This window comes from Pseudomonas panipatensis (assembly GCF_900099785.1).
GTDB lineage: Bacteria > Pseudomonadota > Gammaproteobacteria > Pseudomonadales > Pseudomonadaceae > Pseudomonas > Pseudomonas panipatensis.
On record NZ_FNDS01000005.1, the window covers coordinates 280,289 to 332,932 of the forward strand.

The following is a 52,644-nucleotide window of genomic DNA, read 5'->3' on the forward strand; positions in this document are numbered from 1 at the left end:
CTTCCTGACTGTCATGTAGCGCATCTGTTACCCCTGGTCGTGGCGCGCCACGTTTTTCCGTTGTGCGTTTTCGTGGCGCACCTCGGAGCACTCCACCACCTTGATGCGCAGGTCCATGCCGCAGGCGCCGGCCAGGCGCACCAGGTCGTTGATGGTGCTGCGCTCGTTCTGCAGGGCGGTGCCCAGGTCCATCAAACGCGCGCCGAGGGTGTAGAACGGGCTGGGGTTAGCCGGCTGCGGCGCGCTCGGGTTCGCGCTGGCCGGCACGTGTGCGGTCAAGGTCATAGGATGAACCTCAGAGTGCGGGCTGAGCTGCCGGCTTCTGGTGCTGCTCGGCCTGGATGCGTTGGTAGATCTCCTCGCGGTGCACTTCGACGTCGGCCGGGGCCTTCACGCCGATGCGCACCTGGTTGCCCTTGACGCCCAGCACGACGACCTCGATGTCGTCGCCGATCTTCAGCTTCTCGCCGGGCTTTCTCGTCAAAATCAGCATGTGAATCTCCTTTTTCAGGCAAGCCGAGGACTTGCCGCGATTGATGGCTTTCGCAAAACTCGGTTGGTTTCCACTGCGCAACCGACTCAAACGAAGCGGCTGTACACTGGATTTCCAGCCCTTGCCCTTCCATGCCCAGCCGCGCCGAACCAGGCCTTACCACGCCAAGCCCCGCCATGCCGAAGGGATGGACAGTGATGCTTTCGCACCGGACAGCACCCGCGCACAGGTGCTCGCCGCTGCGTCAGGCGACGAGCACGCCGTGGTGTTCGGTCTCGTCCTGGTGGTTGGGACCGGCGGGGAAGGGGCTGCCGGTAGCGACGATCAGGCCGCGGCGGAAGGCTTCAGCGACCAACTGCGCGCGGCGGATAACGCCGAGCTTGGTAGTCAGGGATAGGAGGCGCTTGTCGACGCTGGCCGGTGCCACACCAAGCTTGCGAGCTATTTCCTTGCTACTCATGCCAGCAGCTACCGCCAACAGGCACTCCAGTTCGCGCGGAGCTGCGCCGCGCCCAAGATGGCCTACAAGTCCGTGTGCATTGATGGTTTCCATGGTTCCTCTCCGATCCGGGTTAGATGCCCGTGAGAGAAATATAAGCCTATGACTAACTTCGTGTAAATAGGCAATGCCTAATTATTTCGCAACCATCTGCAGGTTGAAAATTAATATCATGGGGAATACTGTATTTTTATACAGTAAAAGCAAGGAGTGCCTACATGGCTAAGCAGAAGAGAGGGGCCGCTGACCAGGATCGCGCGGGGATGACCGGAGTAGACCGGCTGCGCCTGAGAATGTCGGCGATGATCAACAGCCCGAAGGCACAGAGCCTGTGCCAGGCGACGATCTGGCGAGTCGATGGCGACTCAAATCAGGCTTGGAACCAGGTGATGGGGGAGCTTGGTGAGACGGATGGCCTGGCGATGACTAGGAATGAGGACGGGACGGTGACGCTGAAGTGGGAGGCGGCGATCGAGGAGGGAAGCAATGCCAGTTCCGGCGACGAGGCTTACGTCGACGAGATGGTGGTGCAGCGAATCGAGGAACAGGCGCCTTTCTGAGGCGCCAGATTTCGCATGCTTGCGGAATTAACTAATTGTGTTAATCTGGATTTGAGTAAGCGAAATCGCGTTTGCTCTGGAGGTCAAAAATGCTTACGGCACTCGGTAAACTCTTACGAAAGGCACGGATCGACAGGAATCTCCTGCTCAAGGACATGGCCTTGGGGTTGGAGGTTAGCCCGGCATACCTCTCTACCGTTGAAACCGGTAAGAAGACGTTCAGCGACGACTTCGTTAAGAAAGTCGCGAAGTTCTTAGGCTACGCCCCAGGCTCGGAGGAATTTTTCGAGCTTGAGGATGCAGCTGCTCTTAGTCGTGGTCAGGTGCAGATAGGGGTCGCAGGCGTGTCGAGCAAACACAAAGAGGTGGCATTGGCTTTCTCCAGGCAGTTCGAGGAGATGCAGCCATCGGAGTTGGACAAGCTTCTCGCAGTACTGAATGAGTCGCAGAAGATGAAGAGGTAAGCAGCATATGAGCGGACCACGCTGTGAAGTGCCACCTCAGTCGCTGGATACCATTATCCAACTGACTGAGGCTATCCGGAGAGATATGCGGATCAGTAGTGACCGCTTTCCCATAATGGATTTTCTTGAGCTGGCAATGCCCAGGATTTTTCCTGGGTTCGCACTTGAGGTGGGGACCCGGGAGGAGATGGGGCAAAATCACGGATTGACGATTCCCAGCGAAAACGTCATTCGATTGCGTGAGGATGTCTATGATGGCGCCTGCCGTGGCGTGGGACGCGACCGATTTACTGCTGCACACGAGTTAGGTCACTACATCATGCACCGCGATGTGCCGATTGTGTTTCATCGCGCAGAGCACGGCAGGCTGGCCCCGTTTCGCGATAGCGAATGGCAGGCAAATAGCTTTTCCGGCGCACTTCTGATGCCTGAGAAAGCGATGAGAACCTGCCAATCTCTTGATGAGATTGTGGGGCGATTCGGTGTGAGCAGGTCTGCAGCAGAGGTTCAGAACAAGCAATTGTTCCGAAGGGGAATGAGAATTTTGAACTGATTGGAGTTGGCGCTCCAATCAGTTCGGTGAGCTTTGGGGAAGGGGCTCGCCCTTGCAACGGGTAGCTGCGAACGAAAGGTTAGTCATTTCCTAGCAGATTTCGCAAGAAAAAATTTCCTTCCGCTAAGGAGGTGACTATGCGTGACGCCAAACAAGCCGGCCCCTAAAGGGTATCGCTGGGTGTGCTGCCGCTATCGTCGGGTGAAGAATTCCGATCGCGTGCTGGACGCTCATGACTACGGCCACGAAGCCTGGTGCTTCCTGGTACGAGCCTAAGCGCTGATGTGCAGGTGGCCCATCGACTAACGATGGGCTACCTCTCTACCGAGTGCGGCGACGGATAACTCCTGCCGTAATCCTTCTGCTTATCGCGAGACACCTTATGGATATCAATCTCACAGAAATTGAGCGAAGCATCCGTTTCTATGGGCCGCCAGGCTTGCTGATGCTTGCCGGCGGCGTTGGCTCTCTTTTGATCGACCCGTCGGGCGCTTCATTAAACCCTATTGATCAGATTTTCATGCCGCTCAAGCAAGGCCTATCCATGCTGGCAGCTACGGCGATGGTTGCCGGCGCGGTGTGGGGCTTATGGCGAGTTGGGGTCGAATACCGTTGGTCCCGCGGTCTTCTTGATGGTGGGTGTGAAAGGTGCGATGGCCCTGTAAGACACAAAGAAGGGCGCTGGGGGCCATACAGCAAATGCCTGATGTGCGGATCAACTAGTAAGGGTTGGCACTGACGACAGAAACGAAAAGCCCCTCATATTCACGGGGCTTTGATCATGAGCGCAGCACGAGCCATGCCACAGCCGTGACGGCAATCAAGATTACGATTGGCCATCCGCCGAAGCCGAGGCCCGTGCCTTCGGCCTGTTTGTTGCTGGCATTCGGGTATAGCTTCGAGGCAGATAGTCCAGTACCGGGTATTCCCGCTGTCACGCGAGTACCTTTCTTGCTCAGATTAGTTGTCAGTCCCTTTCTGCCAATCGATGTGCTCATGCCGCTCTTGCTGACGTTCACGCGGACTCCCGGTGCGACCTTGAAGCTCTTCCTGAATCTGATCGCCATGATGGCGCCCTCCATTCACTGCCCCATGATCTGCCGGTAGCGGCGCTGGTACTCGTCGTAGGACAGGCCGGTCTCGGCGTTCAGCTTGTCGAGCTGCTGCTGTTTCCATTGGTCACGAGAGAGGGCGCCCGCCGTAGCTGCCACGGCTTGAGCAGGGAGAGGAGTAAATGATGCGACTGATGCTCTATCGCTGCCGTTTCCGATGCACTGATACTGAAGAACAACCTGTCCAGCGATGCATGTGCCGTAACCATTGAATTGGTTGCAATGCTGCGTCTTGCCGCCGAACGCTTCAGCATCCTGGTAGCCCCAGACTTGGCATTTGGATTTGGCAATGCTTTTGGCTTGGTCCATGTTAACGACTGGCTGCTCAAATTGAGCGAAGTCGTAGGCCATATTGACCGTGCCGTCAGCACGGCTTCCGCCCATGGCGTAGAAGTCTTTCTTGGTTGCGCAGCCGGTAATGGCTATCGATGCAGCCAGAGCCAGCATTGCGAAACGAATGGTACGCATGAGACCTCCTTGTCAGGTTATACGTTTAGCGTTTCTTGCATTTCAGAGCAGCAGCACTTTGGCTCCTGTCTACAAATCCCCACCCCGCCAGATGACCTGGCCGATGATCCGGCTACAGCCTCTTGAAATTCCAGACGCCCAGCACCTTCGCCTGGAAGTGCATGTCCTCCATCCGGGCCTTCTGCGGCTCGAATGCCTTGTTGTCGGACACTAGCTGGAAGTGCTCGGCGTCCAGCAACTGGACCCGCTTCACGAATAGGTGCCCCAACCATGTGAAAACGTAAACGCCCTCATCGACAAATTCTGTGACGCCTATGTCGACGATAAGCGGTGACTTGTCATCGATTGTGCCGAGCATGCTCTGGCCCCAGCCGGTGATGATCTTCAGGTTGGTCGCCGCGGTGTACTTGATGCCCAGGTCGTCGAGTTGGACTTTGTCGACCACCAGATTCTTGACGAACTCCCGGTAGTCGGCCGGCACCTGACCGCCACCCATGGCGGCGCGCACGTCGTACTGCGCGATCGAGATGGTTTCGCCCTTCACCACGGTGGAGCGGGAGAAGTCGGCGGTCACGACGTTCCCCGAGCGCACCTGTGCCTCACCTTTAGGCTCTTCAATGGCCTCGGCAATTCTCCGACGCGCATCTGCGGACAGATTCTTCCCGTGTTTCTCAAGCATCCTGAGCACCAGGTCGCCGGATGTTTCTGGCTGAGCATCCATGTCGGGATAGGATAGGAAGAAGAGATCGTTATCACCCTGACCGAGACCCCAGTGCTCAGGTCCAACAACGTCAGAGAAGAAGCGGATCACATCGATTAGCTTCGACTTGTCGATCCTTCCGGTTGTTACCCAGCCTTGAACCGAGGGTGCGGCAACCCGGAAAGCCTCTGCTAGGGCTTTCTTGGTGATGCCTTTCTTTATGCGGGCGGCCTCAATGGCGTTGCCCAGATCCGTTCCAGTAAGCATTGCCTAATATGCCCTCGGCTCCAGGTGATTAGGCAATGGCTTGCCATGCATTAGCCAATGCCTTATTTTGTCGTGAGTTTTCACCGGAGAAACCTCATGACCCCTTCAGCGGCCGCATGCAAGGCGGCGGAACTGCTCGGCAGTAAGGCCGAGCTAGCGCGGCGCCTTTCCGTGAAAAAGCCTACGGTCAGCCAGTGGTGCTCCGGTATTCGACCGGTTCCTGCTGCAAGAGCTCTTGAAATTGAGCGCCTCACCGGCAGCGCTGTGAGTCGGCTAGATCTCTGCCCCTCCTTTCCCTGGCCGGGCCTCGGCAAAAGCTCTGCCGACCGTGAAGAAATCGTAGCTGCCGGCTACGCATCCGAGCAGTCCAGCAACCCTGCTGGTCAGGCATCCAGTGCCGAGGTGGCGCCGTGAACAACATCATCCCGCTCCGGTACCAGGACAAGCCGGTGAGCTTCAACAGCGAAGGCTGGCTCAATGCCACTGAGGTGGCGAAGCGCTTCGGCAAAAAGCCCATCAAGTGGCTGGAGCTTCCGAGCACGAAGAGCTACATGGCCGCCCTCGAAAGGCACCTCTGCTATGAGGTCCGAAAATCGGACTTCAAACTTGTTGAGACAGTGCGCGGGCGCAGTGCGGTTACCTGGATCCATCCGAAGCTCGCTGTCGCCTTTGCTCGTTGGCTCGACGACGACTTCGCCGTCTGGTGTGACCTGCGCATTGATGACCTGCTGCGTAGCGGCGAAACCGCTATGGGCCGATTCAACAGGGCATGCAAGGCCTTCGACGACGGTGCAGCTGTTGCGAGCATTCATGGCCGCGGGCTTGTTGCCTGGAAACAGGAAAAGCCCCTGCTGCAGCTCGTCGTGAATCGCGAGAGAAACCTTCTTCAGATGACCTTCGAGCCGGAGTGGTCAGCATGAGCGCTGAACTCCGAGCGTCACTTTTGTCTCCTGATGCCGCCACCTGGCTCGGTAGTTTTTCCGCGCATGCGCGGATTTTGCCGGCTGCAGTCGTGGGTTGCTTTCGAGCTTCGCATGCCGATCGGCGATCCAGAGCGTGGCGCCCTAATCATCGCAGTCAGGCAATTGGCGCAACTCTGCTTCCAGCAGCTCGACGCGCCCCAGATTCTTTAACCCCGATTAAAAGCCCGCGTACTGCGCGGAAAGCGAATATGGGGCGCTGCGCATTGTTGGCTTTCGAAAAATACTTCCAGGGCCAGCAAGAAAACAACGGATTCAAGGCCCCCCAGCTGAGCAATAGAGAGAAGGGGGAGCCGAATCTGATTCGGCGACTTGGGATTGTTCACCAGTGGTGCAGGGTTTCTGTGCCAACGACCTATTTGCCGGCTCTGGGGGCCTAACACTTTGAACACTCGCAACATCCGGGCAATAGCCCATCAACCACAGCCGCCCTAATCCAGGGCTGCATTCTCCAAATGCCGGGCACAAAAAAGCCCGGCGGCAACCGGGCTTTCTTTCCTGACCTACTCGTTGGCGCGAGTGGCAGGAACCTCTTTGTCTCAAGGAGACATCAACATGCAAGTTGAAAATACCTCAGCACCAGCTGATACGCAAGAGCAAAGACCTGCGCTGGATATTGCGCAAGACCTTCTGGAGTGCCTGGAGGCAGAGATTCTCCAGATCAGTGAGATACGTTCAATTCTGATCGCTGTCTGGAAAGACCCGGAGGCGACGGAGAACATCAAGAACCTTACTGGCGCCGGGATCAGTGCTTCGCACTTCGTGAGTAAAGGGCTAGGCGCGCTCGCATTTGCGTTCAAGGAAGAACTCGCCGCCCTGAATCCGGCGGATGAGGATTCGGATGCGATAGGGGGTGCCGCATGACCTTCAAGCGCTTTGTTCGCGTCACTGTTGACCAGTATCAGCGCTTTGCCGGCCTGGCGCGTGAAAAGCGCGCGTGCCTGGAACTGGTGGCCTCTAGCGAGATCGGCGGAAACTTCGGCGTCTTCGATTGCATGGTCGACGACGTGTTTCTCGATGCCGCTAGCTCCAACCCGCAAATGGCTGAGCGCATCGTCATCAAGCTGGCCATGGATATCGATGTCGATCTCTTCCGCTCTTGCGCGCGACCTGAGATCGATTGGTCCGCCTTGACCGATCACGAGATCCACCTGTTCGTTCTGCAGCACGAGCTAGGCCACCGCGTCGATAACTTCTGCACCTGGGATATGCCTGCCGAGGTTGACGGCGAGGTCCGCGCGAAGTGCAACCGCTACCTTGGCTGGGCCAACGAGATCCTGGCCGATCGCTATGCCTGGAGCATGGTTCGACCTGGCGAGCCGATGCCAGTCGGTGAGCATGGTGTGAAGAACGCCGAGCTGATCGCCGAGACACTGGAATACCTCAACCTCCATATCCCTCGGCGCCCCTTCAAACCGACTCCCATCGATGCCGGCCGTTATAGCTGCGTCCCAGTCCGAATGCTCTCCAGCGATGTCTTGGCAGCCTACGTCGGGCCTGATGTGCATCCATCGAAGATCGCCAGGGCGAAGGAGTATGTGCAGACCAGCCGCGAACGCCGTGGCCTTCAACTCCCCGCTCCCCTCTTCGAGGCTGGTCCCGGCGACATCATCCTCACCAATCTTCCGGAGAGGGCTGCAGCGTGAACGACCTGACCACCACCGGCGGCCAGGCCGCCACCATGTCCTCGCGCGAGATCGCGGATCTTGTCGAGGCCCGCCACAACGATGTGGTCGCGACCATTGAGCGGCTATTCGACAAGGGGCTTTTACGATCAAGTCGTAAAACTCGCCGGGAGTCTACCGGCGGCCGCCCGATCGATGTGTATGACTTGATCGAGAGGGACACGCACCTGATCGTCGCAGGCTACAGCGACGAGCACCGTGCCCGCGTCATTGATCGCTGGCAACAGCTTGAGGCTGAGCGCTCTGCAGGAACGTTCCTGGTGCCGCGCACCCGCGCCGAAGCCCTGCGCCTGGCCGCCGATCTGGAAGAGCAGAACGCCGCCTTGCAGCTGGAGAACCAGCACCAGGCTGTGACCATCGCCAGCCTTGAATCGCTGTTCATGGCCGGCGAGACGCCCACTCAGTTCTGCAAGCGCCTGAACGGCGTGAACTGCGCTCGGGTGAACAGCACCCTTCTCGAACTTGGCTGGCTCTACGACGAGCAGCGGGAAGAGCAGGGCTCGCCCCGCTACCGGGTGGCAAGCCGCGTCCGCGACAAGTACCTGACCGAGCGCCCACGGAAGATCGCACCAGAGGGTAGCGAGTCCTTCATCAAGTACGACCTGCAGCTGCTACTGGCCGGCGCCCAGCGCCTGCACCAGCTCTACATGCAGCAGAAGCTGGCCATGAAAACCACTTGGGATGGCCGCTTCACGCAGGCCAAGTACACCGTGGAGACCATCCAATGACCAAGAAGCTCTCGCTCCTTCCCCTCATCGACAGCGTGGCAACGGCCGCCGTGGCTTGGCAGAAGGCGGAGACCCGCCGCAACAGCCTGCGCAATGAGCTGAACACCATGTACCGGATCTATTTCGACGCCAATGGACGGCCGGCGGGTGACCCTCTGCGCCGAATTGATCCTGATGATCCGGCGTTCGCCGGGGTGATTGAATTCACCGCCATGGCCTACGGCCGCTTCAAGGATGCCCAGGCCGAGGCCACCAAGCTTAAGCGCAAGATGCGCTCGGCGATCGTGGCACTGGAGCGTGCCCGATGAGCGCCCGTCAATCGCAGCCCGGCCGGATCACCACCGGTCCCAACGGCCGCCCGGTGATCGCCGGACCCTGGCCTTCCTACCGTCAGTTCCGCGACCTGCCGGAGCGTGAGCGCTGGGTTTTGTACTCCCACGCGAAGTCCTGCCGCGCCGCGCTCGAGGACCAGGGCTTCGAGATGGCCGAGTCCTACGACGCCTTCGTGCGGCGCGTCACCGAGGAGCTGAACATCTGATGGCCCGTGCCCGAAACATCAAGCCCTCGTTCTTCAAGAACGAGGACCTAGCTGACCTGCACCCATTCGACCGCCTGCTGTTCATCGGTCTGTGGTGCTTGGCCGACCGGGAGGGGCGACTGGAGGACCGGCCGCGCCGGATCAAGATCGAGCTGTTTCCTGGGGACAGCTACGACGTAGAGATCGGCCTGGCTAACCTGCTGGGGAAGGGATTCATTGAGCGATACGAGGTCGCCAGCTTATCGGTGATCTCGCTGCCGAACTTCGTTCGTCACCAGTCTCCGCACAGCACCGAGAAGGACAGCGAGCTACCCGACTGCAACGGTTACCTCACGGTGAATGAGCGCATCCGGGGAAAGGTCGTTCCAGGTAAACAACGGTTCGTGCATGCGGAAACAGGATTCAGCCTTGAGTCAAATAACGGTGACGTAACTGTTAAAGCATCAGAGCAGCATGCGTCGGCAACGGTTGATGCATCCACCCATAACGCCCTGATTCCTGATTCTCTGAATCCTGATTACCTGAATCCTGAAGAAGAGCAAGAGCCCCCCTTACCCCCAGAGGGGGATGCCGCTGACGCGGCAGGTGATCAGGGCGGGCCAGCACCGAAGCCTAAGCGCCAGAAGCGTGACTCGACGTTCGATCCCCTGACTGCCAAGCCGGGCAACGTGAGCGCCGACACCTGGGCGAAGTGGGTGCAGCACCGGAGGGAGATCCGCAAGCCGCTGACGCCGACCTCGTGCAGCCAGCAGGCGGCGCAGTTGGCCACGCATCCCAATCCCGATTCGGTGATCGCGGCAAGCATTGCCAGCGGTTGGCAGGGGCTGTTCCCCGACAGGGTGGCCCGTTCGACGAACACCAGGCCCTCGAACTTCACCAATCTCCCCAAGCACACCCCAGACCAGTACCAGGAGGAGTCCGATCATGACGGCCCGAACTTCTAACTTCGTCCGCGCTCCCGAGCGCACCCTGGGGCCGGACAACGGCGCCGAGTGCTCGCAGCACGGCCGCTACACCGAGGCCAGTGTGGAGCAGTTCGATGGCAGTAAGCTCGCCACAGGCTGCCCTGCCTGCCACTTCGCCGGCCTGCGCACGGCCCCGGAAGGCAGCGAGCAACACCAGCAGGCCCTGCAGGTCCAGCAGCAGCGCAAGCTGAATGCCTTGCTGATCGGCTCCGGCATCACCCCGCGGTTTCGCAATGCCACGCTGCAGAGCTACGAGACCGGAGTCGACATGCAGATGGCCAGGGTGCTGGTCCGTTGCCGTGACTTCGCCGAGAAGTTCCCGGAGCACTACCAAGCAGGCCGCTCGCTGCTGCTGGTGGGCAATGTCGGTACCGGGAAGACGCACCTGGGCAGCGCCATCGTCCAACATGTGATCCGCGAGCACGGCGCCCAGGCGGTTATCGTCAGTGCCGCGCAGGTCATCCGTGTGGCCAAGGGCGCCATGGCCAGGAATGCCCAATACACCGAGCGCGATATCCTCGCCGAGCTGGTGAGCTTCGATCTGTTGGTGATCGACGAGGTCGGCGCCCAGGGTGGAACCGAGTACGAGCGTGGCCTGTTGCATGAGGTGATCGACCAGCGCTACCAGCAGGTGCTGCCCACCGTGCTCATCTCCAACCTACCCGCCGATACCGATCCGGCCCGTGCAGGGGAGCTGACCCTGCAGGACTTCATCGGCGAACGTGCGCTGGATCGCCTGCGCCAGGGCGGACGGGCTATCCGCTTCACCTGGGGATCGGCCCGTAGCGGGGTGACCGCATGAGCCGGCAACTTCACAGCATCGAGGCAGAGCATGGCGTGCTCGGCGCCATCCTGCGCGCTGCCGCGCAGCAGGATGCGGCCCTAGTCGATCAGATCGTCGAAGGCATTACCCCGGCGGACTTCTACTTCGACGACAACGCCGTGCTGTTCCAGGTGATTGCGGATCTCCACGCCGAGGGCGTTCCCGTTGATCCGGTGACGGTGGCCCAGGTTCGGCCGACACTGCCGAGCGAGGGACGCACGCTGGCCTATGCCGGCGAGATCGCCATGAACGTCCCATCGACGGCGAACTGGCGCACCTATTCGCGGCACCTGCGCGAGCGGGCCGTGCTGCGCCGGCTGATCGACGCCGCACGAACCGTAGAGGACCTGGCTACCGAGGACCGGCCGCTGGCCGAGATCATCGCCAGGGCGCAGGAGGCGATGGCTGAACTGCGCGACCTCGACGATGACGCGCCTGCCTATCGGCGCTTGGACGAGGTGGTGCTGAAGGTCGCCGACCAGATTGACGACGGCCTGAACGACCGCCTGCCGAAGTTCCAAGACACCGGCCTGGCCGATCTCGACAAGCTGATGCGTGGCATCCGCCCGAAGAAGGTCATCGTGATCGCCGGCCTGCCTGGCAGCGGTAAGACTACCCTGGCCCTGCAGATTGCCCAGCACAACGCGGTGATGCGCGGAAAGCCCTGGCTCGTGTTCTCCCTGGAGATGCCCGAGGAGGAGCTGGGCATTCGCGCGATCGCTTCGCTTGGCGGAATCGACCTCAAGCGCCTGGAATCGCCCAAGGACATGGACGAGGAGGACTGGCAACGCCTAAACGCCGCCGCCACCCAGTCCAAGGGCGCGCCCCTGTTCATCTGCGACGACCCCGCTGTCACGCCCTCGCGCATGCGCTCGATTGCCCGGCGCGCCAAGCGTGAGCACGGCCTGTCCGGCATCGTCGTGGATTACCTGAGCCTGGTTCCGCCCGAGGCCAAGGGCCGCACGCGCTCGGAGGAGGTGGGGAACGTGAGCAAGGCCCTGCTGCGCCTGGCCAAGGAGTTGGATGTTCCTGTGATCGAACTCTCCCAGCTCAACCGGGAATCGACCAAGCGCACCGGCAAGGCCAAGCGGCCCCAGGCCAGCGACTTGCGCGACTCGGGCGAGATCGAGGCCGACGCCAGTTGCATCCTCATCGTCCACCGCGACATGGACACCGAGGAAGGGCAGAACGGCATCACCGAGATCCTAATGCCCAAGAACCGCAATGCGCAGCCGGGTATGTGTCACGTCCAGCAGCAGGGGCAGTACGGCCGATTCGTCAACCTGTTCGGCTACCGCGAGCCATCCCAGGAGGAAGTGGAGATGGGGCGTAGCTTCGCCAGCCAGTACCGGGGGAATGCAGCATGATTCGTGAGAAAAACCAGCCGCTGGTCATGCCGGCGACCATTACCGAGTGCGAACTGCTCATGGAGCAGCTGAGCGCCGACTGTAACCGTGTGCGCGACCAGATCGAGGCCTCTAAGGCCAGGCAGAAGCAAACCGGTAAGTACGCCGATGCACAATGGTTCCAGCGTGCAAGCTCTGCACTGCGATGGCTAAGTCGGGATCGCCAGCGCCTACAGAATCACATGGCGCAGCTACGGCGCGGGGAATCTCAAGCAGTGGCTCAGCGGCGCGACAGCCTGCTGATCGCCGCTCTGCGCGAGCAGGTCAGTCCCGAAGTATTTCAGGCCTGCGTAGATCTGGCCCGCCAGCAGGATGGGGGCGGGGTATGACTTCCAAGACCCTGCACGTCCGCCTGAGCGACGCAGAGATTCGCCGCCAGGCCGTGGGCCAGGTGGTGACGCTGCGTGATCCTCGGCACCCGGCGCTGCGCTTCCGATTTCACCAGAACCGCTCCAGGGGCTCCTGGCACGTCGTTGTGCGTGGGGTATGGGGCAAGGCCGGGAATTATCCCGATCTCTCCGCCAGCGCGATGCTGGAGGCCTTGCCGGTCATCCTCAAGCGGCGGGCCGAGGATCATGTGGCGCGGTCCACCGTCTCAAGCTGGGCCACTGTCGGTGATCTGCTGGCCTGGTTCCTTGACCGGATGCAGCGCGATCGCAACCTGTCGACCAAGCGTAAAGCCTCGGCGCGCTCGGCGATTCAGCGCCACCTGCTGCCGCGCTTGCGCGACCTGGCCTTGGCTGACGTCGCCCGCACCGAGCTTGATCGCCGGCTGATCTGGCCCCTGCAGGAGCGCTACGCCGTGGCCTTCGTGCGGCAGGTCTATGGCGTGCTGGCAGTGGCCTTCCGTCGTGCGCTGGAGCTGGAGATGATCGCCAGCAACCCCATGGCCGGCATGACCTTCACCACGTTCGTGAAGGCGAAGATTCGGCCCAAGCCGGCGCGCCTGCGCGGGGCTCAGGTGGATGACCTGCTGGTGGCGTTGATCGAGCGGTACCAGGTGGCGCCGCCGGAAGGCCTGCTGGCCCTGCTCATGCTCTGCCACGGCACCCGCCTGGGCGAAACCCGGGTGGCAAAGTGGGGGAATCTCACATTGGCCGGCGAGGCGCCGGAATGGTACCTGCCGCCGGCCGACACCAAGACGCGCCGCGAGCACCGCTTGCCGCTGACCCCGCAAGCCATCGCCCTGCTGCTTCGCTACCGGGACTGGCAGCGCCGCCAGGGCTATTCGGGCGCGTTCCTGTTCCCGGGCCAGGGTAATCGGCCGATCAGCGCGACCCAGGCCACGACGATCTTCAACAGCCTGGGCCAGGGCGAATGGAGCAGCCACGACCTGCGCAAGCTGGCCCGTACCTGCTGGACCGACCTGGGGGTCGACTACCTGATCGGCGAGCTGCTGGTGAACCACGCCCTGCGCGATCTCGACGCGACCTACATCCACACCACCGCCAGCGAGGGCAAACGCCTGGCCCTGGCGAAGTGGCACGACTGGCTCGATGACCACGGGTTCGACCTTGTCCATGGCTGGATCAAGCCGAGACCGGATAACGAGCCGAACCCGTGCCCACCGTCTGAATCTGCGGCCTGCGCCGCTAACCAAGTTCCAACGCAGTGGAGGAACCAATGACCAAAGTTACTTCGCTTTTTCCTCGGAAGAATCTGCAACCGGTGGAGCGCACCATGCTTAAGGTGGCCGCCAAGGAGTTCGCTAAGGATCGGCTGGCCGGCGTCGGCGCGCTGACCTGCCTGATGCACCTGGTGGTGGACTGGCACAGCAGTCGCGCGGAGCAGGGCTTCACCGAATACGCCCAGGCCTGGATCGCCCAGGGAAACATCAAGGGTGGCAAGGGGGTGGAGGCGTTGATGCGCGACCTGTTCGGCTCCAATGAGCCGCCAAAGGGGGCCGCATGACCGGTATCTATCGGGACGTGCTACCTGCGATCGTCCGCGTACTGGCGGCCGACGCTATCGACAACACGGCGAAGCAGAGCTGGCAGAAACTGATCGATCGGAAGGTCGACGGCGGCTACCGCGCGCTGTTGTCTGCCCGAGACCAGTTCGAGTTCGACTGCATGCTGCACGCGCTCCTGCACCAGGAGCTGCTACCGGTTGAGTGGGACGTGCTCTACGCCAGGTATTCGACACATAACGGCCGCCGCCTTAATGCAGTGAGCCGTATGCCGGCGAGGGTGAACAGTCCAGCACCGCGCGTCTTCCTGACCTATGCCGTGACCAGTTGGTGCATCCCGAGACTGAAGGGCAAGACGGGAAAACGCTCGACCGATGTTCTGGTGCTCTCTGATAAGTGGTACGACATCAACGAGTGGGACACCGAGGCCCGGCCAGACTCAACCCGCAGCCGTTGGCGTCGGGATATCTGGAAAGCGCTCGATGCCCTTGAGGAGCAGGCAGTGGTGCACGTGACGGAGATCCTGGAGCGCGAAAGACTGCTTGAGGCTAGTTGACTTGTGTGAGCGAATGAGCGAAATTCACCACATCTGCTGATCCGTGCGCGTCGCACAGACCGGCAAGAAAAACCCGGCCATTGAGCCGGGTTTTTTCGTTTACACCAGTCGGAGAACCCCAGCCGAGCGGACCCCGGGTTCTTTGGGCAGGTACTCGAACAGACCAGTGGCCTCCAACTGTTGGTAGACCTCAAGCACAGCCTGCATCGTGTTCGGATTGCGCGCATACCTGGTACGAAGCAGGTAATCGAGCGAGTCCTGGTTAACGCTGTCCAGGTTGCCCTTGGTCGCTCCAGTCGGCATCTCAGAGATCCCGCGGCGGTTGAACTCATCAACGAGCCGCCCAACGTAGAATCCAGCCTGTGCGCCGCCGTAGCGGAGACTGATCCAGTTCGGGTCAGGAGGCGTCACGCGAACTTCCGAGTGAAGTGCGGCGAGAGCGGATTCCAACGCCTCCATCTGGGTGTTGTGCAGGAAGTCGACGAGGCGATCCCCTTGAGTCTGGGCGATGCCCAGCAGTCGGCACAGGTCGGCCTTGCGCATATCGCGCTTAATCATCTCGTTCCACAGCGCGATCTTCGCCACGGTGACAGCCGGAAGACGCACAACGTGTTCACCATCCTCCGGATCGGAGGCCTGAGGAATAGCCCGGCGCTCCTTCACGTAGATCGAGAGCGTGGTCTCGATGGCGTCAACGGCCTCGCGGATCGCGTGCTCGCGGTCATCGCCGTAGCTGTTCAGCTCAGGCAGGTCGCGGCAGAAAACGGCAACGCCAGGCGCGCTGTCGTCCTGTTCAAATCTGATTGCATAGTCGTACATGGTCACTCCTCATGGGTGATCACACAGTATTCAGGCGTGGTGAGGGGGCTCCTTAGAGCCCCAGTTGCTTGATGATTCCTTTGCGGGTCGGTTCCGGCATTTCCTTGGCTCCGTGGTCCGCAAAGACCGTCGATTTGCCGTTCGGGGCGGTGATCCTGAAGTGGCTTCCTTTGCCAGGTTCGAAGGTCACCCCTTGGGCTCTTAACCATCGTCTGAATTCGCTGTGTTTCATCACCTCATCTCTGTTGTTTGGATGAAGCTAGTATACCACATATTTGTGGTAATACAACATTTTTGTGTTGTGAGTGGGCCTGCAGCCGGCGCAGCCTGAAAGGGGAGGTCGGACACCGATAAGCCGGCAGTGCGGTGATACGGAAAAACACCGGCAGGCCAAGCAGCTCCAAGTCCTCGTTTGCTCCGGGGCTGGCTTGGCCAGACGGCGTGGAAAGACACGCACACCAATTCCTGGCCCAGCCGATGCGCTGGGCCTTTTCATTTCCGCCCCGCAGAGGGGATATCGAGACCATGAAAATGTCCGACAAGCCCGAGCTCTTGGCCATTGCACTGGCGTGGCTGAGTCAGCATGCCCCCGTTCTCTACGCTGGCGGCTTGTCCTTCCTGGTCGCGGTGACTCGGGTCATATACGGCGGCGGAACGCGGCGCCAAGCTCTGCTCGAGGCAGCGCTGTGCACGCTGATCACCCTGGGGCTGATCCCCGTTCTGGAGTGGCTTGGCCTTCCGCAGAACATGGCCACTGCTGCTGGCGTCTTCACCGGTTTCCTCGGTGTGAAGAAGCTCGCTGAGCTGGCCGACCGCATCGCTGACTGGAAGCTGCCGCGCGCTGGCGGACAGTGATGGCCTGCGACTACTGCATGCGCCAACGTGAGCGCGCCAAGAGGCTACTGAGACTTGCTTATGACAGATCGCTCGATTTCCTCGTCGGTGCCGGTAACCCAGGAGCAGGCCAACCTGATCCTGCGGAACATGGAAGAGTTCAAGGCGATCATGCTGCAGCAGCTCCACGAGCAGGCCAGGACCAATGAACTCCTTGCTGCGTTGGCCGAGGCGCTGAGTGATGGCGAGGACTATGGCGAGGATGGCTATGTCGATTCACCAACCTACCTGAACGGGAGTCCTCGCTGATGCCCTTGCGCCCGCAGCGACCATGCCGATCCACTGGCTGCAATGCACTGCACCGGAACTCCAATGGCTACTGCGATGCCCATGCCGACCTTGCCAAGGCCTGGGCAACCCGTCAGGGCTCAGGGCGCGGTGGTCGACCATGGCGTCGGTTGCGAGACAAAGTGCTGGCTCGGGACAAATACCTGTGCCGATGCGAGGAGTGCACCAGACTCGGCAGGTTGCGTGAGGCCAACGAGGTCGACCACGTCATACCACTGGCCCTGGGAGGCTCGGACGAGCCTGGCAATCTGGTCGCCATCAACGATGATTGCCACCGTCGAAAGACGCAGCGAGAGGCCTTGCAGGCGCGCCGGAAGGTGCGATGAGGGGTAGGGGGAGGGGCAAAAGTTCAGGCTTCCACGCTCGGACACCGCGCCCCCAGTCGTTTTTTTACGCCCGCGAAATTAAAAATTCAGGAGTTGCGCGATGGGAGGCACCGCCACGGTCGCCGGCCGTGGCCGCAAACCCAAGCCGACGGCCAAGAAAGCGCTGGCCGGAAACCCCGGAAAACGAGCGCTCAATAAGGATGAACCCAAGTTTTCAACGGTCACCAACATAGAGCCGCCCGAGTGGCTGAGCGATCGCGCTGCGACCATGTGGCAGATGCTGGTACCGGAGTTGCTGCGCGAGAGCGTCATCGCGCTGACTGACCTGCATAACGTCGAGGCGTTCTGTACTGCCTACGACAACTGGCGATCCGCACAGGAAGCAGTCTTTGAGCTTGGCATCGTGGTTGAGTCCTCCCAGGGTAGCCCGATGAAGAACCCGGCGTTGACCGCGGCAAACGAGGCGATGAGGCAGATCGTCACCTTCGGCTCCCTGCTGGGCCTGGACCCTGCCAGCCGCACACGAATCATTGGCGGCAACAAACAGAAATCAACCAACGAATTTGCCTCCCTTCTGAGTACCTGATGGCCAAGAGCGCTCACGCCAACGTCGACAAGGCGATGGCTTGGGCGAGGTCTGTTCTGCGCGGCCGTTTCCCGGCCTGCCGGTACATCCATCAGGCGATTGAGCGGCATTTCGACGATGTCGCCGCCAGCCGGGCGAAGAGCTACCCCTACAAGTTCGACCCGGCTCGTGCGGAGAAGAAGCTGAAGCTGATCCAGCTCCTGCCGCACACAAAAGGCGAATGGGCCTTCAAGCGACAGCTGATCACGCTTGAGCCATGGCAGCTTTTCGGGTTGGCCTGCACCTTCGGCTGGGTCAGAAAGAAGAGTGGCTATAGGCGCTTCCGCGAAAGCTACTGGGAGGTGCCGCGTAAGAACGGCAAGTCGGTGATCGCCGCCGGCGTGGGCCTGAGCATGTTCACCGCTGATAACGAGTTTGGCGCCGAGGTCTACTCGGGCGCCACAACCGAAAAGCAGGCTTGGGAGGTGTTCCGCCCGGCGCGGCTGATGGTGAAGCGCTCGCCGATGCTGATCGAGGCGGCCGGTATCGAGGTCAATGCCTCGAACATGAACATCCCGTCCGACAGCAGCCGCTTCGAGCCGTTGATCGGCAACCCGGGTGATGGTGCGTCGCCGTCCTGCGCGATCATTGACGAGTTCCACGAGCACGACAGTTCGGCCCAGTACGACACCATGCTTACTGGTATGGGCGCCCGCCGCCAGCCGCTGATGTTCATCATCACGACCGCCGGGGCCAACATCGAAGGGCCTTGCTACGACAAGCGCCGCCAGGTGCTGGAGATGCTCGAAGGAACGGTGCCGGATGATGAGTTGTTCGGCTACATCTGGACCCTGGACGAGGGGGACGACTGGACCGATCCGAAAAACCTGGCCAAGGCGAACCCATGCATGGGTGTGTCGGTGTTCCAGGAGTATCTGGAGAGCCAGTTGGCTCGGGCGATCCGCTCGGCGCGATTCACCAACACGTTCAAGACCAAGCACCTGAACCTATGGGTCAGCGCAAAGTCTGGCTTCTTCAACATGGAGAGCTGGAAGGCGTGCGAAGACACGACGCTCACGGTCGAGCAGTTCGAGGGGCAGGAGTGGGTGGCCGCCTTCGACCTGGCACGCAAGCTCGATATGAACTCCAGGGCCCGCCTGTTCTGGCGCGTCATCGATGGGAAAACCCATTACTACAGCGTTGGTCCCGCGTTTTGGGTGCCTGAGGACACCGCTTTCAACCCTGACAACCAGCGCATGTCGGAGCGCTTTCAGGCCTGGATCAACTCCGGCCACCTAGTGGCCACGAGCGGCGCTGAGGTCGATTACCGGGAGATCCTCGAGGACACCAAGGAGGCCAACCAATTGGCGCCGATTCGCGAGAGCCCGATCGACCCACACGGCGCCACCGGCCTCAGCCACGAACTCGACGACGAGGGTTTCAACCCGATCACGATCACCCAGAACTACACCAACATGTCGGACGGCATGAAGGAACTTGAGGCGGCCATTGAAGCGGGCCGGTTCCACCATGACGGCAACCCGATCATGACCTGGTGTATTGGCAACGTGATCGGCAAGCACCTCCCGGGCAACGACGACGTGGTGCGCCCAATCAAGCAGGGCGAAGACAACAAAATCGACGGCGCGGTCGCGCTGATCATGGCCATCGGCCGAGTGCTCGCCAACGAGCCGCCGGAGAAAAACCTCTCCGACCACATCGAGAAGCATGGAGTCCGGAGGCTCTGATGGGAATGTTCGCCAAGCTGCGGGGATGGTTCAGTAAGGGTAGTGACCCTCTGATCATCGACTCGCCGGACAAGCTCGCCCAGGTTCTAGGCGTGAGCTACGAAACCACTGCGGGTCAACGGGTTACGACCACCAGCGCGTTGCAGCAAACGGCTGTCTTCAATTGCGTGCGCGTGCTGGCTGAGTCGGTGGGCATGCTGCCCTGCAGGCTCTACAAACAGGACGGCCGAGATCGACTTCCGGCTACATCCCACCGCTTGTTCAGTCTGCTGTCGGTCGCGCCGAACGGGTACATGACTTCCCAGGAATTTTGGGAGCTTCTGGTGGCCTGCCTGTGCTTGCGCGGAAACTTCTACGCCTACAAGGTCATGGCGCTAGGCAACGTCGTGGAGTTGTTGCCGATCAACCCAGGTGCGGTGACGCCGAAGCTCAAAGACGACTGGTCGGTGGAGTACGACGTCAAATTCAAGAGCGGTGAGCGCACGCTGACCCAGGATGAAATATGGCATGTGCGGCTGTTCACCCTGGACGGCCTGACAGGCCTGAACCCCATCGCTTATGCCAGGGAAGCATTGGGCCTAGGCCAGGCGATGGACAAGCACGCCGCCAAGTTGTTTGCCAACGGTGCGGTTACCTCCGGGGTGCTGAAGACCAACGAAGAACTCAGCGACGAAGCGTTCGCCAGGCTGAAGGAGCAGTTCCAGGGCGAGCACATGGGCACGGCCAACGCCTACAAGCCCATGATTTTGGAGATGGGACTGGATTGGAAACCTATCAGCCTCAACCTCGCTGACACCCAGTTCATCGAGTCGAGAAAGATGACCGAGGCGCAGATCTGCGGTCTGTTCCGCGTGCCCCCGCACTTGGTTGCCAGTCTCGACAAGATGACCCTGAACAACATGGAGCAAATGGGCATGAGCTTCGTGAACTACGCGCTCGTGCCCATCCTGACGCGCGTAGAGGCTCGCATTCGCGTCGGCCTCTTGAGCGAGCAAGACGCGAAAACGCACTTCGCCAAGTTCAACGCTGGTGCTCTGATGCGGGGCGATCTGAACGGCCGTTACACCTCCTACGGGAAGGGCATCCAGTGGGGAATTCTCAGCCCCAACGACTGCCGCGAGTTGGAAGACCTCAACCCGCGCGAAGGCGGCGATATCTACCTGACCCCGATCAACATGACCACCAACCCGGAGGCAGCCAATGCTGACCAAACAAAGGCTTGATCTGCCGCTCACCATCAAGTCGGTCAGCGACACTGGAGAGTTCGAAGGCTACGGCTCCGTGTTCGGCGTCGAGGACAGCTACGGCGACGTCGTGGTGCGTGGTGCCTTCGAGGCCTCGCTGGCACGGTGGAAAGAGAAAGGCCGGCTTCCTGCACTGCTCTGGCAGCACGACAGCGCCGAGCCAATCGGCATCTACACCGAGATGCGCGAAGACGACACAGGCCTGTATGTGAAGGGCCGGCTGCTGATTGATGACGACCCGCTGGCGAAGCGTGCACATGCTCACATGAAGGCGGGAAGCCTATCCGGCTTGTCGATCGGCTACATGCTCGACGACTACGAATACGACAAGGAGAAGGGCATTTGGCTGCTGAAGGCGATCGACCTCTGGGAAGTTTCCCTGGTCACCTTCCCGGCCAATGACGAGGCCCGCATCTCCGATGTGAAAAGCCTGCTGGCGCGTGGTGAGACGCCGCCGCCAAGCAAAGTGGAGCGAGCCCTGCGAGAGGTTGGGTTCTCTGGCTCCCAGGCCAAGGCCTTTATGGCCAAAGGCTACAGCGCTGCCTGTCCGCGCGATGCGGATGTTGGCTCCGCGCTCGACTCCCTGAAGTCCCTGATCAAGTGCATGTAAGGAGAACCCCATGCCTGCTGATATTCAAGATGTGAAACAGGTCGCCGAAGAACTCGGTGCCAAGTTCGAAGAGTTCAAACAGAAGAACGACAAGCGCGTCGATTCCCTCGAGGCCGAGAAGGGAAAACTGGTCGAGCAGGTCGAAGGCCTGAACGAAAAGCTCGGCGCACTCGATGAACTGAAGAGTGCGCTGGAGAAGGAAATTGCCGGCCTGAAGCGCCCGGATGGCACTGGCACCAAGGCTGCGAACGAGCACAAGACCGCCTTCATGCAGTTCGTGCGTAAGGGTGTCGATACTGGCCTTGGCGAGTTGCAGGCCAAGGCGCTCCAGATCGGCGTCGAGGCCGATGGCGGTTACGCCGTACCCGAAGAACTCGATCGCGCCATCATCGAGCTGCTTCGCGATGAGTCGCCGATGCGCCAGGTGTGCAATCAAATTACCGTCGGAACGCCGGATTACAAGAGACTGGTGAACCTCGGCGGCGCCGGTGCTGGCTGGGTCGGCGAAACCGCGCCCCGTCCGGAGACCGGAACCCCGGCCCTGGCACAGATCAACGCCTTCATGGGTGAGATCTACGCGAACCCGCAAGCCACCCAGACCAGCCTCGATGACATGTTCTTCGACGCCGAGGGCTGGCTGAACAGCGAGGTGGGCCGCGAGTTCTCCGAGATGGAGGGCAGCGCCTTCCTGTTGGGCAATGGGACCAACAAGCCCAAGGGTGTGCTGGCTTACCCGCTCGCAGTTACCGGCGACAAGACTCGCCCTTACGGCACCCTGCAGAAGCTGATCAGCGGCACCGCTGGTGCGTTCAACGGCGACAAGCTGATCGACTTGGTGCACGCCCTGAAAGCCGGCTATCGCAGCAGCGCCACCTGGATGATGAACAACCTGAGCGTTGCCTACGTCCGCAAACTCAAGGATAGCGACGGCAACTACCTGTGGCGTCCCGGTCTGGAGGTAGGCCAGCCCTCCAGCCTGATCGGCTACGGCATCACCGAGAACGAGGACATGCCGGATATCGCGGCTGATGCCAATGCGCTGATGTTCGGTGACTTCAAGCGCGGCTACACCATCGTGGATCGCATCGGCACTCGCGTGTTGCGCGACCCCTACACCAACAAGCCCTATGTTGGCTTCTACACCACCAAGCGTGTCGGCGGCATGCTCGTCGACTCCCAGGCGATCAAGGTTCTGACCCTGTCCGCGGCCTAATCTGGGCGGCCGGCTTCGGCCGGCCATCCATGGAGGAAAGAGCTATGCCCATGATTCTCGTCGAGAAGTCTTTCCCCTTCTCTCCAGACGGCAATGAAGTCATCACTGTTGAGGTGGGTGAACAAGACGTGTCCGAGCGCTGCGCGCTGGTGGCGGTGGAGCACCTGAAAGTGGCCACCCTAGTGGATGGCGTTCGTACCGAAGTCGACCCGCTGAAAATGAAGGTTCCGGATCTGAAGGCGTGGCTTACTGCCAAGGGTGTTGCTTTCGACTCGACTGCTAACAAGGAAGCCCTGTTGGCACTGGTACCGAAAGATGATTGATCTTTCCCGGCTGAAGAAGCATCTGCGCGTCGATGCGGACTTCACCGGAGACGACGACCTGATTGCTGGATATGAGGCGTCGGCAATCAGCGCTTTCGAGCTTTGGACGAATCGCACGCTTTTGCCATCGGATGGCGTACTCCCTGATCCGGTTGGCAACGCCATGCTTGCCACGCCGGCGATAGAGCAGGGTGTGCTCATGTTGGTTGGTCATTGGTATGACGCCAGGGAGGCATCACCCGAAGATATGCCTTCGTCCACGCGGGCGCTATGGCGCCCCCATCGCTGGGTGAATCTATGAAAGCTGGGCCGCTCCGCCACCTGGTGACCTTTCAGGAGAAGGTCAAGACTCGAAATCCAGAGTCCGGCGCCGTGGAGTACACATGGTCCGATCGCTGGGCCGGTGTCTATGCATCGGTGGAGCCGTTGTCGGCGCGCGATCTACTCGCTGCCAAGGCAGCCCAGACGGAGCTGAGCGCCCGCATCGTGATCCGCTACCGCGAAGGGGTGGAGCCGACGATGCGGATCGTCCACCGCGGCGCCATCTACGCCATCGTGGGCAAGCCACTCCCGGACAAGAAGTCTGGCCGGGAGTACCTCACCATCCTGGTCAGCGAGGGCCTCACCGATGGCTGACGGCGTCGAGTTCAGCATCACCGGTACCGACGACCTCGTGGGCAAGCTGCGTGAGCTGAGTTTCGACGTTCGCCGTAAGGGTGGCCGCACGGCGCTGCGCAAGGCGGTGTCGATCGTGGTCAGCAAGGCCAAGGATGGCGCACGCCGAATCGATGACCCCGATACGGGCCGGAGCATCGCCGACAACATCGCCATGCGCTGGAACGGCAAGCTGTTCAAGAGCACCGGCGACCTCGGGTTCAGAGTGGGCGTGCTGCATGGCGCGGTGCTCCCGAAGAAGGGGCAGCACCCCAGCCTGCAGGCGAATGCACCAACGCCGCACTGGCGCCTCTGGGAGTTCGGAACCTCGAAGATGAGGGCGGACCCGTTCATGCGAAGCGCGCTGGCGGACAGCATTTCCCTTGTCACTGACACATTCGTCAACGAGTACGAGCGGGCCATTGACCGCGCAATCAGGAGTGCGGCGAAGGCCGCCAGGAGTGGCTGATGTACGCACCGATATTCACCATCTGCAACGCGGACTCAGGCGTTCAGGCCGTGCTCGGTGGGTCTCCCATTCGCCTCTATCCCTTCGGCGAGGCCGAGGAGGAGGTGGTTAAGCCCTACGCCACCTGGCAGGGCATCGGCGGGGCGCCGGAGAACTACCTGGACCAGGCGCCGGATATCGACAGCTTTGCGCTACAGGTGGATGTCTACGGTCGGACAGCCGAGGAGGCCCGCGCCGCGGCCAGGGCGATCCGGGACGCCATCGAGCCGCATTCGCAGATCACGCGCTGGAACGGCGAAGACAAGGATTCGGCAACCGGCCTTTACCACTACAGCTTCGACGTCGACTGGTGGGTTGAGCGCTAGAGCTGTCACGTCACACAGCCCGCCGCGTGCGGGCATTTTTTTGCCTTCAACCAACCCCAGGAGAACGCCATGGCGGTTAAAACCCAGGGCTCGCAGCTGTTCGCGCTGATGCCCATCATCACCAACCCCGGCACCTTCCAGGTGCTGGAGATCGACTGCATCAGCAACTTCAACGGCGGCGGCAACCCGGCCGACCAGATCGTCGTCGAGTGCTTGAACAAGACCACTCGCGAGTATCTGAAGGGCATGCGCACCCCGGGCCAGGCTACCTTCACCGTCGATGCTGACCCGCGCGTAGCCTCCCACATCCGCCTGCAGCAGGCCGCCGAGTCCGACGACCCGATGTACGACGAAATCCGCTGGGCTCTGGGGTGGGCTGATGGCATGGGCATTGTGCCCACCGTGGGCGCTGCCGACGGTCTCGCGTCGGTTTCGATCACTGCCGGTGGCTCGGGCTACACCTCGCCGCCGACGGTTGCCTTCACTGGCGGCGGCGGCACTGGTGCGGCCGGTACCGCGATCATCTCCGCCGGCAAGGTCGTAGGCGTGAACATCACCAATCCGGGGTCGGGCTACACCTCGGCGCCGACCGTGGCGTTCACCGGGGGCACGGGCACCGGTGCTGCCGCGACCACCTCCCTGGGCGATCCGGCCGACTTCGTGCTGCCGCCGACTCGCACCTGGTTCGTGTTCGACGGCTACGTCGCGGACTTCCCGTTCGACTTCCAGAACAACTCCACAGTCAAGACCAGCGCCGCCATCCAGCGCTCCGGGCCCGGGGCCTGGGTGCGTAAGGCCGTGTAAGGGGAAACCATGCAGCTCAGCATCGAAACCTTGAAGCAGGCCGGAGCCTTCACCGGCCGGCCCGTGCGCAAAGAGATCACCTGGACGCAAGCCGACGGCGACCAGACCTTCACCGCGACCGTGTATGTCCGGCCTCTCGGCTACCAGACGGCCGTCAGCGACGTTCTGGCCGCCGGCGGGAAGCAGGACAGCATCGCCGGCCGAATCGCCGCCTCCATCTGCGACGAAGAGGGGCGTCCCGTCTTCACGGTACTGGACATCACCCACGGTCCGCTCGATCCCGAAGCACTGGCAAAAGATCCCGAGAGCACGCAGCGCCTCGGCGCGCTCGACGGGAACCTGTCGGTGGCCCTGCTGTATGCCATCCATGAGGTCAACACCACGGGAAAGATGAGCCCCTCTCCGAACTCGACGAGCTCTGGCACGAAATCGCCTGCTCGATCGGCGCGACAGTCGCTGAAGCGAAAGAGCGCGTAAGTCTCCCGGAGTTCTACTCCTGGATGAAGTACCGCTCGCTGCGCGGATCACTGCACGCCGGCATGCGGCTGGAGGAGGGCTTTGCCCTCCTGGCCGCCCTCTACGTGAACCGCACGCGCATGCCGGAGGGGGACGCTGCAACCATCCGTGACTTCATGCCACACAATCCGCCGCCAGAACCGACTGTCGAGGATGCGATGAAGGCGTGGGGGTAATTCTGGGCAGGGATGCCCGCAATCCACTGGGAGAACACCATGGCAACGCGCTCTCTCGGGCAGCTGACCCTGGATATCATCGCCAAGGTCGGTGGCTTCGTGTCCGGCATGACCCAGGCGGAGCGAAGCGCCGATAAGTGGCGAAAAGAGGTCGAGAAGAGCGCCCAGAAAGCCGGGGCGGCGATCGGCGCCGCCACGGTGGCAGGCGTGACCGCGCTGACCGCAATGGCTATCGGCACTGTAAAAGCGGCGGAGGAGGTGACGAACCTTGCTAGCGTCGCGAACACCAGTACCACCGAGTTCCAGAAATATGCCGCCGGCGCGAAGCTGGTCGGGGTGGAGCAGGACAAGCTCGCCGACATCTTCAAAGACGTGAACGACAAGGTCGGGGACTTCCTCAACACCGGTGGCGGCGGCCTGGCTGACTTCTTCACCAACATCGCGCCGAAGGTTGGCATCACCGCGGACAACTTCCGCAACCTCTCAGGCCCACAGGCTCTGGGCCTGTACGTTTCCAGTCTGGAGAAGGCCAAGGTCAGCCAGTCGGACATGACCTTCTACCTGGAGGCGATCGCCAACGATGCCACCGCGCTGTTGCCGCTGCTCCGCAACAACTCCGAAGGCTTCAAGACTTTTGGTGAGGCAGCCGCGGCAGCCGGCGCCATCATGGACGAGAAGACCATCAAGGCGAGCAACGAGCTTGCCGCCGCGCAGTGGCTGGTCGAGCAGAGCACCACCGGCCTGCGAACCCAACTGATGTCGCAGCTTCTGCCTGTGCTGAGCGACTTCGCCACCGACCTGTTCGAAGTCAGCAAGCAGGGCACCGCGATGGTGGGCGTCGGCGAGGCGATCACCACAACCATCAAGTGGGCGGCGAAAACGGCGGTTGGCGCCGTCGGCGCCTTCGATCTGCTCGGTAAAGCGATCGGCGGCACGGTGGCCACTGCTGCCTCTGCGTTCGAGGGATTCTCTTGGGACGATCTGGCGGCCGGACCGGCGGCGCTCGGTGTTCGGCTCGCCAAGAACTGGGAGAGCGTCAAGACAACTGCCTCGACGGTTACGACGGATCTGCAGGCCGAGGCCCTGAAGTTCGCTGGGTACCTCGACAATATCGACAAGGCCGGAACGGGTGGCACCAGTGGCATGGTCAAGGAGCTGGCAGAGCTGCAGGCAAGGCTGCGCGACATGGCTAGTAAACCCGGTTCCTTCGTGGCCCAGACAAAGGATCAGCAGGCGGCGGCGAAGAAACTGGCCGACACCATCGCCTCGACTGAACAGGGCTATCAACGCCAGATCGCGCTGATCAACACCGAGGTCGACAAGCGTAAGGACGCGACCGAGGTCGCCAAGCTCCAGTTCGAGATCCAGTCCGGCAAGCTGGTTGGAATCAATGCCCTGCAGCAGAAACGCCTGGAGGGCCTGGCCGGCGAGCTGGACCGCCTGAAGCAGTTGAAGCAGGCCAACGAGGACGCGGCCAAGGCCCGCACCTTCGGCGACACGCTGACCGATACCAACCAGACGGTGCGCGTCGGCTATGAGGTCGACCTTTCCGGTGCCGGCCTTGGTGACAAGGCCCGCGAACGGATGAAGCAGAACCTGCAGATCCAGCAGGACTTCGCCAAGCAGCAGGCCGACCTGCAGAAGCAGTACAACAGCGGCGACATCAGCAAGGAGCTGTACGACCAGGAAACCGGCCTGCTGAAGAAGGCTCTGGCCGAGCGCCTGGCCATCCAGGAGAACTACTACCAGGAGGTCGACAAGGCTCAGGCCGACTGGCTGTCGGGTGTCAGTGATGCCTGGCAGAACTACCTCGACAGTGCGCGCGATGCCAACAGCCAGATGAAAGAGGCTGCCGCGAGCGCCTTCGGCGGTGCCGAGGATGCCGTGCTGGATTTCGTAACCACCGGCAAGGCCGAGTTCAGCGATCTCGCCACCTCGATTCTGAAAGACCTGGCGCGCATTGCCCTGCGCAAGGCGGTTGTCGGCGCGGTAGGCGCTGCCAGCGAAACTAGCTGGGGTGGTGCAATCGCCTCGATCTTCCAGGCAAAGGGTGGCGCGTGGTCCGGCGGCGTTCAGATGTTCGCCAACGGCGCTGCCTTCACAAACAGCGTGGTCAACTCGCCCACCGCGTTCGCCCTGGCAAATGGTGGCCTGGGCGTGATGGGGGAGGCTGGCCCAGAGGCGGTCGTTCCTCTAGGTCGGACCTCGGACGGATCTCTTGGCGTAAGGGTTGTTGGCGCCACCGGAAGTGGCGGTGGTGGCGGCAACGTCTTCCAGTTCCACACCGAAGTGAACATCTCCGCAGGAGGTCAGACGACATCGACCGCCGCGGCGGGCGGTGATTCGAATGGCCAGCAGTTGGCGAACATGATCAACGACGCTGCGCGCGGCGTGATCGTTCAGGAGAGTCGCCCAGGTGGCCTGATCTATCGAATGGTGAACCGATGACCGAAGTATTCAGTTGGGACATCGCCGTCTCCTCTACTGGCACGATCAACCAGTCAGTGCGCGAAGCGAAGTTCGGTGACGGCTACAGCCAGGCTGTCGGTGACGGAATCAACAACGAGTGGGAGGTCTGGGAGATATCCCGGATCGGCAGGAAAGCCCTGATCGACGACATCAGGGCTTTCTTCCGCCGGCACGGCGGCTGGAAGTCCTTCAGTTGGACTAGCCCGAGCGGTATGCAGGGGCTGTTCCGCTGCAGCAACATCCAGCTTGCTCCGCATGGTGCCGGCAAGTTCACCATCTCGGCGACCTTCACTCAGGTTGGCGACTACCCGCAGGGGGCTCCATGACCATTGCAACTGATGAGCAACTGCTGGAGCCCGGTAGCGAGGTGCGGCTGTTTGACCTGGACTGCACCGAGTTCGGCGGCGAGCTGCTGCGCTTCCACGGCCATCTCCAGCAGGGGCCGATCTACTGGCAAGGAAACGCCTATCAGCCTTGGCCTCTGGAGGCCTCTGGCTTCGAGCAGCGTGGGGATGGAAGAGCCTCGGCGCCGACGCTGAGTGTGGGCAACATCGACGGCAGCATCTCCGCACTATGCCTCTACTTTGACGACCTGGTGGGTGCGAAGCTCACAGTGCACGAGACCTTCGCCCACTACCTGGACGCGGCGAACTTCGGAGGCGGGAACGCCCAGGCCGACCCCAGCCAGGAGCGGATCAATATCTGGTTCATCGAGCAGAAGACCGGTGAGGACAACACCACGGTGACGTGGGAGCTGTCAGCGCCGCCGGACTTCCAGGGCCAGCAGATCCCGGCACGGCAGATCACCGGGCTGTGCCAGTGGTGCATCACCGGCGGCTACCGTGGCGCCGATTGCGGCTACACCGGCACATTGATGTTCGACGAGCAGGGCAATCCAACGGTCGACCCCTCAAAGGATCGCTGCAGCGGTCTGCTATCAACCGGCTGCAAGCCGCGCTGGGGCGCGAACAACCCTCTCCCGTTCGGCGGCTTCCCAGCCTCCGGCCTGATCAAGATGTGAGCCATATGGACCTGAGCAACAGCCTGCACCAGGCGATCGCCGCGCACGCGGCCGCCGAGCATCCTCGCGAGTGCTGCGGGGTAATCATCAAGGCCGGCCGGCGCCGGCAGTATGTCCAATGCCGCAACCTGGCGACGACGCCCAGCGAGCACTTCGTGATCGACCACCAGGACTGGGCAGCGGCGGAGGACCTCGGCGAGGTACTGGCCATCGTGCACTCCCACCCAGATGTCCCGGCCAGGCCTAGCATGGCCGACAGGGTGAGCTGTGAGTTGCACGGCCTGCCCTGGGTGATCATGTCCTGGCCAGAGGGCGACGTGGCCACCATCGAGCCAGAGGGCTACCGCGCGCCGCTGGCCGGCCGCGAGTATGCCCACGGCGTGCTCGACTGCTGGGCGCTGTGCCGAGACTGGTACGCGCGCGAGTGGGGGCTTGAGCTGCCTAACTACGAGCGCCGGGACGGCTGGTGGGAGGAGGGCGAGAGCCTCTACGAGAAGCACTTCCAGGATGCGGGGTTCTATCCGGTCAGCCTGGCCGATGCTCGCCGCGGCGATATGCTGGTGATGCAGATCGGCCGCGCCGCCCACCCGAACCACGCAGCCATCTACCTGGGCGGAGATTGGAGCATGGCCAGCGAGCCGGAGGCTCCTGCGTTGGGCGGCGCCGGGCCCTTCTTCATCCACCACCCCTACGAGCGTCTATCCAGCCGCGAGGTATTCGGCGGTCCTTGGCTAGAACGCACGCGCTTGGTGTTGCGGCACCGCGAGGCGCCGAAGTAGCGCTGTGCTACCCTCCGGCCGTTGGCCTAAAGGAGGATGCCATGAAGAAATTGTTTGGCGCGCTGCTGTTGGTAGCAATGGCCGGGTGCTCAAGCTCCCCTGTATCGCTCAGTGAGGCGACACCTGCGCCGCGCGACAGAGTCTATGGAATGCAGATTCCAGATTCTGCACAGAGAGCTTCCATTACTTTTGTCCGCGACTCCGGGTACGTAGGCGGCGGCTGCGATATGGGCATCTATGTGAACTCGAAGCTCGTTGCACGATTGCAGACCGGGGAAAAAGCGGCCATTGCAGTTCCTGCCGGCCAACTGATTGTTGGCGCTGGCGGCGTTGGCGACGGACTTTGTGGGGCGAGCGCTTCGCGAAGAGAGCGCGACGTTACGATCAGTGCCGGCGAGTCGAAGAACTATCGAATATTTATCAGCGGGTCGGGGGATGTAGACATCCTGCCGACAACGATGTGACAAGGCCGCCTTCGGGCGGCTTTTCTTTTCGGAGAGAATAATGGCGACGATGACAACGGTCAGGCTCTATGGCGTTCTTGGCCTTGAGTTCGGGCGCGTGCATCAGAGGCTTCTTGAGACTAACACTGCGCGCGAAGCCCTTGATGCATTGAAGTACACCATTGATGGTTTCGAGCGATTTATGAGTCGAGCAGAAGCCTTAGGCCTGACGTTCGCAGTCTTCCGCGGGAAGAAAAATCTATCTGCAGATGAGTTGGATATGGCTGGTGCGGAAGATATCCGCATTGCTCCGATCGTTATCGGCAGTAAGCGTGACGGAGTCTTTCAGACAATTCTTGGCGGAGCGCTGATTGCTGTCGGTGCCGCAATTTCCTACTTTTCCGCAGGCTCCCTGTCCGCTGTCGGAGCGGGGTTCATGCAGGCCGGCGCGGCCCTCGCCCTGGGCGGTGTTATCCAGATGCTCAGCCCCCAGCCAAAGAGCCTCAAGAGCAGGCAGGACCCAGCCAACACCCCCAGCTATGCCTTCGGCGGACCAGTGAACACCATCGCCCAGGGTAACCCGGTTGGCGTGCTCTACGGCCGCCGGCGTATCGGTGGCGCGATCATCTCCGCCGGCATCTACGCCGAAGACCAGATGTAGCTACGCGGCAGTAACCACGGCCCGCCTAGAGCGGGCTTTTTTTCGCCTGAAGGAAACCCATGACTGCGATGATCACTGGCCACAAGGGTGGCTCTAGCAATCCACGCACGCCCGTCGAGGCGCCGGATTCTGTCCAGTCGATCGCCCGTGCGAAGATCCTCCTCGCCTTGGGCGAAGGGGAGTTCGACGGCCTGGTGGGCGCCCGGGACATCTACCTGGATGGAACCCCGCTGCAGGCCGCCGATGGCACGGAGAACTTCCCGGGCGTGAAATGGGAATTCCGCCCTGGATCGGTCGACCAGACCTACATCCAGGGTATCCCCTCCATCGACAACGAGATCGCCGTGGGCGTTGTGCTCACCTCGGCAACTCCATGGGTGCGCGCTGTCTCGAATCTTCAGTTGTCGGCTGTTCGCGTTCGCCTGGGCTGGCCGGCGCTGCAGCAGCAGAAGGACAACGGCGACGTGGTCGGCTACACGATCGACTACGCCATCGACCTATCCACCAACGGCGGGGCCTACCAGCAGGTGCTGACAGCATCTCTGAACGCCAAGACCACCACCCTGTACGAGCGGAGCCACCGCATTGACCTGCCCGCGGCGACCAGCGGCTGGCAGATCCGCGTGCGCCGGTTGACCGCCAACCAGAACAACAACCGCATCGCTGACACTATGCAGGTCCAGGCGATCACTGAGGTGATCGACGCCAAGCTGCGCTATCCGAACACAGCGCTACTCTACGTTGAGTTCGACGCCTCGCAGTTCCAGAGCATTCCACAGGTCAGCGTCGACGCAAACGGTCGGCGGGTGCAGGTTCCGGCCAACTACGACCCGGCGACCAGGACCTACGTCGGCGCGTGGGACGGCAGCTTCAAGCAGGCGTTCACCACCAACCCCGCGTGGCACTTCTACGACATCGTGCTGAACAAGCGCTTCGGCCTCGGCCGGCGCATCGACGCCACGATGCTCAACAAGTGGTCGCTGTACCGGATTGCCCAGTATTGCGACGTCCTGGTGTCGGACGGGAAGGGCGGCCAGGAGCCCCGATTTACCTGCAACATGTACATCCAGAGCCGTGCCGATGCCTGGCAGGTGCTGAGCGACATGGCGGCCATCTTCCGCGGCATGACCTACTGGAGCGGCTCCGAGTTGGTGGTGGACGCCGACATGCCGGAGGACGATGCCTATCGCTTCTCGCCCTCCAACGTAATCGGTGGCCGGTTCAGCTACACCTCGAGCAGCCACCGAGATCGCCACACCCTGGCCCTGGTGAACTGGGACAACCCTGCGAACAACTACCAGTCGGAGACCCGGCCGGTACCCAACCTGCGCGCCCAGGCCCGCTACGGCATCGTGCCCCTGGAGATGACCGCAATCGGTTGTGTCTCGGCCAGCGAGGCTGATCGCCGCGGCCAATGGGCCCTTCTGACTGAGGAGCTGGAGAAGGATCAGGTTACGTTCCAGACCAGCATCGAGGCGCGCGGGCTGGGGCCGGGCAAGATCATCAGCGTGGCCGATCCCGTGCGCAGCGGCAAAGCCATTGGCGGCCGCATCATCGCTGTCTCCGCCAGGGTCGTGACTGTCGACCGTGACATCCAGGCCGTCCCCGGCGACCGGCTGCTGGTGAACCTGCCGAATGGAACCGCCGAAGCACGGACGATCCAGAGCGTGGCAGGCCGGCTGGTGACAGTGACGGCCAACTTCTCCCAGGCCCTACTGCCGCAGCTTCAATGGCAGCTCGAAAGCGACGGCCTGGCCGTGCAGCGGTTCCGCATCCTGAGCATCACTCGGCCGGCGCCGGGTATACACGAGATCACCGCGCTGCAGCACGTCGCCAGCAAGTTCGACGCGATCGACAACGGCACACGGATCGAGCTGCCGCCGATCACGGTAATTCCGCCTAGCGTGCAGGCGCCGCCGAGCAACATCCTGCTGACCAGCTCGGTATCGACTGCCCAGGGCCTGGCTGTCACCAAGATGACGATCAGTTGGGCTGCTGCTCCGAAGGCCGTTGGCTATGAGGTGCAGTGGCGGAAGGACTCAGGGAACTGGGTCAGCGTGCCCCGCACCGGCGGGCTCAGCGTCGACGTCGACGGCATCTACGCGGGCCGCTATCTGGCCCGCGTGCGCGCCCTGAGCGTCATGGACGTGGCTTCGGTGTGGGCGACTGGGGTTGATACTCAACTGAGCGGGAAGACTACTCCGCCGCCGGTGCTGGCGTTCCTGCGCACCACCTCTGGGCCCTGGAAGATCAAGCTCGACTGGGGATTCCCGGCGGGCGCCGAAGATACCGCCTTCACCGAACTGCAGCAGTCGACCACGCCTGGCGGCAGCGAGCAGACGGCAACCGCGCTCGGCCTGTTCGCTTACCCGACGGACACGCACACGGTCATGCCAATGCCTGCCGGTGCGCGCCTGGCCTTCCGTGGCCGCCTGATCGACCGAACAGGCAACGTGGGCGCTTGGTCCGCGTGGGTGGATGGGATCACCTCGTCGGACGCGTCCGAATACAACGAGTTGATCACCAAGGAGTACGTCGAGAGCGCGCTGGGGCAGGCGTTCTTCGATCAGATCGATCAGATTCAGGTCGATGTGGACCAGCTCATGGGGCAGTACTACGACCCCGGGAAGGCCTACGCGAAGGGCGACATCATCAGGCAAGGGGATCGTCTGTACCAGGCCACGAAGGCGGTGCCGGTGAACACCCCTCCGCCGAACGTCGCTTACTGGATCGATGTCGGCCAGGCGGTTGAAAGCGCGAACGGACTTGCCCTACAGGTGCAGCAGAACTCTGCCGACATCCAGAGCCTGGACGGCAAGGTCACAGCCAGCGCGAGCCAGATGAGCGCCCTGGTTGCTGCCTACCGTAACGATAACGGCGAGGGTGAGCTGCAGGATGCCCTGCGTGGCGCGTCTTCTGTGGCGCAGATCGTGCGCGAGAGCCAAGTGAGGGCGACCGACAGCCAGGCCATGGCCAAGTCTGTCGAGCAGGTCTCTGCGTCAACGGCGACGAACACGGGCACGATCCAGCAGGTATCCCGAGTGCTCACTGATGTGAACACCGGCGTGCAGGCCATGTGGAGCGTGAAGCTGAGTGTTTCCCAAAACGGCCAGAAATATGCGGCGGGGTTCCAGCTCGGCTTCGACGGTGGCACGACTCTGAGCACCATGGCCTTCCAGGCCGATCGGTTCCTGTTCTTCAACAGCTCCAGTGGCCAGACCGTCGCGCCAGTGTCGATCGTCGGCGGCCAGATGTTCATCAACAGCGCCATGATCCAGGACGCGAGCATCACCAACGCCAAGATCGGCGACGTCATCCAGTCGAACGCTCTGGGCAGCAATGGCCAGCCCCTGTGGCAACTGAACAAGGCCGGTTCCTTCCTGCTGAACAGCGCAGGCGGAGGCGGGCGGATGCAGCTGACGGCGGAAGCGTTGAAGGTGTTCGACGGCAATGGTGTGCGGCGCGTGCAACTCGGGAACCTTGACGCATGAGTTACGGGCTGCAGGTCTTCGATGGCGGCGGTGGGGTTATTTTCGATAGCAACTCGTTCACCTGCCGCATGGTGTATCGGATAGAGATTCCCTACTCCACAAATTCTCAGAGCTTCGTGATTCCAGGGTTCGATTCCGCCAAGGGTGTCGTCTGGATCGACACTGCGTGGGCAGGCTCTGGCTTGACCTTCGCGCCCCGCTATTCGGTGTCCGGGAATACGGTGACAGTGCTCGCCAATACCCCACCGGCACCGGGTGTCAATTACCTGAACGCGGTGATGTTCTCATGACCTACGGTGCGTTTTTCGTGGGCAACTCAGGGCAGGTGCAGATCGACGATAACTACCCCTGCTACATGGAAGTTGCTGCCGGCAGCTATAACGGCTCGAGCGGAACGGTGACTGTTACCTACCCTGCGGCGGTGAATAGTCCGAACCCTCCGGCGATCTATGTCCGCCCCGACGGCGCTCACATCCTTCGCAACATCCGACACCTAGGAAGCGTCGGAAACTGGACCGGTTGGACCGCGACCCTTTACAGCGATAGCGGTTTCACTGGAATTGTCGCGAGCGGGCAATACAAGGTGGCGGCGCTGTACCTGCCGCGCACCGGCGGTTACGGAATGCAGGTATTCGACGCGATCGGCCGCCTGCTGTTCGACAGCAACCGGCAGGTGATCCGCATCATCAGCGGTGCGCAGACCTGGTCGAAGGTTGGCTACAACGGCAGCTACCTGGGCAACTGGACAACGGACACGTGGGGCAACCCTTACGTGGCAGGCTCCTATGTCCTGGCCAGTCACTTCATGGCCGCCTCGTTTGAAGGGTCAACCTCTGCCGAAATGGGGGTGGGCTTCATCGATGGCGCATCCAAAGCTCAGATCAATGCATTCGCGCAGCGCGCCGGCCGAGGCCTGCCTGCGATCGCGTCACTTAACTGGCCGCTGGTCATGGTGAATTAAGGAGGGGATATGCCCTGGTATTCAACTGGCACCGTTTCGGTGGCCACTAACAGTCCGACGGTCACGGGCTCTGGCACAAATTTCTCGGCGAACGCGCGAGTAGGGGATGCCTTCCGCGGGCCTGATGGCTTCTGGTACGAGGTGACAAACGTGGCCAGTGCCACGGTGCTCTCGATCAAGCCCAACTACCAGTCGGGCCCCAATGGGGCGGGGGCCTATGCCATTGCTCCGATGCAGGGCTATGTCAAGGACTCTGCCGATGCGCTTCGGGCATTCGTCAACCAGTATGGAAGCCAACTGGCCAGCCTGGGGGCCTGGTCGACAGCTCCGACTGCCGCTGATGCGCGAAACGCGCTGGGCCTCGGTTCTGCAGCTACTGCGGCTGTAGGGACCGCGGCAGGAAACCTCTTGGCAGTGGGCAGTTTCGGGTTTGCTGCTCCGGCGGGGGCGGCTCCTGTTCTGACCGACCTGTTCAACATGAACGGCAGAACCCTCGAAATGGGGATGTACGCCCCGATCAATGGCTCTCGCACCCCCGGTGCGCAAACCGATTACGGCATCGCCCTTGGCTTGAAGGCCAGCACCAACGAATGGCGGCACATCCTTCAGTTTTCGGCGCAGGGCGATGTTTATGACTTGTCCATCACGAACCCCTCCACTGGCGGCGGGTGGAAGGTCGCGAAGTTCTACACCACCCTGAACACCACCATGGCATCGAATGGCGTGCTTTCTGCGGCATCACCCATTGTACGGATCGCCGATGTTGAGCTGAGCGAGCGGACGGACCTCAAGGAAGGCACATTCGAATCGGCTGGCCCGTGGGGCGTGGCGAACGGTGAGGCGCGCGGCATAGAGGTTTCCCGGCTCGACGTGGGCATCTACCAGATCACGGGGGCAAACGGCCTGGCCGCTGAGGGATGGCGGACGCTTGATCCGTGCTCGCCCGACGGAGGGCGCCCGCTCGGCATTACTGAAAGCGAAGTCCAAGGCGGCACCGTGACGATCAAGCTCTACAAGCAGCGGTGGATGCTCAATGAAGACGGCGAGATGGTCCTCGTGAAGGGAGCGCCGATGGATGTTCCGCTCAATAGCTGGATCGACGTGCGCCTGGACATGCCACCACCACCTGAACCCATCGTCGCTATCGAATAGCCCGCCATCTGGCGGGCTTTTTTATTCCAGGAGAAAACCATGGCCCAAGACCGTGATGTAGATGTGCTCGCGCGCACTCTGTGGGGTGAAGCGCGGGGTGAGGGGGCGGCCGGCATGGTCGCCGTCGGCTGGACGATCCGCAATCGCGCTGCGCGCCCTGGCTGGTGGGGACGGGATATCGTCAGCGTCTGCCAGGCGCAATGGCAGTTCAGTTGCTGGAACAAGAACGACCCGAACTACCCGTACCTGTCCGGCGCGAAGCAGATCCCGGCAGGCGAGTACCTGAAGGCCCGCGAGGCCGCGCTGGCGGTGATCAGCGGCGCCCAGCCGGACCCGACCGGCGGCGCCACCCACTACTACGCCACCACCATGGCTAAGCCGCCGGCCTGGGCGGCGCAGGCGAAGCGCACGGCCACCATTGGCCGGCACGTGTTCTTCCGCGACGTCCCGTAGGAGCGAACTATGCAGAACTTTCCATGGAAAGCGGCCAGCCTGGTGCTGGCCGCACTGCTGCTGGTGGCCGCTGGTGCTGGCCTTGGGGTATGGCTGGCCGTGGGGCACTACCGGCCCCAGCTTGACCAGGCGGGCCAGGACCTGGCCACCTGTCGCTCCGCCCGGGGCAACCTCGAGGCGCTCGTGGGGGACCAGAACACGGCCATCGCCGGCCTGGCCGATCAGGCCGAGCAGCGCCAGGCGAAGGCCGCCCAGGCCGTGGCCAATGCTCAGCAGCAGGCTGATCAGCACTATGCCGCGGCGCAGCGCCTGCAGCAGGAGCACGCCGATGGCGAGCCGGCCCAGGTGGCCTCCGACATCATCGACAAGGAGTTAGGTCTATGAGAGCGATCTGGTTGGGGATGGTGTTCGCGCTGGCAGGATGCGTGGCCAGGCAAGAAGCCGAGCCGCGAACGGTGCGCGTGGAGGTTCCGGTTGCTGTTCCCTGCCGGACTCCGGCGGTGCAGGAACCAGCTTGGGCCACGGCAATGCTGAAGAAGGGCGACACCTTGCAGGTGAAAGTGCGGGCGCTGCTGGCCGAGCGGCAGCAGCATCTGGGCTACGAGGCGCAGCTGGTCACGGCGGTGCAGGCGTGCCAGTAGCCTGCACCAGGGTTACTTACTGCTCGAAGGTATTGCAGCTTTCCCCCGTGGCAGAGAAGTACGTGTCATACATGTCTGCTGATACAAAGCCGCGCAAGAAGCTAAATGCAAGACGTCCGCCATCAAGCTGGGTTACGTAGATGTTTCTCGCGACGTGATAGTCCCTATTACCCACATCCTTACGGACGAGATACGTTACCTTTCCGTCCATCTGGCACTGAATGCCGAAGTCCTTAGCGTCAGAACCAGGGACCAACAGCTGCATCGGCGCCGCTGCTACGGAAAGAGCTGTGAAGGAGAGGACTGCGGTTGTCATCGCGAGCAAGGCTTTCATTGGTGGAGCGTTCCTTGGGTGATTGCGTTACGCCATATACTAAACCTTGACGCTGGCAATTTGACATACCAGCGGTTCGCCCTTCTTTCTCGTGTTCTGCCATAGCCTTACACTCTGGCGATTTGGAGTTGCCCATGGAGGGCTCGGGTGAAGAAGCTGTTTATTTGTCACGCTGGCGCGGGGCTCCCTGCCCATGAGCAGGATGACGTCGGCATTGTGGGCATGGCCTACGTTTGGGAGGGTGAGTGGTTCCGGACACCGGAGTCAGTCGAAGGGCGAGAGCGCAATCCAGTGATGAAGCTGCGGCCGTTGTGGGGAGCGGCGGTAGAGATCTGGGGTGATACAGGATGCTTCACAGAGGCGGAGAAGGTCCTGGATTTACTAGAAGAGTGATGCGTGCTGGATGAACGAAAACCCCCGCCGTTGGCGGGGGGTTGTCAGTTCACGTTCAGTCTGACGTGGGCGGTTCCTCGATCGTTTTCTACGACCTTCGCTACCCGTCCGTTATCCATTGCGTGGATATAGCAGTGGTGGACCGTCAAGATCAGGTCCTGCAGAGTGTCGTCATCTTCCATCTGAACGATCTTCAGCCCAATCTCTTTGCAGCGATTGATGTTGATGTGCCGAGAGTGGTGGCGGGTAGAGTCAAAGTCACTCAAAAACTCCACGATGGCCTTGGACTTCTCCTCGGCATCGCCATCACCGGCGAACATCACTGTTTTCAGGGAGCTCTCCACGAACTCTTTAGCCCACTTCACCGCTTGCTCACAGCTTACGACCAGTGTCGGATGGTACTTGCCGATGATCATCCGCCAGAGTTCAAGTTTAGCGGCGTCTTCTTTAATGTCGGCCGCAGCTTTATCGAGCTCCGCAAGGACCCCGATTGCTGGAACGTTCTGAATCTGTGGGTCTATGGGACCAAGACTGGATTGCTTGCCCATGATGATGGAGGCTGCAGAGCAGGCAATCATCGTTCCGGCTGACATCGCAAGCTGTGGAACGATAACGCGGATGTCCGACCCGAATAGCTGGTGAAGGTAGTCGACTAGCGACTCCGCTGCGGCGATATCGCCACCCGGCGTATGAAGGATGAGGTCCAGCCCCTTCTCGAACTCGCATCCATGAACGACGGTCATGAAGGCGTTCTTGTCGCCATCATTGACGTACAGCTGAGGATTGTTCGGATTGGATGCGAGCCAGCCGGAATAGTAGGCAATCGTATTCCGGCCGGTGTGAGCACTTAGCTGGGCTAGGTATTTGCGCCGAACCAGGTCCTGCGCCATGTCTCCGTGAGTCTGTGCTTCCGCTGCGATCTCAGTGAGAACGTCGTTCCAATTAGGCATTCCGTGCGCTTATGGTATTGGTGGTGACAGTGGTCTTCAAGGAGTAGTCCAGGCCGGTATAGATCTCGAAGCCCTGGCTAAGCTGCTGCTGGTGGTGCTGTTGCACCTGCCCCTGAGCACCTAAATGAGCTTGCCCAAGAATCTGCTGCAATAGCTCTGACCGCGAGACCGCCTTGTCTTGCGTGTTCTGTTGCATTTCCCCGTCTCCTCACTGTTACCTCGGCATGTCTTGTGCATGCGCGGGTGCGAAAAAAGCCCACGACTGAGGTCAGGTGGGCTTGTTTACTTAAAGTGAATTCTGATAAGTGAACACAAAACAGACAATAGCCGAGCGTCGAAATTTTGCACTTATTTTGGCACTGAAGCTGGATGTTTTTGGAAAAGTCAATAGCCGTCCTGCGGCTTCCTGTCGCAATGCTTGGCGATTCGGTGCGGCTCAATCGAAAGGATTGATAGGCCCAAGTCCAGGAGAGTGCCAGCACGATTGACGCTGTCATTAAGCTGGCATTACCCAGCCAAAACGGCCCATTCAGGCACAAAAAAGGCACTTCGCGTTAAGCGTAAGTGCCTGATTTGTAAAGGTTGTTTGGTGGGCCGGGGTAATCTGAAATGACTTCCTATCTATCTGAAAAATAAATAGAAAATTCTGTTAAAGAATCAGGTGGAATACCATTTGGAATACCGCTTGGCCGGATTTGAACTGGAGATATCGAGCGAGGCTTGGCTCAGGCTGGTCTTGCCCCGATCAAACCGGAGACCGGCATCCTGTTAAGTTGATGTCTCAACTCGGAAGGCGGCGCCACCGCTTCACCGGCACTGATCGTCGGCGGGCCGCCTTCCTAGTAGAGTTTGCACCAGTGGGATAGTTGGTTGGGATTGATGCCATAGCGCCGGGCCACCATCCAGATGCTTTGCTTGGGCTCCAGGCTCTCGCGCACCATGGCCAGTGTCTCCTGGGCGCCTTAGCGGCGCCGCCGCTCTTGGCCGAGTACTTGATGGTCTTTGCTGGCACTCATAAGCACAGTCGTTTGTCTATCCCTTATGGTAAGGGGGAAACGGTGCCCTGTGTTTCAAGGAGCTCGTTCACCATCAGGGCTAGTCCAACGTAGTGGAGCGTCTTACCACTCGGGGCGGCCCTGGACATGATTTTGCTGACTTTCTTGCAGGGAAGGTTCTTCATTAAAAAGTCCTTCTTGGCCTGCATATCGAATGACAAGTTTAGCCTGCTTAATTTTCTTCTCTACCAACTGTTTGATAGTTGCGATGTCAGGATTAGTGGGTAATTCATCTCCATATGCCGTCTCCCAAGCTGCGAGGCGCTGTAGGCTGATCTCAAGTTGCCTCATGGCCGCATCAATCTTCGATTGATGGGCTGCTGCATTGGATTCTCGAATTTCTCTCTCATTTCTTAATGCGTGCTTCAGGTCTTTAACTTGTTTGTGAAGATTTTCATTGATGATTTCCGTTTTGTCTAGGAGTGCTGTAATTATTTCTGTGTGTGTTTTTCCGTTCTCTTTGGCGAGATTTTGAAGTTTTCTGAATGTTGAGTTAGGTAGTGTGAAGGTCTTTGGGGTTTTCCCATTTTTTGGTGAGCGATACTTTCTTTGTCGCAAGGCGCTTTTTATTCCGCTGATAATTTCTCTGCCTTGGAGGCTGTTCTCTAATTCGCGGATGATATTTGTAATTGTTTTTAGATTGCTGCTGGATGATTTTAGTTTGACAGATTTTAAATTGGCTGGCTTTGGAAATAATTCAACCGCTAGCGGATTCTCAGTATAGAGAGAGATGATTTTCTTCACGTCATTCTTTGCTTTATCCCTGATGTATTGCATTGCCCATTCGCAGTTCTCATCGGTTAACCATTCAGATACGTCCTTTTTCTTTCCCATGCTCGATTCCTATTTGATATGTATTTTCAATTGATTTGCTTGATTAAATGACATAAATTTTCATTTACTATTGCCGTTATGCGTTACGTTATCAGTTTCATAACGCATAACGAGAATGCTTTTTTAGATCAATTTTTATACCCTATAAGAAACCGATTTTTATAGGGGGTAGAGTGGGCCTTCACATCTTTGAGCTGAGCAAGGAGTTGAGCGGCTGTAGTCCCGAGGCGAGGTTCCTGCTGGAGGCTATGGTGCTCCTGGAGCAGCGGACTAGCGCTGAGGCGGTAGCAATGAGTGCGAAGCTGCTCGCAAAGCAGCTGGGTCTCGCAGAGAAACTCATTAGAGATGCAATGGCGGAGCTCACGAGCGCTCGGCTGGTGGTCGTTGACGATGCGAGCTCGGTGCGAAGAGGAAGGCCTGCGATTCGGTATGAATTGGCCTCGACGGTCCTGAGCGCGTTACCAAAGAGAGATGGCGCGTATGGGGTACACGCTGACCTTCTTGTGCGTCTTTTCTCAGCAGCTGTCTCTATGGCTGCGCGCGGATCTGCCGAGCAGGTTGGAAAAGATCGACGGGTCACTAAGGAAGGGAGACTAGCTCCGCCAGGAGCGGCTAACTATTTAAGTGCCTGCAACCGGCTGCTGTTGGCGACTCTCCTGGCGCATGCCGATCCGCTCGGAATGGTGAAAAGTGTTAGTAGGGGCACGTTATGCCGGCTGACTGGACTTGATGAATTCAGCTTGACGCATCGGCTGGGGAGGCTGAAGAGCTTGGGGCTAATCCTTGCTAAGGTACCGGGTCTCTCTAGTAAGCTCTTTCCAGGGGCTAGAGTTAATAGCACGTACTTTCTTAATGTCACGCACCCGAGATTGGGTGGGGGGAATGGTGCGGTTTGGTGCAGGACCTTTGATCCGGAAATATCAAGCCCAACGCTCGATCAAGTTCTAAGGCCGGATCTCGATAGGAACTTTGGAGCGAAGGACCATCCGGTAAGATGCTTTCTGAAGGGAGGGGCGGCTTTTGGCGTTCTACGGCCAATGATCCTTCGATATGCCTCGTACTTGTTGTCCCATCACCGTGAAAAGTTAGGTTATGAATCTTCTTTCGACTGTCAATCGTTACGCGAAAAAATTGCCGCTGATTTTCAGCGGCCTGCAGGGTGGAAAGTAGGGGACGTGTCTTTTGATCGCGACTGGGCGCAAGTTGTTGATCATTTTTACCAGTTAGCTTTCCGGGTTGCCCGGGACTTCAGGCGCGTGGTTGATATCGACTACAGGTTTGATGAGGTGTGCCTTGTGCCCTTGGATGGGGGCTTCCAGTACGTTCTCTGGTTGAACGTGGTTGATGAGAGTCACGAGGGCGCTCCCTGTGCTGGGAGTTAAGTGCTGCCCGGTCATTTTTTACCACTCGCACCAATCCTCTGAACGAACGCTGAGGAGCCCTGTTCATGAGGATTATTCGTCTGAAGGAAGTCATCGATTCGACCGGTCTGGCTCGGTCGACCATCTACAAATACATCGGGGAGGGGACCTTCCCAAAACCCGTATCACTAGGCGACCGCAGTGTCGGCTGGGTCGATACCGAGGTGCACGACTGGATCCTGGCTAGGGTAGAGGAACGTGACCTTGCAGAGGGTACAGCGGTGCGCTCCACCGGCCACCTGAGTGTGGCCAGCTAGAACTGACCATCTGCACCATGACCGGCTCAGGCTGGTCATGGCGTTTATGCCGCTTGGGAAGGTCCTGTGTTCTCAGCTAACTCTCCCAGGATGCTATTCGGCAAATCTCTCGGCAGGCAGGCAATGTTGCTCCACATATGTCCTGCCCTGCTGGGATGGCTCGCTGGGAGTTGAGGGGGATCTAGTTATATAGCTCTAGACTATCAATCTCTAGCCATTCAATAGCCTGGTCGCTGATATCTACACGACCCCTACAACCCAGCCTATGGGTTAGGCCGTCGGTTAAAAAGTACACAACACGTACCTGGTGTGCGAAACCACCAACCAGGTACACAACCATGACCGAACGAAACGCCAACACCCTTCAATCCCAGTCCGATACCGCTATCCGGATTGAGCGCCTCGTCAACGCCATCCAGCGTACAGATAGCCCAGCCTTCCAAATCACATACTCGAAGCATGGAGACGAACGGGTCAGTGAAACCCGGCTGTCAAAATACTTCGATGGGATCATGCAGATGGTCGCGCTGTTCGAGGGTGATGTGGAGTATCAGCACAGCTGGCACTTGAGCCTTTTCCAGGAAACCTGTCAGGCCATTGGGGTTGAGCTCAGCCCCATTGGCATTACCTGCTTGAACAAGGGTGAAACGCGCTATCTGAGCACCAGCGAAACGCTGAACGAGCTGACCAGGAACATCCGAGCTCGCCTCACCCAAAAGCGATATACGCGCCGGGAGCATGACCAGCGCTACCAGGCGATGCAGCAAGAGATCGAGGTTTGCCGCTACGTGGATGCCGTGCTGGATCGCTACGCCCGTACCTGCGTGGTCAGGGTTGATCTGTATTACCGCACGGAGGTCCAAGCGAGACTACGTGTGGAGCACGTATTCGACGACCTGAATCGATTGATCGCTCAGCGTGAGCGTAACCTGATTTTCGACCATGAAACTGGCTACATCTGCAGCGTTGAGCAAGGCGAGGATCGGGGCTATCACATCCATGCTGCGTTCTTCTTCAACGGCGCTCAAGTGAGTGCCGATATCTACAGGGGGCAGCGGATCGGTAAGCTATGGGAGCGCATTACCCGTGGTCAGGGCTGCTACAACAACTGCAACATCGACAAAGATAAATACCACGACAGGCTGGGGCTCGGCCTGATCCACCGCCGGGACTTAAGTGCGCGGGGTGACGTGCATTACACCATGCGTTACCTGGTTAAGAATGATCAGCATCTGCGGCTCAAGCCCGTAGGGGCTCGTTGCTTGCGTAAGGGGCAGGCAAGGAAGGATTCCGGGACGACTAATCGGTCCATTCCCAGGCAAGCGTAATTCATCACGTAGGTAGGGCTGGTAGCTCAGGCTCGCGCTGGTGATCCGATGGGTTGCCAGCGTGCCGGGTGCTAGCACGGTGCTTGTGGAGTCCTGGCCGGTCGATGGTTTAGGCTCTGGCCAGAAATCTAAGACTGGCGTGAGTGCAGTGGGATGACACAGAAGGGGGAGCGATGCCGGCAGCATTACCAGTCGGTTTATGAAAGGAATCAGCCTGAACTCAGCAAGGGTCGTGCTCTTGATGAAAGCCTGCATCATTTCCTGGATCAACGGCCTGCAGGTAAAAGCCTCTCTGCATTTGACCGCGCGGCAGGCTTGGCTTTAGCACCGTTTTGGCGTGATGGGGATGCAGTCGCCCAATCCGAGCTGGCAAGCCTTGCCCTCAGTAGGGTGCTGCACTTCGATAATGCAGTCAGTGTCGACCTACTGCTGCACCTCGCCAGCCATACCCCAGATACCTTCAGATGGGCGATCCGCTACTCGAAGCTGTTTGAGCGTACTGATTCGCCGCTATGGCTTGCGCTTCGGGCGGCGCTCGCAGGGGAAGAGTGGCAGGTATTCTTCGGTGTCTGTGCCCGATTGCTTGATCAGCTCAAGCCCTTTGATGAGTTGATTGCCAACGCTGAAAAACACCTTGAGCGCTTATCCCTGCTGGAGCTGTTTTCCTACCTCAGCGTGCTGGCTTATCAGGCATTTGCCGAAGACGCCCCCGATGATCGCTCCGGCCAGCAGTGGCAGGTCTACAACCGCATCATCTTGAGGAAGCTCCTGGCTTGCCCTGAAGAGGATTTTCGTCTGAACGAGGTACGGCTCGGGGAGTCGCTGAAACGTCATCTGTCCCCGATTATTTTCCCCGGTTCCTCCACAGCTGATGCTGATGCCGCTAGATGTCGTGAAAACCTCGAATGGCTAGCCGTTCTGATTGCCGCCACCCAAGAGCGGATCGACTACGAGGGTTCGATTGACTGGTTCTGCTTCAACCCTGAATGCCGTTACCAGCTAAAACCGGGCGAGTCGGTTATCTATAACCAGTCGGAGGCGGGAACTGAGCGGTGGCAGCGAACCGGGCGTAAGAGCGACCTGCTTTGGCACTACTGGATGAACCGTGCCGTGCAGGCATTCGTTGACTCCGGCATGGCTGAGCAACTAATCGGCTCGCCTGAGAACCATGAGCTGAATCAGTTGGCCTATATCAAGGCAATGCGCAGCGAGCTGCAATTGCAGCAGATTTACGGCCTGGGTGATCGACTCGCTCTCAGTGATGGTACTCAGGTTCAGCTTCACCACGTCTTGCTGGCGAGCGAGCTGACCTCGGTTTTCTTTCAGAGCCAGTTCATCCGGCCATTCCAGGACTACCTTCGTGAGTCGGGCGTGCTTGCCCATGCTCTTGGCCAGTTGGCCATGGGTGGCGTGCAGTCAGGGAAAAACAGGTTCCCCATGACCTGGTCCGAAGAGGAAGAAAAAATCCGCAGGATCAAAGGCTGGACGGTCAGCGAGGAGCATCCGCAAGGCAGCGCCGATTCAGCCAAGGCAATTCTCAAGTTCTGGACCAGTGACCTCAAGGCGCTATCTCAGCAACTGAAGCAGCAGCCGGGGATGCCTGCACCGCGCCTGTACGAGCAGCCCTTCTACAAAATTGGCCGCTACAGATTTCAGTTCCCCTGGGTCGGCGCCCAGCAGAACAACCTGACGGCAGCCATTAATAACCTGCGGCGCATTAATGCCCGCAGGGCCGATGTGCAGGCAGAAACCCAGCGTGTCGAGCTGACGCTGGCCGATAGCCTTCGGCAACGGGGCTTTGCTGTTGAGGTGGGGTATCGGCCGCCTATGACAGAAGAGGACGATGCCGGTGAGGTGGATTTGATCTGTCATCTAGATGGTGTGCTGCTGGTTATGGAGGTCAAGTCGGGGTATATCCGCTCGACCTCTCATGAGGTCTGGCTGCATCGCACCAACACCTTGCGTAAGGCTGCCTGGCAGCTACGGCGCAAGCGGATTGCGGTGGCAAGGGCGTTGGGGGCTGATCAGGATCTGTGCTTCAGGTTGGGCTACCACGGCCAGCATCCTGAGGCGGACCTGCGGGCCTGGATCGTCGATACCTCCATTGAGCTCGATGGACAGTTAGTCGATGGGTTCAGGGTGGTATCCCGTGAGGCACTGGAGGTCATTCTGCGTGACGAGAAGGAGCTCCTCCGGCCAATGGGGCAGCTTGACGAGGAGGGTCGGGATTCGTTGTTTCCCGACGGGTTTACTGCTGGCCGATTTATCGCTGTTGTCGAGTCCGGTGAGCTGTGGCGAGGCATCTGCTAGCACTCGGACAGTAATGGCCTTGGGTCAGTCTGCTACGCGGTGCATTCAGCTCCAGCAGTTCATCCAGACGACAGCTAGTGCACTAGGGGCTCCAGCTCTGGCCTGGGGAGGTCGGTGGGAGTCTGGCTGGGTATCGGCAGCTTGAAATGGCGGGTTTGGCAATGCGGTCCCATCGCTTCTGGAGTGCGGATGCAAAAACTCGCCTGGTAGGTACTGACCTGATAATTTGCCGGGTTTGCAGCTAGCTGCCGGGTCTCGCGCGAATCTCGGAATGTCGGGCGCGCTTTACTTTGCCAGCCGACTGGGCAGGCGCCTCGATCAAGTGGTAGCCGCAGATGCAGGCTGGATAGAAAGTACAACTCAGCGATGACCTGTAGTCATCTCGCGTGGATTGAAGGAAGGGCGTAATGCCAACATTGAATTGGATCGGCAAGGAAGCTGTGGTCAAACACCACAAGGATGTACCTTTCCGACTGCTGGAGCCGGTGACGGAGCTCTCCTGTGGCGACAATCATGGCAAGGAGAGCGGTAACCTCATTGTGCAGGGCGACAACCTGCACGCCCTCAAGGCCCTGCTTCCTCGATATGCCGGAAAGGTGAAGTGCATCTACATTGATCCGCCTTACAACACCGGCAATGAGGGCTGGGTGTACAACGACAACGTCAACAGCCCGGAGATTCGCCGCTGGCTGGGTGAGGTGGTTGGTAAGGAAGGCGAAACGCTGGACCGGCACGACCGCTGGCTGTCGATGATGTACCCGCGGCTGGTGCTGCTGAAGCAGTTTCTACGGGACGACGGTGCGATCTTTGTGTCCATTGATGACAACGAAGTCGGGAACCTGCAAGCGCTGATGCGCGAGGTCTTCGGGGCCGCGAATGAGGTTGCCACCATTGTCTGGGAAAAGGGCAAGAAGGGCGACTCGAAGCTTGTATCCGTCACGCACGAGTACATCGTCGCCTTTGCTCGCAACAAGGCGCTGCTGAAGGAGCGAAAGGTTCGCTGGCGGCGTAAGAAACCTGGCGTCGACGCAGTGCTGGAGCACTACGAGAGCTTGCGCAAGAAGCACGGAGATGAGCACGCCGCGATCCGCAAGGAAATGATGGCTTGGTATCGCGCGCTGCCTAAAGGGGATCCGCGTAAGGCGCACAAGCATTACAACTGGTCTGACAAGCGCGGGCTTTACTTCGCGGCAGACTTTGCGGGCCCTGATGATGGTCGCGAGAACCGTCCGCGCTATCCGATCCTGCACCCCATCACTCAGCAGCCTTGCGCTATTCCGTCGACCGGCTGGCGATGGGAAGAGGACACCACGAAGGCGGCGCTGGCCGAAGATCCACCTCGAATTCACTTCGGCACGAACCACACGACGATTCCTAATCGCAAGAGCTACCTGTTTGAGGTCGACGAAGAGCCGATGATGAGCGTGTTCTACAAGGACGGGCGGGCCGCTACCTTGGAGGTTGAGGCAATACTCGGCGCAGGTGCATTTCCGTTTCCGAAGGACTCCGAGGTCATTGCGGACCTGGTGGGGATGGTAGTCGAGCCCGGTGATCTCGTGCTCGATAGCTTCGGCGGTTCTGGTACTACGGCGCATGCCGTGCTCAGGTTGAATCAGCACTTGAAGGAGCCTGTGCGGTTCCTCCTTGTCGAGCTCAACGATGACGTTGCGCGGAACAAGACACGCGAGAGGGTTCGGAAAGCAATCGACGGATACACACCGCTCGCCGGCAAGAAGCGTGTCCCTGTTGACGGCCTCGGCGGAGGCTTCCAGTTCTGTCGTCTGTCCGCAGAACCACTATTCGATGCCGATGGCCAAATTCGCAGCGATGTGAAATTCGCACAACTGGCCGAATTTGTCTGGTTTGCCGAAACCGGCACCGGATTCACCGGCACAGCTGACTCTCCCCTGCTGGGCATCCACGAAGGCCGCGCCATCTACCTGCTCTACAACGGCATCCTCAAGGACAAATCTGTGAGTGGGGGCAACGTGCTCACCGGTCCGGTGTTCGATGTGCTGCCGAAGTTCGGTGGGCCGAAGGTGATCTACGCTGCTGCCAACCGCATCGGTGCCCGCGCCGCACGCGAGGGCATCACCTTCAAGCAAACCCCTTACGCGCTGGAGGTGTAAACCATGTCCGGATTCGCACCGAAAGTCTATCAACAGCAAGTGCTCGACAGCGTGGAAGCCTATTTCAAGGCTTGCCATGAACTGCCGTCGCCTTCGATTGCTTTCACTGCCACCACCGAACGCTTGTGGGGACGCGGCAACCCGTACAACCCGTTATCGGGCTTTCCGGCCGACATGCCGTACTTCTGCCTGCGCGTGCCCACCGGCGGCGGCAAGACCTGGCTGGCGGCGAAAAGCATCCAGCTCGTCAACACCCACCTGCTGCGCTGCGAGCACAGCGTGATCCTGTGGCTGGTACCCAGCAAACCGATTCGTGAGCAGACGATCAAGGCGCTGAAGGATCGCAGCCATCCGTATCACGCCGCATTGCAGGAGGCTGGCCTGATCACGGTGCTCGATCTTGAAGAAGCCAAGAGCGTCACCCGCGCCACACTGGACACCTCAACCACCGTCATCGTCGCCACGCGGCAGGCATTTCAAGTTGAAGAGGAGGAATGCCGCAAGGTGTACCAGTCCAGCGGCGCGCTGATGCACCACTTCGACAATCTCTCACCCAGCCAGCGGGATGAGTTGCTGACCGATGGTGAGGGCAGCGAGCGCACCACGCCGTATTCGCTGGCCAACGTGCTGCGCCTGCGCCGCCCGTTCGTCGTTGTCGATGAGGCGCACAACAGCCGCACCGAACTGGCCTTCGACATGCTGGCGCGCTTCCGCCCCAGCGGGGTGATGGAGCTGACCGCCACGCCCGACTTGGAGCGCACGCCGACCAACGTGCTGCACAGCGTGTCCGCCGCCGAGTTGAAGGCGGAAGAAATGATCAAGCTGCCGGTGGTTCTGGAAACCGAACCTAACTGGCAGCAGTGTCTGGCCGATGCCATTGGTCGACGCGATGCCCTGCACAAGTTGGCCGATGAAGATCGCCGTGTAGGTGCGGCCTATCTACGCCCGCTGGTGTTGATCCAGTCCGAACCACGCCGGGCCGGCATCGAGACGCTAGATTTCGAGAAGGTGAAGAGCGAGCTGATCACCAACCACGGCATCCCCGCCAGGGAAATCGTAGTGGCCACGGGAGAGGAAAAGGGGCTGGAGCAGATCGATTCCGATTACAAACTGGGCATTGCCGACCCTGCCTGCCCGGTGAAATTCGTCATCACCCAGAAGGCACTGGCCGAAGGCTGGGACTGCCCGTTTGCCTACATTTTGGTGAGCATGGCTTCGCTGTCATCGGCTACGGCAGTGGAGCAGTTGCTCGGGCGCGTGTTAAGGCAGCCCGGCGCCAGCCATCGCAGTGCCAAGGCATTGAACCAGTCCTATGCATTTGTGGTGTCACGCAACTTTGCCGAGACGGCAGGTGCACTGCGGGACCGTCTGGTGGCCGGAGCCGGTTTCGAGCGGCGTGAAGTCACGGAATTCGTTACCGCCGCCCTGCCTGACCAGGCACGGCTGGACCTGGATGGACACGCCGGGCGCGTGGTCGTTCGGCCCGTGGCGATTACTTTGTCCGAAAAGCCCGACTTGAAGAGCGTGCCGAAGCCGGTGCGTGACAAGGTCAGCTGGGACAGCAAGCTCAATACGCTGACCATTAGCACGCCGCTCACGGAAGATGAAGCCGAAGTGCTCAAGGCCTCGGTCACTACGGAAGCTGCGGCAGCGGCGATTGTGGAAGCAGCCGAAGTCAGCCGCACCACGGCCATTGAATTCTTCCAGACGCCCGCTGAATTAGGCGAGCGCTTCCGCGTGCCGCAGTTGGCCTTGCGCGTGCAGGGCGAGCTGGCGCTGTTTGATGACCCGGAGGTGTTGGAGTATCCGTGGGACCTCTCGCCCTACGATGCTGCACCGACGGTCGATGACCTGACGGAATTAGGCGCTGCGTTGAAAGTATCGGAAGGCGGCGAGATCGACATCGACGATGGCGGCCAAGTTGTGTCGCGCTTCCTGCCCGAGCTGCAACGCGATCTGGGCCTTGTCTATCAACCCGAAAACTGGGATGAAGTTCGCATCGCCACCTGGTTGTGCCGCAACCTACCCGAGCCATCGCTGACTCACGCCAGCAAGCAGGTATTTGTTGCAGCGTGGCTCACCGATCTGCTGCGCCGGGAAGGTTTCACGCTGGCACGAGCCAACCTGCAGAAGTTTCTGATCCGCAATCTGATCGAGGCGCGTATTCGTGAACTACGTAAGCAGGCGGTCGGCAAGGCGTTCCAGCAGGCGCTATTTGGTGAGGATGCGGCCACACGGGTGGCGGTGACCGATCAATACACGTTCGAGTTTCACCCCCAGGCCTATGCACCGAGCCGTGATTACGACGGGCGCTTCGGGCACTTCGATTTCCGTAAGCACTTCTATGGGCGCATAGGCGACTTTGACAGCAAGGAAGAGTTTGAATGTGCTTGTCAGTTGGATATGTGGGCGCAGCAGGGCCGCATCCGGTTCTGGGTGCGCAATCTGGTTCGGCGCGAAGGCAGTTCATTCTTCTTGCAGAAGGCCGATGGTCGATTCTACCCAGACTTCCTCTGCCAACTGCCCTGTTCGGCAGAAAAGCCTGGGCCGATTCTCGCTGTTGAGTACAAGGGCGCAGATCGCTGGAATGGGGCTGAGGATGACCGTCTGATCGGTGGCCTGTGGGCCAACCTGTCGGAAGGTTGTTGCCGGTTCGTTATGGTGAAGGACAAACGGTGGGATTTGGTTGAGGGGTTTTTAAAGTGAGTACAGGGAAGAAGGGCCAGATCGACAGCGCCAAGATCGTGATCGGCGAGGTATTCTCTCGCCTCTGGTTTCGCATTCCGGACTACCAGCGGGCCTACGTCTGGGGCAAGGATGAGATTTCCGAGCTAATTGACGATGTGAACTACGCCAGCGAACACAACCCGGACGGCCAGTATTTCTTGGGTTCGATGGTGCTGCGCAAGGCGACACGTACCACCGATGGGGTGAGCTTTGAGGAATACGAACTACTGGATGGTCAGCAACGCTTAACCACCCTGATGTTGATGTTGGCGTGTATCCGTGACCGGGTCACGGACGATCAGCTCAAAGACGCCTGTCGCGGGATGTTGTTCCAGGAGGAGAACAAGTGGCAGAGGGTTCCGGGGCGAAATCGCATCGTTTATGACATCCGCGACAACGTGGGTAGCTTCATCGAGCGTTATATCAAGGCCGACAACGGTTCGCGCAGCACGGACTTGCCAGGCATTGCTGCCAGCAAGAATTTGTCTTTGGCCAATATGGCTGCGGGCATGAAGACCATTCATGCCAGCTTTGATGACAGCAGCCGCTTCCCCACGGAAGGTGACTTCGCCCGATTCGTTGGCTATCTGTTGAACAACGCACTGTTCATCTATGTGGCCACCGAAGACCTGGACGATGCCTTCCGACTGTTCACCATCCTCAACGACCGGGGCATTCCGCTGTCCAACAGCGACATTCTCAAGGCCAAAAACCTTGGTGCTGTCACCAAGGAAAGCGAGCGCAGCAAGTGGGCCGAATACTGGGAAGAAGTCGAAGGAGAGATGGGCCGCGACGAGTTCGACCGCTTCCTCTCGCTGGTGCGCACCATCTATGTGAAGGACAAGGCACGGGAAGGCCTTCTTAAGGAGTTTGACGAACGCGTCTACGGCGCCAAGCCGCCGCTGCTGGCGCTGGGCAGCGAGAGCTTCGAGGCCGTGAAGGCCTACAAGGATGCCTTCGATGAGGCGATTCAGCTCGATGGCCTGCCAGCCAGTCTGGGTAATTCCTATCGGAACCGCATCAATGTGATGCGTCGAGGCTTGCCAGCCACTGACTGGATCCCGCCAGTGCTGGCCTGGTATCGCAAGTTCAAGGCAGAGAAGTTACTCGATTTG

General features: G+C 60.2%; 67 protein-coding genes (1 of these 67 running past the window's edge). 54 read left to right on the forward strand and 13 right to left on the reverse strand.

The genetic code is table 11. The annotated features are described in order from the left end of the window. Window positions 1-27: 27 nt before the first annotated feature. The 3 genes from BLQ74_RS13860 to BLQ74_RS13870 form a co-directional block, all read right to left on the reverse strand. On the reverse strand, window positions 28-285 hold the full coding sequence (locus BLQ74_RS13860; protein WP_090263173.1) for a hypothetical protein: 258 nt from the start codon (window positions 283-285) through the stop codon (window positions 28-30). 10 nt (window positions 286-295) lie between these two features. Then, complete coding sequence (gene csrA / locus BLQ74_RS13865; RefSeq protein ID WP_090263174.1) at window positions 296-493, reverse strand: carbon storage regulator CsrA; 198 nt, start codon at window positions 491-493, stop codon at window positions 296-298. Window positions 494-737: 244 nt separating this feature from the next. Next, complete coding sequence (locus tag BLQ74_RS13870; RefSeq protein ID WP_090263175.1) at window positions 738-1,046, reverse strand: response regulator transcription factor; 309 nt, start codon at window positions 1,044-1,046, stop codon at window positions 738-740. A 164-nt stretch (window positions 1,047-1,210) separates the two neighbouring features. Between BLQ74_RS13870 and BLQ74_RS13875 the strand changes: the two genes are divergently transcribed. The 4 genes from BLQ74_RS13875 (at window position 1,211) to BLQ74_RS27035 (ending at window position 3,308) form a co-directional block, all read left to right on the forward strand. Next, entirely contained in the window at window positions 1,211-1,552 is a 342-nt protein-coding gene (locus BLQ74_RS13875; RefSeq protein ID WP_090263176.1) for a DUF1654 domain-containing protein, read from the forward strand. Window positions 1,553-1,641: 89 nt separating this feature from the next. Then, window positions 1,642-2,016, forward strand: coding sequence for a helix-turn-helix transcriptional regulator (locus tag BLQ74_RS13880; RefSeq protein ID WP_090263177.1), 375 nt, complete (start codon window positions 1,642-1,644; stop codon window positions 2,014-2,016). A 7-nt stretch (window positions 2,017-2,023) separates the two neighbouring features. Next, on the forward strand, window positions 2,024-2,569 hold the full coding sequence (locus BLQ74_RS13885; RefSeq protein ID WP_212633139.1) for an ImmA/IrrE family metallo-endopeptidase: 546 nt from the start codon (window positions 2,024-2,026) through the stop codon (window positions 2,567-2,569). A 382-nt stretch (window positions 2,570-2,951) separates the two neighbouring features. Beyond that, window positions 2,952-3,308 carry a hypothetical protein gene (locus BLQ74_RS27035; protein WP_139199064.1) on the forward strand — a complete coding sequence of 119 codons (357 nt, stop codon included), beginning with the start codon at window positions 2,952-2,954 and terminating at the stop codon, window positions 3,306-3,308. Between the two features lie 40 nt (window positions 3,309-3,348). Here the strand turns inward: BLQ74_RS27035 and BLQ74_RS13890 are convergent, their stop codons facing one another. The 3 genes from BLQ74_RS13890 to BLQ74_RS13900 all read right to left on the reverse strand — a co-directional run bounded on the left by BLQ74_RS13890 (window position 3,349) and on the right by BLQ74_RS13900 (window position 5,116). Beyond that, entirely contained in the window at window positions 3,349-3,636 is a 288-nt protein-coding gene (locus BLQ74_RS13890; RefSeq protein ID WP_090263345.1) for a DUF4236 domain-containing protein, read from the reverse strand. Between the two features lie 15 nt (window positions 3,637-3,651). Beyond that, window positions 3,652-4,149 (reverse strand): YecR family lipoprotein, encoded by a 498-nt coding sequence (gene yecR, locus BLQ74_RS13895; RefSeq protein WP_090263179.1) that lies wholly within the window; start codon window positions 4,147-4,149, stop codon window positions 3,652-3,654. Window positions 4,150-4,261: 112 nt separating this feature from the next. Further along, the gene (locus BLQ74_RS13900) at window positions 4,262-5,116 is read right to left on the reverse strand and encodes a S24 family peptidase (RefSeq protein WP_090263180.1); all 855 of its coding nucleotides are present in this window, start codon (window positions 5,114-5,116) and stop codon (window positions 4,262-4,264) included. A 96-nt stretch (window positions 5,117-5,212) separates the two neighbouring features. Between BLQ74_RS13900 and BLQ74_RS28030 the strand changes: the two genes are divergently transcribed. The 14 genes from BLQ74_RS28030 to BLQ74_RS13970 all read left to right on the forward strand — a co-directional run bounded on the left by BLQ74_RS28030 (window position 5,213) and on the right by BLQ74_RS13970 (window position 14,706). After that, window positions 5,213-5,530 carry a Cro/CI family transcriptional regulator gene (locus tag BLQ74_RS28030; protein ID WP_090263181.1) on the forward strand — a complete coding sequence of 106 codons (318 nt, stop codon included), beginning with the start codon at window positions 5,213-5,215 and terminating at the stop codon, window positions 5,528-5,530. Continuing rightward, entirely contained in the window at window positions 5,527-6,036 is a 510-nt protein-coding gene (locus BLQ74_RS13910) for a KilA-N domain-containing protein (protein WP_090263182.1), read from the forward strand. The genes BLQ74_RS28030 and BLQ74_RS13910 overlap by 4 nt, the downstream gene beginning before the upstream one ends. Before the next feature lie 615 nt (window positions 6,037-6,651). Next, window positions 6,652-6,960, forward strand: coding sequence for a hypothetical protein (locus tag BLQ74_RS13915; RefSeq protein WP_090263183.1), 309 nt, complete (start codon window positions 6,652-6,654; stop codon window positions 6,958-6,960). Continuing rightward, entirely contained in the window at window positions 6,957-7,742 is a 786-nt protein-coding gene (locus BLQ74_RS13920; protein WP_090263184.1) for a hypothetical protein, read from the forward strand. Before BLQ74_RS13915 ends, BLQ74_RS13920 begins: the two co-directional genes overlap by 4 nt. Further along, window positions 7,739-8,509 (forward strand): Rha family transcriptional regulator, encoded by a 771-nt coding sequence (locus BLQ74_RS13925; RefSeq protein ID WP_244507192.1) that lies wholly within the window; start codon window positions 7,739-7,741, stop codon window positions 8,507-8,509. The genes BLQ74_RS13920 and BLQ74_RS13925 overlap by 4 nt, the downstream gene beginning before the upstream one ends. Further along, window positions 8,506-8,817, forward strand: a complete 312-nt coding sequence (locus BLQ74_RS13930; RefSeq protein ID WP_090263185.1) for a hypothetical protein — start codon at window positions 8,506-8,508, stop codon at window positions 8,815-8,817. The genes BLQ74_RS13925 and BLQ74_RS13930 overlap by 4 nt, the downstream gene beginning before the upstream one ends. Then, a complete protein-coding gene (locus BLQ74_RS13935) occupies window positions 8,814-9,047 on the forward strand; it encodes a hypothetical protein (protein ID WP_090263186.1) in 234 nt (77 codons plus the stop codon). Before BLQ74_RS13930 ends, BLQ74_RS13935 begins: the two co-directional genes overlap by 4 nt. Further along, window positions 9,047-9,991 (forward strand): hypothetical protein, encoded by a 945-nt coding sequence (locus BLQ74_RS27550; protein ID WP_212633140.1) that lies wholly within the window; start codon window positions 9,047-9,049, stop codon window positions 9,989-9,991. The genes BLQ74_RS13935 and BLQ74_RS27550 overlap by 1 nt, the downstream gene beginning before the upstream one ends. Continuing rightward, complete coding sequence (locus BLQ74_RS13945; RefSeq protein WP_090263187.1) at window positions 9,972-10,814, forward strand: ATP-binding protein; 843 nt, start codon at window positions 9,972-9,974, stop codon at window positions 10,812-10,814. The genes BLQ74_RS27550 and BLQ74_RS13945 overlap by 20 nt, the downstream gene beginning before the upstream one ends. Further along, window positions 10,811-12,202 carry a replicative DNA helicase gene (locus BLQ74_RS13950; RefSeq protein ID WP_090263188.1) on the forward strand — a complete coding sequence of 464 codons (1,392 nt, stop codon included), beginning with the start codon at window positions 10,811-10,813 and terminating at the stop codon, window positions 12,200-12,202. The genes BLQ74_RS13945 and BLQ74_RS13950 overlap by 4 nt, the downstream gene beginning before the upstream one ends. Further along, window positions 12,199-12,570: a hypothetical protein gene (locus BLQ74_RS13955; protein ID WP_170842804.1), complete on the forward strand. Its 372-nt coding sequence runs from the start codon at window positions 12,199-12,201 to the stop codon at window positions 12,568-12,570. The genes BLQ74_RS13950 and BLQ74_RS13955 overlap by 4 nt, the downstream gene beginning before the upstream one ends. Further along, complete coding sequence (locus BLQ74_RS13960; protein WP_090263189.1) at window positions 12,567-13,868, forward strand: tyrosine-type recombinase/integrase; 1,302 nt, start codon at window positions 12,567-12,569, stop codon at window positions 13,866-13,868. The genes BLQ74_RS13955 and BLQ74_RS13960 overlap by 4 nt, the downstream gene beginning before the upstream one ends. 53 nt (window positions 13,869-13,921) lie before the next feature. After that, window positions 13,922-14,152 (forward strand): hypothetical protein, encoded by a 231-nt coding sequence (locus tag BLQ74_RS13965; protein ID WP_090263190.1) that lies wholly within the window; start codon window positions 13,922-13,924, stop codon window positions 14,150-14,152. Further along, a complete protein-coding gene (locus BLQ74_RS13970; protein ID WP_090263191.1) occupies window positions 14,149-14,706 on the forward strand; it encodes a hypothetical protein in 558 nt (185 codons plus the stop codon). The genes BLQ74_RS13965 and BLQ74_RS13970 overlap by 4 nt, the downstream gene beginning before the upstream one ends. A 99-nt stretch (window positions 14,707-14,805) precedes the next feature. Here the strand turns inward: BLQ74_RS13970 and BLQ74_RS28110 are convergent, their stop codons facing one another. Further along, a complete protein-coding gene (locus BLQ74_RS28110; RefSeq protein WP_425287493.1) occupies window positions 14,806-15,525 on the reverse strand; it encodes a type II toxin-antitoxin system HicB family antitoxin in 720 nt (239 codons plus the stop codon). Between the two features lie 52 nt (window positions 15,526-15,577). Then, window positions 15,578-15,757, reverse strand: a complete 180-nt coding sequence (locus tag BLQ74_RS13980; RefSeq protein WP_090263192.1) for a type II toxin-antitoxin system HicA family toxin — start codon at window positions 15,755-15,757, stop codon at window positions 15,578-15,580. A gap of 293 nt (window positions 15,758-16,050) precedes the next feature. On the opposite strand from BLQ74_RS13980, the gene BLQ74_RS13985 reads away from it, so the two are divergent. The 29 genes from BLQ74_RS13985 (at window position 16,051) to BLQ74_RS14125 (ending at window position 37,791) form a co-directional block, all read left to right on the forward strand. Further along, window positions 16,051-16,380 carry a phage holin, lambda family gene (locus tag BLQ74_RS13985; RefSeq protein ID WP_090263353.1) on the forward strand — a complete coding sequence of 110 codons (330 nt, stop codon included), beginning with the start codon at window positions 16,051-16,053 and terminating at the stop codon, window positions 16,378-16,380. Window positions 16,381-16,440: 60 nt separating this feature from the next. After that, window positions 16,441-16,668, forward strand: coding sequence for a hypothetical protein (locus BLQ74_RS13990; protein ID WP_090263193.1), 228 nt, complete (start codon window positions 16,441-16,443; stop codon window positions 16,666-16,668). Continuing rightward, window positions 16,668-17,033, forward strand: coding sequence for an HNH endonuclease (locus BLQ74_RS13995; RefSeq protein WP_090263194.1), 366 nt, complete (start codon window positions 16,668-16,670; stop codon window positions 17,031-17,033). Before BLQ74_RS13990 ends, BLQ74_RS13995 begins: the two co-directional genes overlap by 1 nt. 100 nt (window positions 17,034-17,133) lie before the next feature. Beyond that, window positions 17,134-17,619 carry a phage terminase small subunit P27 family gene (locus BLQ74_RS14000; RefSeq protein ID WP_090263195.1) on the forward strand — a complete coding sequence of 162 codons (486 nt, stop codon included), beginning with the start codon at window positions 17,134-17,136 and terminating at the stop codon, window positions 17,617-17,619. After that, complete coding sequence (locus BLQ74_RS14005; protein ID WP_090263196.1) at window positions 17,619-19,346, forward strand: terminase large subunit; 1,728 nt, start codon at window positions 17,619-17,621, stop codon at window positions 19,344-19,346. Before BLQ74_RS14000 ends, BLQ74_RS14005 begins: the two co-directional genes overlap by 1 nt. Next, the gene (locus tag BLQ74_RS14010; protein ID WP_090263197.1) at window positions 19,346-20,569 is read left to right on the forward strand and encodes a phage portal protein; all 1,224 of its coding nucleotides are present in this window, start codon (window positions 19,346-19,348) and stop codon (window positions 20,567-20,569) included. The genes BLQ74_RS14005 and BLQ74_RS14010 overlap by 1 nt, the downstream gene beginning before the upstream one ends. Further along, entirely contained in the window at window positions 20,547-21,200 is a 654-nt protein-coding gene (locus BLQ74_RS14015) for an HK97 family phage prohead protease (RefSeq protein ID WP_090263355.1), read from the forward strand. The genes BLQ74_RS14010 and BLQ74_RS14015 overlap by 23 nt, the downstream gene beginning before the upstream one ends. A gap of 10 nt (window positions 21,201-21,210) precedes the next feature. Then, window positions 21,211-22,413, forward strand: a complete 1,203-nt coding sequence (locus tag BLQ74_RS14020; protein WP_090263198.1) for a phage major capsid protein — start codon at window positions 21,211-21,213, stop codon at window positions 22,411-22,413. 50 nt (window positions 22,414-22,463) lie between these two features. After that, complete coding sequence (locus tag BLQ74_RS14025; protein ID WP_244507193.1) at window positions 22,464-22,736, forward strand: HeH/LEM domain-containing protein; 273 nt, start codon at window positions 22,464-22,466, stop codon at window positions 22,734-22,736. Beyond that, window positions 22,729-23,037, forward strand: a complete 309-nt coding sequence (locus BLQ74_RS14030) for a head-tail connector protein (RefSeq protein ID WP_090263200.1) — start codon at window positions 22,729-22,731, stop codon at window positions 23,035-23,037. The genes BLQ74_RS14025 and BLQ74_RS14030 overlap by 8 nt, the downstream gene beginning before the upstream one ends. Next, a complete protein-coding gene (locus BLQ74_RS14035; protein WP_090263201.1) occupies window positions 23,034-23,372 on the forward strand; it encodes a phage head closure protein in 339 nt (112 codons plus the stop codon). Before BLQ74_RS14030 ends, BLQ74_RS14035 begins: the two co-directional genes overlap by 4 nt. After that, window positions 23,365-23,859, forward strand: coding sequence for an HK97-gp10 family putative phage morphogenesis protein (locus BLQ74_RS14040; RefSeq protein WP_090263202.1), 495 nt, complete (start codon window positions 23,365-23,367; stop codon window positions 23,857-23,859). Before BLQ74_RS14035 ends, BLQ74_RS14040 begins: the two co-directional genes overlap by 8 nt. After that, window positions 23,859-24,224, forward strand: coding sequence for a tail completion protein gp17 (gene gp17 / locus BLQ74_RS14045; RefSeq protein WP_090263203.1), 366 nt, complete (start codon window positions 23,859-23,861; stop codon window positions 24,222-24,224). The genes BLQ74_RS14040 and gp17 overlap by 1 nt, the downstream gene beginning before the upstream one ends. Before the next feature lie 69 nt (window positions 24,225-24,293). Next, window positions 24,294-25,028, forward strand: coding sequence for a phage tail tube protein (locus BLQ74_RS28325; protein ID WP_090263204.1), 735 nt, complete (start codon window positions 24,294-24,296; stop codon window positions 25,026-25,028). 9 nt (window positions 25,029-25,037) lie between these two features. Next, window positions 25,038-25,505: a phage tail assembly chaperone family protein, TAC gene (locus tag BLQ74_RS14055; RefSeq protein WP_090263205.1), complete on the forward strand. Its 468-nt coding sequence runs from the start codon at window positions 25,038-25,040 to the stop codon at window positions 25,503-25,505. Continuing rightward, entirely contained in the window at window positions 25,469-25,720 is a 252-nt protein-coding gene (locus BLQ74_RS14060) for a phage tail assembly protein T (RefSeq protein ID WP_425287495.1), read from the forward strand. The genes BLQ74_RS14055 and BLQ74_RS14060 overlap by 37 nt, the downstream gene beginning before the upstream one ends. Window positions 25,721-25,759: 39 nt before the next feature. Beyond that, a complete protein-coding gene (locus BLQ74_RS14065; protein ID WP_090263358.1) occupies window positions 25,760-28,168 on the forward strand; it encodes a phage tail tape measure protein in 2,409 nt (802 codons plus the stop codon). Beyond that, window positions 28,165-28,515, forward strand: coding sequence for a phage tail protein (locus tag BLQ74_RS14070; RefSeq protein ID WP_090263207.1), 351 nt, complete (start codon window positions 28,165-28,167; stop codon window positions 28,513-28,515). Before BLQ74_RS14065 ends, BLQ74_RS14070 begins: the two co-directional genes overlap by 4 nt. Then, complete coding sequence (locus BLQ74_RS14075) at window positions 28,512-29,210, forward strand: phage minor tail protein L (RefSeq protein WP_090263208.1); 699 nt, start codon at window positions 28,512-28,514, stop codon at window positions 29,208-29,210. The genes BLQ74_RS14070 and BLQ74_RS14075 overlap by 4 nt, the downstream gene beginning before the upstream one ends. Before the next feature lie 5 nt (window positions 29,211-29,215). Next, a complete protein-coding gene (locus BLQ74_RS14080) occupies window positions 29,216-29,989 on the forward strand; it encodes a C40 family peptidase (protein WP_090263209.1) in 774 nt (257 codons plus the stop codon). 41 nt (window positions 29,990-30,030) lie between these two features. After that, entirely contained in the window at window positions 30,031-30,453 is a 423-nt protein-coding gene (locus BLQ74_RS14085) for a hypothetical protein (protein ID WP_212633141.1), read from the forward strand. Between the two features lie 40 nt (window positions 30,454-30,493). Continuing rightward, a complete protein-coding gene (locus BLQ74_RS14090; RefSeq protein WP_090263210.1) occupies window positions 30,494-31,093 on the forward strand; it encodes a tail assembly protein in 600 nt (199 codons plus the stop codon). Window positions 31,094-31,152: 59 nt separating this feature from the next. Continuing rightward, the gene (locus BLQ74_RS14095) at window positions 31,153-34,584 is read left to right on the forward strand and encodes a TipJ family phage tail tip protein (protein WP_090263211.1); all 3,432 of its coding nucleotides are present in this window, start codon (window positions 31,153-31,155) and stop codon (window positions 34,582-34,584) included. Next, complete coding sequence (locus tag BLQ74_RS14100) at window positions 34,581-34,874, forward strand: hypothetical protein (RefSeq protein WP_090263212.1); 294 nt, start codon at window positions 34,581-34,583, stop codon at window positions 34,872-34,874. Before BLQ74_RS14095 ends, BLQ74_RS14100 begins: the two co-directional genes overlap by 4 nt. After that, window positions 34,871-35,545 carry a hypothetical protein gene (locus BLQ74_RS27040; RefSeq protein WP_139199065.1) on the forward strand — a complete coding sequence of 225 codons (675 nt, stop codon included), beginning with the start codon at window positions 34,871-34,873 and terminating at the stop codon, window positions 35,543-35,545. Before BLQ74_RS14100 ends, BLQ74_RS27040 begins: the two co-directional genes overlap by 4 nt. A 9-nt stretch (window positions 35,546-35,554) precedes the next feature. Continuing rightward, window positions 35,555-36,697 (forward strand): phage tail fiber protein, encoded by a 1,143-nt coding sequence (locus BLQ74_RS14110; RefSeq protein WP_244507195.1) that lies wholly within the window; start codon window positions 35,555-35,557, stop codon window positions 36,695-36,697. 39 nt (window positions 36,698-36,736) lie between these two features. Next, complete coding sequence (locus BLQ74_RS14115; RefSeq protein WP_090263214.1) at window positions 36,737-37,150, forward strand: cell wall hydrolase; 414 nt, start codon at window positions 36,737-36,739, stop codon at window positions 37,148-37,150. A 9-nt stretch (window positions 37,151-37,159) separates the two neighbouring features. Beyond that, on the forward strand, window positions 37,160-37,534 hold the full coding sequence (locus BLQ74_RS14120) for a hypothetical protein (protein ID WP_090263215.1): 375 nt from the start codon (window positions 37,160-37,162) through the stop codon (window positions 37,532-37,534). Beyond that, window positions 37,531-37,791, forward strand: coding sequence for a hypothetical protein (locus BLQ74_RS14125; protein WP_090263216.1), 261 nt, complete (start codon window positions 37,531-37,533; stop codon window positions 37,789-37,791). The genes BLQ74_RS14120 and BLQ74_RS14125 overlap by 4 nt, the downstream gene beginning before the upstream one ends. Before the next feature lie 16 nt (window positions 37,792-37,807). Here the strand turns inward: BLQ74_RS14125 and BLQ74_RS14130 are convergent, their stop codons facing one another. Further along, entirely contained in the window at window positions 37,808-38,125 is a 318-nt protein-coding gene (locus tag BLQ74_RS14130) for a hypothetical protein (protein WP_090263217.1), read from the reverse strand. A gap of 147 nt (window positions 38,126-38,272) precedes the next feature. Here BLQ74_RS14130 and BLQ74_RS14135 point away from each other — a divergent pair, with 147 nt between their 5' ends. Continuing rightward, entirely contained in the window at window positions 38,273-38,518 is a 246-nt protein-coding gene (locus BLQ74_RS14135) for a hypothetical protein (RefSeq protein WP_090263218.1), read from the forward strand. Window positions 38,519-38,562: 44 nt separating this feature from the next. Here the strand turns inward: BLQ74_RS14135 and BLQ74_RS14140 are convergent, their stop codons facing one another. From BLQ74_RS14140 to BLQ74_RS14155, 4 genes are all read right to left on the reverse strand, one after another. Further along, window positions 38,563-39,408 carry an SDH family Clp fold serine proteinase gene (locus BLQ74_RS14140; protein WP_212633142.1) on the reverse strand — a complete coding sequence of 282 codons (846 nt, stop codon included), beginning with the start codon at window positions 39,406-39,408 and terminating at the stop codon, window positions 38,563-38,565. 52 nt (window positions 39,409-39,460) lie between these two features. Beyond that, the gene (locus BLQ74_RS14145; RefSeq protein ID WP_090263220.1) at window positions 39,461-39,664 is read right to left on the reverse strand and encodes a hypothetical protein; all 204 of its coding nucleotides are present in this window, start codon (window positions 39,662-39,664) and stop codon (window positions 39,461-39,463) included. Between the two features lie 643 nt (window positions 39,665-40,307). Beyond that, window positions 40,308-40,409, reverse strand: a complete 102-nt coding sequence (locus BLQ74_RS14150) for a transposase (protein ID WP_090263221.1) — start codon at window positions 40,407-40,409, stop codon at window positions 40,308-40,310. A gap of 177 nt (window positions 40,410-40,586) precedes the next feature. Continuing rightward, window positions 40,587-41,357 carry a hypothetical protein gene (locus tag BLQ74_RS14155; RefSeq protein WP_090263222.1) on the reverse strand — a complete coding sequence of 257 codons (771 nt, stop codon included), beginning with the start codon at window positions 41,355-41,357 and terminating at the stop codon, window positions 40,587-40,589. Between the two features lie 1,447 nt (window positions 41,358-42,804). Here BLQ74_RS14155 and BLQ74_RS14165 point away from each other — a divergent pair. From BLQ74_RS14165 to BLQ74_RS14190, 6 genes are all read left to right on the forward strand, one after another. After that, on the forward strand, window positions 42,805-43,035 hold the full coding sequence (locus tag BLQ74_RS14165; RefSeq protein WP_090263224.1) for an AlpA family transcriptional regulator: 231 nt from the start codon (window positions 42,805-42,807) through the stop codon (window positions 43,033-43,035). 338 nt (window positions 43,036-43,373) lie between these two features. Then, entirely contained in the window at window positions 43,374-44,363 is a 990-nt protein-coding gene (locus BLQ74_RS14170; protein WP_090263225.1) for a YagK/YfjJ domain-containing protein, read from the forward strand. Window positions 44,364-44,516: 153 nt separating this feature from the next. Then, the gene (locus BLQ74_RS14175) at window positions 44,517-46,673 is read left to right on the forward strand and encodes an NERD domain-containing protein (RefSeq protein WP_236175983.1); all 2,157 of its coding nucleotides are present in this window, start codon (window positions 44,517-44,519) and stop codon (window positions 46,671-46,673) included. A 407-nt stretch (window positions 46,674-47,080) separates the two neighbouring features. Then, on the forward strand, window positions 47,081-48,802 hold the full coding sequence (locus BLQ74_RS14180) for a site-specific DNA-methyltransferase (RefSeq protein WP_090263226.1): 1,722 nt from the start codon (window positions 47,081-47,083) through the stop codon (window positions 48,800-48,802). A 3-nt stretch (window positions 48,803-48,805) separates the two neighbouring features. Beyond that, window positions 48,806-51,508 carry a DEAD/DEAH box helicase gene (locus BLQ74_RS14185; RefSeq protein ID WP_090263227.1) on the forward strand — a complete coding sequence of 901 codons (2,703 nt, stop codon included), beginning with the start codon at window positions 48,806-48,808 and terminating at the stop codon, window positions 51,506-51,508. Next, window positions 51,505-52,644 carry the 5' portion of a DUF262 domain-containing protein gene (locus BLQ74_RS14190; protein WP_090263228.1) on the forward strand. It continues 585 nt past the right edge of the window, so 1,140 of the gene's 1,725 nt are visible here — the first part of the coding sequence; it begins with the start codon at window positions 51,505-51,507; the stop codon falls past the right edge of the window. Before BLQ74_RS14185 ends, BLQ74_RS14190 begins: the two co-directional genes overlap by 4 nt.

Excerpts from the sequence above, each read along its gene's own strand:
- BLQ74_RS14075 (WP_090263208.1), top strand. The coding sequence starts at position 28,512 with ATGACCATTGCAACTGATGAGCAACTGCTGGAGCCCGGTAGCGAGGTG.
- BLQ74_RS13875 (WP_090263176.1), top strand. The coding sequence starts at position 1,211 with ATGGCTAAGCAGAAGAGAGGGGCCGCTGACCAGGATCGCGCGGGGATG.
- BLQ74_RS14170 (WP_090263225.1), top strand. The coding sequence starts at position 43,374 with ATGACCGAACGAAACGCCAACACCCTTCAATCCCAGTCCGATACCGCT.
- BLQ74_RS13860 (WP_090263173.1), bottom strand. The coding sequence starts at position 285 with ATGACCTTGACCGCACACGTGCCGGCCAGCGCGAACCCGAGCGCGCCG.
- yecR (WP_090263179.1), bottom strand. The coding sequence starts at position 4,149 with ATGCGTACCATTCGTTTCGCAATGCTGGCTCTGGCTGCATCGATAGCC.
- BLQ74_RS13885 (WP_212633139.1), top strand. The coding sequence starts at position 2,024 with ATGAGCGGACCACGCTGTGAAGTGCCACCTCAGTCGCTGGATACCATT.
- BLQ74_RS13890 (WP_090263345.1), bottom strand. The coding sequence starts at position 3,636 with ATGGCGATCAGATTCAGGAAGAGCTTCAAGGTCGCACCGGGAGTCCGC.
- BLQ74_RS14115 (WP_090263214.1), top strand. The coding sequence starts at position 36,737 with ATGGCCCAAGACCGTGATGTAGATGTGCTCGCGCGCACTCTGTGGGGT.
- BLQ74_RS14090 (WP_090263210.1), top strand. The coding sequence starts at position 30,494 with ATGGCGACGATGACAACGGTCAGGCTCTATGGCGTTCTTGGCCTTGAG.
- BLQ74_RS14095 (WP_090263211.1), top strand. The coding sequence starts at position 31,153 with ATGACTGCGATGATCACTGGCCACAAGGGTGGCTCTAGCAATCCACGC.
- BLQ74_RS14120 (WP_090263215.1), top strand. The coding sequence starts at position 37,160 with ATGCAGAACTTTCCATGGAAAGCGGCCAGCCTGGTGCTGGCCGCACTG.
- BLQ74_RS13965 (WP_090263190.1), top strand. The coding sequence starts at position 13,922 with ATGCTTAAGGTGGCCGCCAAGGAGTTCGCTAAGGATCGGCTGGCCGGC.
- BLQ74_RS14025 (WP_244507193.1), top strand. The coding sequence starts at position 22,464 with ATGATTCTCGTCGAGAAGTCTTTCCCCTTCTCTCCAGACGGCAATGAA.
- BLQ74_RS14055 (WP_090263205.1), top strand. The coding sequence starts at position 25,038 with ATGCAGCTCAGCATCGAAACCTTGAAGCAGGCCGGAGCCTTCACCGGC.
- BLQ74_RS14030 (WP_090263200.1), top strand. The coding sequence starts at position 22,729 with ATGATTGATCTTTCCCGGCTGAAGAAGCATCTGCGCGTCGATGCGGAC.
- BLQ74_RS13900 (WP_090263180.1), bottom strand. The coding sequence starts at position 5,116 with ATGCTTACTGGAACGGATCTGGGCAACGCCATTGAGGCCGCCCGCATA.
- BLQ74_RS14085 (WP_212633141.1), top strand. The coding sequence starts at position 30,031 with ATGAAGAAATTGTTTGGCGCGCTGCTGTTGGTAGCAATGGCCGGGTGC.
- BLQ74_RS13980 (WP_090263192.1), bottom strand. The coding sequence starts at position 15,757 with ATGAAACACAGCGAATTCAGACGATGGTTAAGAGCCCAAGGGGTGACC.
- BLQ74_RS13935 (WP_090263186.1), top strand. The coding sequence starts at position 8,814 with ATGAGCGCCCGTCAATCGCAGCCCGGCCGGATCACCACCGGTCCCAAC.
- BLQ74_RS28325 (WP_090263204.1), top strand. The coding sequence starts at position 24,294 with ATGGCGGTTAAAACCCAGGGCTCGCAGCTGTTCGCGCTGATGCCCATC.
- BLQ74_RS27550 (WP_212633140.1), top strand. The coding sequence starts at position 9,047 with ATGGCCCGTGCCCGAAACATCAAGCCCTCGTTCTTCAAGAACGAGGAC.
- BLQ74_RS13945 (WP_090263187.1), top strand. The coding sequence starts at position 9,972 with ATGACGGCCCGAACTTCTAACTTCGTCCGCGCTCCCGAGCGCACCCTG.
- BLQ74_RS14185 (WP_090263227.1), top strand. The coding sequence starts at position 48,806 with ATGTCCGGATTCGCACCGAAAGTCTATCAACAGCAAGTGCTCGACAGC.
- BLQ74_RS13990 (WP_090263193.1), top strand. The coding sequence starts at position 16,441 with ATGACAGATCGCTCGATTTCCTCGTCGGTGCCGGTAACCCAGGAGCAG.
- BLQ74_RS14000 (WP_090263195.1), top strand. The coding sequence starts at position 17,134 with ATGGGAGGCACCGCCACGGTCGCCGGCCGTGGCCGCAAACCCAAGCCG.
- BLQ74_RS28030 (WP_090263181.1), top strand. The coding sequence starts at position 5,213 with ATGACCCCTTCAGCGGCCGCATGCAAGGCGGCGGAACTGCTCGGCAGT.
- BLQ74_RS14125 (WP_090263216.1), top strand. The coding sequence starts at position 37,531 with ATGAGAGCGATCTGGTTGGGGATGGTGTTCGCGCTGGCAGGATGCGTG.
- BLQ74_RS14035 (WP_090263201.1), top strand. The coding sequence starts at position 23,034 with ATGAAAGCTGGGCCGCTCCGCCACCTGGTGACCTTTCAGGAGAAGGTC.
- BLQ74_RS14100 (WP_090263212.1), top strand. The coding sequence starts at position 34,581 with ATGAGTTACGGGCTGCAGGTCTTCGATGGCGGCGGTGGGGTTATTTTC.
- BLQ74_RS14175 (WP_236175983.1), top strand. The coding sequence starts at position 44,517 with ATGACACAGAAGGGGGAGCGATGCCGGCAGCATTACCAGTCGGTTTAT.
- BLQ74_RS28110 (WP_425287493.1), bottom strand. The coding sequence starts at position 15,525 with ATGTACGACTATGCAATCAGATTTGAACAGGACGACAGCGCGCCTGGC.
- BLQ74_RS14180 (WP_090263226.1), top strand. The coding sequence starts at position 47,081 with ATGCCAACATTGAATTGGATCGGCAAGGAAGCTGTGGTCAAACACCAC.
- BLQ74_RS13985 (WP_090263353.1), top strand. The coding sequence starts at position 16,051 with ATGAAAATGTCCGACAAGCCCGAGCTCTTGGCCATTGCACTGGCGTGG.
- BLQ74_RS13880 (WP_090263177.1), top strand. The coding sequence starts at position 1,642 with ATGCTTACGGCACTCGGTAAACTCTTACGAAAGGCACGGATCGACAGG.
- BLQ74_RS13870 (WP_090263175.1), bottom strand. The coding sequence starts at position 1,046 with ATGGAAACCATCAATGCACACGGACTTGTAGGCCATCTTGGGCGCGGC.
- BLQ74_RS13995 (WP_090263194.1), top strand. The coding sequence starts at position 16,668 with ATGCCCTTGCGCCCGCAGCGACCATGCCGATCCACTGGCTGCAATGCA.
- BLQ74_RS13950 (WP_090263188.1), top strand. The coding sequence starts at position 10,811 with ATGAGCCGGCAACTTCACAGCATCGAGGCAGAGCATGGCGTGCTCGGC.
- BLQ74_RS14155 (WP_090263222.1), bottom strand. The coding sequence starts at position 41,357 with ATGGGAAAGAAAAAGGACGTATCTGAATGGTTAACCGATGAGAACTGC.
- BLQ74_RS14130 (WP_090263217.1), bottom strand. The coding sequence starts at position 38,125 with ATGAAAGCCTTGCTCGCGATGACAACCGCAGTCCTCTCCTTCACAGCT.
- BLQ74_RS27040 (WP_139199065.1), top strand. The coding sequence starts at position 34,871 with ATGACCTACGGTGCGTTTTTCGTGGGCAACTCAGGGCAGGTGCAGATC.
- BLQ74_RS14145 (WP_090263220.1), bottom strand. The coding sequence starts at position 39,664 with ATGCAACAGAACACGCAAGACAAGGCGGTCTCGCGGTCAGAGCTATTG.
- BLQ74_RS14015 (WP_090263355.1), top strand. The coding sequence starts at position 20,547 with ATGCTGACCAAACAAAGGCTTGATCTGCCGCTCACCATCAAGTCGGTC.
- BLQ74_RS13970 (WP_090263191.1), top strand. The coding sequence starts at position 14,149 with ATGACCGGTATCTATCGGGACGTGCTACCTGCGATCGTCCGCGTACTG.
- BLQ74_RS14070 (WP_090263207.1), top strand. The coding sequence starts at position 28,165 with ATGACCGAAGTATTCAGTTGGGACATCGCCGTCTCCTCTACTGGCACG.
- BLQ74_RS14140 (WP_212633142.1), bottom strand. The coding sequence starts at position 39,408 with ATGGCGCAGGACCTGGTTCGGCGCAAATACCTAGCCCAGCTAAGTGCT.
- BLQ74_RS13955 (WP_170842804.1), top strand. The coding sequence starts at position 12,199 with ATGATTCGTGAGAAAAACCAGCCGCTGGTCATGCCGGCGACCATTACC.
- BLQ74_RS14065 (WP_090263358.1), top strand. The coding sequence starts at position 25,760 with ATGGCAACGCGCTCTCTCGGGCAGCTGACCCTGGATATCATCGCCAAG.
- BLQ74_RS14150 (WP_090263221.1), bottom strand. The coding sequence starts at position 40,409 with ATGGTGCGCGAGAGCCTGGAGCCCAAGCAAAGCATCTGGATGGTGGCC.
- BLQ74_RS27035 (WP_139199064.1), top strand. The coding sequence starts at position 2,952 with ATGGATATCAATCTCACAGAAATTGAGCGAAGCATCCGTTTCTATGGG.
- BLQ74_RS14005 (WP_090263196.1), top strand. The coding sequence starts at position 17,619 with ATGGCCAAGAGCGCTCACGCCAACGTCGACAAGGCGATGGCTTGGGCG.
- BLQ74_RS14020 (WP_090263198.1), top strand. The coding sequence starts at position 21,211 with ATGCCTGCTGATATTCAAGATGTGAAACAGGTCGCCGAAGAACTCGGT.
- BLQ74_RS13915 (WP_090263183.1), top strand. The coding sequence starts at position 6,652 with ATGCAAGTTGAAAATACCTCAGCACCAGCTGATACGCAAGAGCAAAGA.
- BLQ74_RS14010 (WP_090263197.1), top strand. The coding sequence starts at position 19,346 with ATGGGAATGTTCGCCAAGCTGCGGGGATGGTTCAGTAAGGGTAGTGAC.
- BLQ74_RS14110 (WP_244507195.1), top strand. The coding sequence starts at position 35,555 with ATGCCCTGGTATTCAACTGGCACCGTTTCGGTGGCCACTAACAGTCCG.
- csrA (WP_090263174.1), bottom strand. The coding sequence starts at position 493 with ATGCTGATTTTGACGAGAAAGCCCGGCGAGAAGCTGAAGATCGGCGAC.
- BLQ74_RS13920 (WP_090263184.1), top strand. The coding sequence starts at position 6,957 with ATGACCTTCAAGCGCTTTGTTCGCGTCACTGTTGACCAGTATCAGCGC.
- BLQ74_RS14040 (WP_090263202.1), top strand. The coding sequence starts at position 23,365 with ATGGCTGACGGCGTCGAGTTCAGCATCACCGGTACCGACGACCTCGTG.
- BLQ74_RS14165 (WP_090263224.1), top strand. The coding sequence starts at position 42,805 with ATGAGGATTATTCGTCTGAAGGAAGTCATCGATTCGACCGGTCTGGCT.
- BLQ74_RS13930 (WP_090263185.1), top strand. The coding sequence starts at position 8,506 with ATGACCAAGAAGCTCTCGCTCCTTCCCCTCATCGACAGCGTGGCAACG.
- BLQ74_RS13960 (WP_090263189.1), top strand. The coding sequence starts at position 12,567 with ATGACTTCCAAGACCCTGCACGTCCGCCTGAGCGACGCAGAGATTCGC.
- BLQ74_RS14080 (WP_090263209.1), top strand. The coding sequence starts at position 29,216 with ATGGACCTGAGCAACAGCCTGCACCAGGCGATCGCCGCGCACGCGGCC.
- gp17 (WP_090263203.1), top strand. The coding sequence starts at position 23,859 with ATGTACGCACCGATATTCACCATCTGCAACGCGGACTCAGGCGTTCAG.